This window comes from Vibrio mexicanus (assembly GCF_001012815.1).
In the GTDB taxonomy this organism is placed as follows: domain Bacteria; phylum Pseudomonadota; class Gammaproteobacteria; order Enterobacterales; family Vibrionaceae; genus Vibrio; species Vibrio mexicanus.
Genome location: NZ_JYJP01000026.1, coordinates 57672 through 115342, shown reverse-complemented (window position 1 = coordinate 115342; position 57671 = coordinate 57672). Strand labels below are relative to the sequence as shown.

Annotated in this window: 46 protein-coding genes, 11 pseudogenes and 1 other annotated feature (2 of these 58 cut by a window edge); of the genes and pseudogenes, 34 read left to right on the top strand and 23 right to left on the bottom strand. The window is 45.1% G+C overall.

The genetic code is table 11. The features are described 5' to 3' along the window. A pseudogene (locus UA76_RS04860) lies at positions 1–568 on the bottom strand (carboxylate/amino acid/amine transporter); it reaches 310 nt to the left of the window's first position. A gap of 235 nt (positions 569–803) precedes the next feature. On the opposite strand from UA76_RS04860, the gene UA76_RS04855 reads away from it, so the two are divergent. Then, complete coding sequence (locus UA76_RS04855; RefSeq protein ID WP_047043659.1) at positions 804–1223, top strand: BLUF domain-containing protein; 420 nt, start codon at positions 804–806, stop codon at positions 1221–1223. 88 nt (positions 1224–1311) lie between these two features. Here the strand turns inward: UA76_RS04855 and rluB are convergent, their stop codons facing one another. The 3 genes and pseudogenes from rluB to rnm all read right to left on the bottom strand — a co-directional run bounded on the left by rluB (position 1312) and on the right by rnm (position 3937). After that, positions 1312–2256 carry a 23S rRNA pseudouridine(2605) synthase RluB gene (gene rluB / locus UA76_RS04850; protein ID WP_047043656.1) on the bottom strand — a complete coding sequence of 315 codons (945 nt, stop codon included), beginning with the start codon at positions 2254–2256 and terminating at the stop codon, positions 1312–1314. 121 nt (positions 2257–2377) lie between these two features. Next, positions 2378–2997: pseudogene (locus UA76_RS04845) on the bottom strand (L-threonylcarbamoyladenylate synthase). Between the two features lie 85 nt (positions 2998–3082). Further along, positions 3083–3937 carry an RNase RNM gene (gene rnm, locus UA76_RS04840; protein ID WP_047043655.1) on the bottom strand — a complete coding sequence of 285 codons (855 nt, stop codon included), beginning with the start codon at positions 3935–3937 and terminating at the stop codon, positions 3083–3085. Between the two features lie 62 nt (positions 3938–3999). On the opposite strand from rnm, the gene trpL2 reads away from it, so the two are divergent. The 15 genes and pseudogenes from trpL2 to UA76_RS04770 all read left to right on the top strand — a co-directional run bounded on the left by trpL2 (position 4000) and on the right by UA76_RS04770 (position 18788). Next, positions 4000–4146: a tryptophan operon leader peptide gene (trpL2, locus tag UA76_RS25140; RefSeq protein ID WP_084705469.1), complete on the top strand. Its 147-nt coding sequence runs from the start codon at positions 4000–4002 to the stop codon at positions 4144–4146. Next, positions 4093–4194, top strand: a sequence feature (Trp leader region). Its footprint overlaps the gene before it by 54 nt. Positions 4195–4327: 133 nt before the next feature. Further along, on the top strand, positions 4328–5893 hold the full coding sequence (locus UA76_RS04835) for an anthranilate synthase component 1 (protein WP_047043653.1): 1566 nt from the start codon (positions 4328–4330) through the stop codon (positions 5891–5893). A gap of 4 nt (positions 5894–5897) precedes the next feature. Continuing rightward, positions 5898–6536 (top strand): aminodeoxychorismate/anthranilate synthase component II, encoded by a 639-nt coding sequence (locus tag UA76_RS04830; RefSeq protein ID WP_047043651.1) that lies wholly within the window; start codon positions 5898–5900, stop codon positions 6534–6536. 11 nt (positions 6537–6547) lie between these two features. Further along, positions 6548–7546: pseudogene (gene trpD / locus UA76_RS04825) on the top strand (anthranilate phosphoribosyltransferase). Between the two features lie 25 nt (positions 7547–7571). After that, positions 7572–9011, top strand: coding sequence for a bifunctional indole-3-glycerol-phosphate synthase TrpC/phosphoribosylanthranilate isomerase TrpF (gene trpCF, locus UA76_RS04820; protein WP_047043649.1), 1440 nt, complete (start codon positions 7572–7574; stop codon positions 9009–9011). Positions 9012–9066: 55 nt separating this feature from the next. Next, on the top strand, positions 9067–10257 hold the full coding sequence (gene trpB / locus UA76_RS04815) for a tryptophan synthase subunit beta (protein ID WP_047043647.1): 1191 nt from the start codon (positions 9067–9069) through the stop codon (positions 10255–10257). Beyond that, positions 10257–11078, top strand: coding sequence for a tryptophan synthase subunit alpha (gene trpA, locus UA76_RS04810; RefSeq protein ID WP_047043645.1), 822 nt, complete (start codon positions 10257–10259; stop codon positions 11076–11078). The genes trpB and trpA overlap by 1 nt, the downstream gene beginning before the upstream one ends. Positions 11079–11411: 333 nt before the next feature. Further along, on the top strand, positions 11412–12674 hold the full coding sequence (locus tag UA76_RS04805; protein ID WP_047043642.1) for a dicarboxylate/amino acid:cation symporter: 1263 nt from the start codon (positions 11412–11414) through the stop codon (positions 12672–12674). A 246-nt stretch (positions 12675–12920) separates the two neighbouring features. Then, positions 12921–14060 carry an acyl-homoserine-lactone synthase gene (locus UA76_RS04800; RefSeq protein ID WP_047043641.1) on the top strand — a complete coding sequence of 380 codons (1140 nt, stop codon included), beginning with the start codon at positions 12921–12923 and terminating at the stop codon, positions 14058–14060. 743 nt (positions 14061–14803) lie between these two features. Continuing rightward, a complete protein-coding gene (locus UA76_RS04795) occupies positions 14804–16576 on the top strand; it encodes a hybrid sensor histidine kinase/response regulator (RefSeq protein ID WP_238322186.1) in 1773 nt (590 codons plus the stop codon). 82 nt (positions 16577–16658) lie between these two features. Beyond that, a complete protein-coding gene (locus UA76_RS04790) occupies positions 16659–16910 on the top strand; it encodes a hypothetical protein (RefSeq protein WP_047043639.1) in 252 nt (83 codons plus the stop codon). A 263-nt stretch (positions 16911–17173) separates the two neighbouring features. Beyond that, a complete protein-coding gene (yciA, locus tag UA76_RS04785; protein WP_047043637.1) occupies positions 17174–17578 on the top strand; it encodes an acyl-CoA thioester hydrolase YciA in 405 nt (134 codons plus the stop codon). A 90-nt stretch (positions 17579–17668) separates the two neighbouring features. After that, complete coding sequence (locus UA76_RS04780) at positions 17669–17965, top strand: YciI family protein (protein ID WP_047043635.1); 297 nt, start codon at positions 17669–17671, stop codon at positions 17963–17965. Between the two features lie 13 nt (positions 17966–17978). Continuing rightward, on the top strand, positions 17979–18368 hold the full coding sequence (locus UA76_RS04775; protein WP_047043684.1) for a GspS/AspS pilotin family protein: 390 nt from the start codon (positions 17979–17981) through the stop codon (positions 18366–18368). A gap of 198 nt (positions 18369–18566) precedes the next feature. Further along, entirely contained in the window at positions 18567–18788 is a 222-nt protein-coding gene (locus UA76_RS04770; RefSeq protein WP_047043633.1) for a hypothetical protein, read from the top strand. A 71-nt stretch (positions 18789–18859) separates the two neighbouring features. Here the strand turns inward: UA76_RS04770 and UA76_RS04765 are convergent, their stop codons facing one another. Beyond that, on the bottom strand, positions 18860–19111 hold the full coding sequence (locus UA76_RS04765; RefSeq protein ID WP_047043631.1) for a DUF1289 domain-containing protein: 252 nt from the start codon (positions 19109–19111) through the stop codon (positions 18860–18862). A gap of 202 nt (positions 19112–19313) precedes the next feature. Here UA76_RS04765 and UA76_RS04760 point away from each other — a divergent pair, with 202 nt between their 5' ends. Then, entirely contained in the window at positions 19314–19760 is a 447-nt protein-coding gene (locus tag UA76_RS04760; RefSeq protein WP_047043630.1) for an META domain-containing protein, read from the top strand. Positions 19761–20030: 270 nt separating this feature from the next. Next, entirely contained in the window at positions 20031–21179 is a 1149-nt protein-coding gene (locus UA76_RS04755) for an ABC transporter substrate-binding protein (protein ID WP_047043628.1), read from the top strand. A gap of 91 nt (positions 21180–21270) precedes the next feature. On the opposite strand, the gene UA76_RS04750 is transcribed toward UA76_RS04755, so the two are convergent. From UA76_RS04750 to UA76_RS04735, 4 genes are all read right to left on the bottom strand, one after another. Next, positions 21271–22206 carry a class I SAM-dependent methyltransferase gene (locus tag UA76_RS04750; protein ID WP_047043682.1) on the bottom strand — a complete coding sequence of 312 codons (936 nt, stop codon included), beginning with the start codon at positions 22204–22206 and terminating at the stop codon, positions 21271–21273. A gap of 14 nt (positions 22207–22220) precedes the next feature. After that, positions 22221–22913 (bottom strand): TIGR01621 family pseudouridine synthase, encoded by a 693-nt coding sequence (locus UA76_RS04745; RefSeq protein WP_047043626.1) that lies wholly within the window; start codon positions 22911–22913, stop codon positions 22221–22223. Positions 22914–23011: 98 nt separating this feature from the next. After that, complete coding sequence (locus UA76_RS04740) at positions 23012–24628, bottom strand: methyl-accepting chemotaxis protein (protein WP_047043624.1); 1617 nt, start codon at positions 24626–24628, stop codon at positions 23012–23014. Positions 24629–24849: 221 nt separating this feature from the next. Beyond that, positions 24850–26280, bottom strand: a complete 1431-nt coding sequence (locus UA76_RS04735; RefSeq protein WP_047043622.1) for a sodium-dependent transporter — start codon at positions 26278–26280, stop codon at positions 24850–24852. Positions 26281–26680: 400 nt separating this feature from the next. On the opposite strand from UA76_RS04735, the pseudogene cls reads away from it, so the two are divergent. Then, positions 26681–28134, top strand: a pseudogene (gene cls, locus UA76_RS04730) (cardiolipin synthase). A 167-nt stretch (positions 28135–28301) separates the two neighbouring features. Next, a pseudogene (locus UA76_RS04725) lies at positions 28302–29508 on the top strand (cystathionine beta-lyase). 64 nt (positions 29509–29572) lie between these two features. On the opposite strand, the gene UA76_RS04720 reads toward UA76_RS04725, so the two are convergent. From UA76_RS04720 to pspA, 7 genes and pseudogenes are all read right to left on the bottom strand, one after another. Continuing rightward, positions 29573–30031, bottom strand: coding sequence for a globin family protein (locus tag UA76_RS04720; RefSeq protein ID WP_047043620.1), 459 nt, complete (start codon positions 30029–30031; stop codon positions 29573–29575). Between the two features lie 126 nt (positions 30032–30157). Continuing rightward, positions 30158–33255 (bottom strand): annotated as a pseudogene (locus UA76_RS04715) (efflux RND transporter permease subunit). Beyond that, on the bottom strand, positions 33248–34318 hold the full coding sequence (locus UA76_RS04710) for an efflux RND transporter periplasmic adaptor subunit (RefSeq protein ID WP_047043618.1): 1071 nt from the start codon (positions 34316–34318) through the stop codon (positions 33248–33250). The pseudogene UA76_RS04715 and the gene UA76_RS04710 overlap by 8 nt, the downstream one beginning before the upstream one ends. A 1-nt stretch (position 34319) precedes the next feature. Further along, a pseudogene (locus UA76_RS04705) lies at positions 34320–35350 on the bottom strand (efflux RND transporter periplasmic adaptor subunit). Between the two features lie 154 nt (positions 35351–35504). After that, on the bottom strand, positions 35505–35891 hold the full coding sequence (pspC, locus tag UA76_RS04700) for an envelope stress response membrane protein PspC (RefSeq protein ID WP_047043616.1): 387 nt from the start codon (positions 35889–35891) through the stop codon (positions 35505–35507). Next, positions 35884–36117 (bottom strand): envelope stress response membrane protein PspB, encoded by a 234-nt coding sequence (pspB, locus tag UA76_RS04695; protein WP_047043614.1) that lies wholly within the window; start codon positions 36115–36117, stop codon positions 35884–35886. The genes pspC and pspB overlap by 8 nt, the downstream gene beginning before the upstream one ends. Positions 36118–36130: 13 nt before the next feature. Then, positions 36131–36802, bottom strand: coding sequence for a phage shock protein PspA (gene pspA, locus UA76_RS04690; RefSeq protein WP_047043612.1), 672 nt, complete (start codon positions 36800–36802; stop codon positions 36131–36133). A gap of 279 nt (positions 36803–37081) precedes the next feature. On the opposite strand from pspA, the gene pspF reads away from it, so the two are divergent. The 7 genes and pseudogenes from pspF (at position 37082) to UA76_RS04655 (ending at position 44295) form a co-directional block, all read left to right on the top strand. Then, positions 37082–38104 carry a phage shock protein operon transcriptional activator gene (pspF, locus tag UA76_RS04685; RefSeq protein WP_047043610.1) on the top strand — a complete coding sequence of 341 codons (1023 nt, stop codon included), beginning with the start codon at positions 37082–37084 and terminating at the stop codon, positions 38102–38104. 164 nt (positions 38105–38268) lie between these two features. After that, positions 38269–39887: pseudogene (locus UA76_RS04680) on the top strand (ABC transporter substrate-binding protein). Further along, a complete protein-coding gene (locus tag UA76_RS04675) occupies positions 39887–40849 on the top strand; it encodes an ABC transporter permease (protein ID WP_047043608.1) in 963 nt (320 codons plus the stop codon). The pseudogene UA76_RS04680 and the gene UA76_RS04675 overlap by 1 nt, the downstream one beginning before the upstream one ends. Further along, positions 40836–41723 (top strand): putrescine export ABC transporter permease SapC, encoded by an 888-nt coding sequence (gene sapC / locus UA76_RS04670; RefSeq protein ID WP_047043606.1) that lies wholly within the window; start codon positions 40836–40838, stop codon positions 41721–41723. The genes UA76_RS04675 and sapC overlap by 14 nt, the downstream gene beginning before the upstream one ends. Beyond that, positions 41723–42718: a peptide ABC transporter ATP-binding protein gene (locus tag UA76_RS04665; protein ID WP_047043603.1), complete on the top strand. Its 996-nt coding sequence runs from the start codon at positions 41723–41725 to the stop codon at positions 42716–42718. Before sapC ends, UA76_RS04665 begins: the two co-directional genes overlap by 1 nt. Continuing rightward, complete coding sequence (locus UA76_RS04660; RefSeq protein ID WP_047043601.1) at positions 42715–43500, top strand: peptide ABC transporter ATP-binding protein; 786 nt, start codon at positions 42715–42717, stop codon at positions 43498–43500. The genes UA76_RS04665 and UA76_RS04660 overlap by 4 nt, the downstream gene beginning before the upstream one ends. 16 nt (positions 43501–43516) lie before the next feature. Next, a pseudogene (locus tag UA76_RS04655) lies at positions 43517–44295 on the top strand (DUF2927 domain-containing protein). A gap of 33 nt (positions 44296–44328) precedes the next feature. Here the strand turns inward: UA76_RS04655 and UA76_RS04650 are convergent. From UA76_RS04650 to UA76_RS04640, 3 genes and pseudogenes are all read right to left on the bottom strand, one after another. Next, entirely contained in the window at positions 44329–44718 is a 390-nt protein-coding gene (locus UA76_RS04650; RefSeq protein ID WP_047043599.1) for a DUF2750 domain-containing protein, read from the bottom strand. 75 nt (positions 44719–44793) lie between these two features. Next, a complete protein-coding gene (locus tag UA76_RS04645) occupies positions 44794–45699 on the bottom strand; it encodes a manganese-dependent inorganic pyrophosphatase (RefSeq protein ID WP_047043596.1) in 906 nt (301 codons plus the stop codon). Positions 45700–46152: 453 nt separating this feature from the next. Further along, a pseudogene (locus UA76_RS04640) lies at positions 46153–47891 on the bottom strand (glycoside hydrolase family 36 protein). 234 nt (positions 47892–48125) lie between these two features. Here UA76_RS04640 and UA76_RS04635 point away from each other — a divergent pair. After that, positions 48126–49019: a sulfotransferase family protein gene (locus tag UA76_RS04635; RefSeq protein WP_047043593.1), complete on the top strand. Its 894-nt coding sequence runs from the start codon at positions 48126–48128 to the stop codon at positions 49017–49019. A 78-nt stretch (positions 49020–49097) separates the two neighbouring features. Here the strand turns inward: UA76_RS04635 and torA are convergent, their stop codons facing one another. From torA to torE, 3 genes and pseudogenes are all read right to left on the bottom strand, one after another. Continuing rightward, positions 49098–51560 (bottom strand): trimethylamine-N-oxide reductase TorA, encoded by a 2463-nt coding sequence (torA, locus tag UA76_RS04630; RefSeq protein ID WP_047043590.1) that lies wholly within the window; start codon positions 51558–51560, stop codon positions 49098–49100. Positions 51561–51583: 23 nt separating this feature from the next. Next, a pseudogene (gene torC, locus UA76_RS04625) lies at positions 51584–52764 on the bottom strand (pentaheme c-type cytochrome TorC). A gap of 52 nt (positions 52765–52816) precedes the next feature. Beyond that, positions 52817–52993 carry a trimethylamine N-oxide reductase system protein TorE gene (gene torE, locus UA76_RS04620; protein WP_047043584.1) on the bottom strand — a complete coding sequence of 59 codons (177 nt, stop codon included), beginning with the start codon at positions 52991–52993 and terminating at the stop codon, positions 52817–52819. A gap of 389 nt (positions 52994–53382) precedes the next feature. Here torE and UA76_RS04615 point away from each other — a divergent pair, with 389 nt between their 5' ends. Together UA76_RS04615 and UA76_RS23600 are read left to right on the top strand one after the other, a co-directional pair. Then, positions 53383–54231 (top strand): ABC transporter permease, encoded by an 849-nt coding sequence (locus UA76_RS04615; protein WP_047043582.1) that lies wholly within the window; start codon positions 53383–53385, stop codon positions 54229–54231. A 203-nt stretch (positions 54232–54434) separates the two neighbouring features. Beyond that, entirely contained in the window at positions 54435–54602 is a 168-nt protein-coding gene (locus tag UA76_RS23600; protein ID WP_157617566.1) for a hypothetical protein, read from the top strand. Between the two features lie 66 nt (positions 54603–54668). Here the strand turns inward: UA76_RS23600 and focA are convergent, their stop codons facing one another. Further along, positions 54669–55511 (bottom strand): formate transporter FocA, encoded by an 843-nt coding sequence (focA, locus tag UA76_RS04610; protein WP_047043680.1) that lies wholly within the window; start codon positions 55509–55511, stop codon positions 54669–54671. 404 nt (positions 55512–55915) lie between these two features. On the opposite strand from focA, the gene UA76_RS04605 reads away from it, so the two are divergent. From UA76_RS04605 to UA76_RS04595, 4 genes are all read left to right on the top strand, one after another. Next, a complete protein-coding gene (locus tag UA76_RS04605) occupies positions 55916–56152 on the top strand; it encodes a TIGR02647 family protein (protein ID WP_047043579.1) in 237 nt (78 codons plus the stop codon). Between the two features lie 176 nt (positions 56153–56328). Next, the gene (locus tag UA76_RS04600) at positions 56329–57042 is read left to right on the top strand and encodes an NAD(P)H-binding protein (RefSeq protein ID WP_052771949.1); all 714 of its coding nucleotides are present in this window, start codon (positions 56329–56331) and stop codon (positions 57040–57042) included. Between the two features lie 8 nt (positions 57043–57050). Beyond that, a complete protein-coding gene (locus UA76_RS25135; protein ID WP_272946003.1) occupies positions 57051–57179 on the top strand; it encodes a hypothetical protein in 129 nt (42 codons plus the stop codon). Further along, on the top strand, positions 57175–57671 hold the 5' portion of the coding sequence (locus tag UA76_RS04595; RefSeq protein ID WP_157617568.1) for a YdcF family protein. The gene runs 136 nt beyond the window's last position; 497 of the gene's 633 nt are visible here — the first part of the coding sequence; the start codon lies at positions 57175–57177; the stop codon falls past the right edge of the window. Before UA76_RS25135 ends, UA76_RS04595 begins: the two co-directional genes overlap by 5 nt.

The window sequence follows — 57671 nt, the reverse complement described above, 5'->3', positions numbered from 1 at the left end:
CAAACGCGACAGTCGCGATCACTAATGCACCGAGGTAGAAATAACCAAATATGGTATGTTGCTTTAAGTCATGGGTTTGTTTTTCCATCAGCGCCTTGTAACCGACTTGCCCAATAGCAAAGCACACATTGGCACCTTGAACGACCAAAAAACCCATCACAAAACGCTCGTTGATTCCGGCATAACGAATGAATACGGCTCCGAGAACAGCTATCAATGCCGTCACCAAGTACCAAGCGGAAAAGCGCTTGTTCAATAAATCGTAGAGAAGCGTAACGTAAATTGGTGTCATCACCGTAAAGAGCAGCACTTCTGGTACAGAGAGTAGAAGAAACGACTGATAGTAGAAGCAGTACATTAAACCGAGCTGAAACCCGCCCAGAGCCATCAGCTTTACAATCAAGCCTTTTGGTACGTCACGGAATTTAAGAAATGGTAAGAAGACCAAGCCAGCTAATGCCACTCGAATCCAAACAGAGAACCAAGCATCGACTTGACCCGCTAAGTAAACGCCTATCAAGCTAAATGAGAATGCCCACAATACTGTAACGGCAGACAAATAGAACATAATTAAATCTGAAAAATGGATGATGGGGATAGTTTATCTAAAATCGACTTGGAGTTCTTGATAAATATTATCATTTAAAGTTACACGAGCATCAGAGCCAAAGGCTATCAATATGTAATCGGTTTACTTAGCTATTCAATTGGCGCCCAAATTTCATCTTTGGTCATGGCACCATATGAAACTTGCATTATATTTATAGATACTATCGACTCTATTATGAATTCAGTGAGGATCTATGCACCTAGTACGTTTGATATACGCAAGCACGATTACCTCCCACAACGACCCAGGCATTATTGAGAACATTCTCGAATCCGCTCGGCGCTTCAATCCTGCCAACGACCTTACTGGAATTTTGTACTTTAACGGCGACTACTTCCTGCAATGTATCGAAGGTTCCAGACAAGCCGTCAACAATGTCTACACTTGTATTTTGAAAGATGCACGACATCATACCGCCGTGATTCTCGACTACAGCGAGATTTCAGAACGGACATTTAGCGACTGGTCAATGGGCTATGTGCCAACCAGTCGAACCTACAATGAATATTGCTTAAGATACTCAAACAGCCGCGAGTTCAACCCTTACCAGATGTCTGGAGAGAGTGCCTTCAAACTACTCAACGAGCTTAAGCAAGTGTTACCTTCTATTTGACCGACAACCTAGCATCATTAACAACAAAAAGGCCGATAGCATATAGTGCTATCGGCCTTATTAAATTCTGCTGTAATCAGCGCCTGTCTTATCTAGCGGCGATTCTTAGAACGAGCCCTTGCTCACCTGCAGATTTCTTAGGCTTGCGTCGAGATGGGTTGTTGCTGCGACCTTTTGGTGTATTCACGCGCTCTTCGTGACGCTTAACTGCGCGACGAATTTTCTGACTACGCGAACGCTCACGCTTGCGGGACGTGTTGTCTTTAGACAGGTCTAGTAGTGTCTCTTTTTCTGGACGAAGTTCTACAAGCTCACGCAAGTAGTTTACCTCTTTCAGGTCTAGCTCCATCCAACCGCCACGTGGCAGTTTCTTGTCTAGGTAGATATCACCGTAACGAACACGTTTTAGACGACTCACCGTTGTGTCTTGTGATTCCCAAAGACGACGAACTTCGCGGTTACGGCCTTCGTTAATCGCCACGTAGAAAGTATGGTTCATACCTTCACCGCCAGCGTATACAACGTCTTCGAAACGTGCCATACCATCTTCAAGCTCGACACCACGAACAAGGTTCTTCACCTTCTGCTCAGTCACTTCACCGAATACACGAACGAGATACTCGCGTTCTACCTGACGGCTTGGGTGCATTAGGCGATTCGCTAACTCACCATCAGTGGTGAAAAGCAGTAGACCAGAAGTATTGGCATCCAAACGACCAACAGAGATCCAACGCGAACCACGAATTTTTGGCAGGCGATCGAAAACCGTACGGCGACCTTCAGGATCGTGACGAGTACATAACTCACCTTCAGGTTTGTAGTATGCAAGAACGCGACAAACCACTTCTTCAGAAGCTTTCGCGGATACTGTATGACCATCGATACGGATAACAGCACTCTCGTCCTCTAGGCGCTCACCTAGTTTTGCTACTACACCGTTTACACTTACACGACCAGCTTTAATCAACGCTTCAAGTTCACGGCGAGAGCCATGACCAGCACGTGCTAAAACTTTCTGTAACTTTTCGCTCATTTATCTACCTAGTTATTGTCGTCTTCACAGACGTCGAACATAAAAAATTGCGACCTCAAATCGCGGCCGCGTATTATCGCAGAAGCGTTATAGAAAATCACTCACTTTCGAGTCAATTTTATCACTCAAATGGGGTTGGATCGCCAGAACCAACACGAGCGATGACTGGCTCATCTTCACTGAAGTCCACCACGGTTGTTGCTGCTCGCCTAAATAACCACCATTAAGAATACAGTCTACCGCGTGCTCTAGCTTGTCGCGGATATCTTCTGGGTCCGATTCTGTGTTTTCGCTACCCGGAAGGATCAACGATGTCGACATCATTGGTTCTCCTAACGCCTCAAGCAAATCAAGTGCTATCTGGTTATCAGGAACACGAATACCGATCGTTTTTTTCTTCGCGTTCATCAAACGCCTTGGCACCTCTTTCGTCCCCTTAAAAATAAAGGTGTAAGGGCCTGGAGTATTGTTCTTCAATAAGCGAAAAGCTGCGTTATCCACACGAGCGTAGAGTGAGATCTCCGACAAGTCACGGCACAATAAAGTGAAGTTATGTTTGCTGTCCAAGCGACGAATTTGACAAATACGCTCTAAGGCTTGTTTGTTCTCTAGCTGGCAGCCCAATGCGTAACCGGAATCAGTTGGATAAATGACAACGCCACCATTGCGGATAATTGCGACCGCCTGGTTAATGAGACGTGCTTGAGGGTTGTCTGGGTGCACATAAAAAAATTGGCTCATTCTTATTCCTCTTTATCGAGTCTCTCGACTCTATAATCCTAGCCACTGTCCTTATCTAAATAAGTCTTATCTAAGTAGTTCTTTACTAACAATCAGTTGGCTTAGGTTCAATTCCCCAATCGTGCCAAACAGACGTGACGCCTGAGGGCAACCATAAGTTCCTTCCCAGCTCCATCCACGGAGATGGGTAATGAAAGTCACTGCCTTGAGAGGCTAATAGTTTGTATTGTATAGCATAATCTGCCAGGTTGCGTCTTTCTTGTTGCGCTTGTTGGGGCTGTGCCACTTCCATTGCGTCACCGTTCGCTTCGACAAACGCGGCTAACAAGCGTTTTAACCACTTAGCTGTAAGCCCGTATCGACCGGGATGAGCTAATACGGCGACGCCACCAGCTGCGTGAATGGCATCCACTGCCTCGCTCATTGAGCACCAGTTTGGTGGCACATAACCCGGGTTGTTTCGCGTCAGATACTTCTTGAATACCTGCTGCATATTCTTCACATAATCATTATCAACTAGCCATTTAGCGAAGTGTGCTCGCGTAATTGGAGCATCACCCGCGATAAGCTTGACCTCTTCAAGTACACCTTCACGAGTCGCTTTACTTAACCTGTGGGCAATCAGCTCGGCACGCTCTTTTCGATGGTTTTGCTGCTGACTGATCAGCGCGAGGAGTTCAGGAGAGTTTCTATCCACATTTAAACCGACAATATGGATATCTTTGTTTTGCCAAACCGTTGAGATTTCGATGCCATCGATGAGTTTTAGTGGCAGTTTCTGATCAGCAATATACTCATGAGCAGGTTGCAAACCCTCTAGGGTGTCATGGTCAGTGATTGCCAATACATCGAGATTAAACTCGGTAGCTCTGTCGATGAGTTCATGGGGAGTAAGTCTTCCATCAGAAGCGGTGGTGTGGCTGTGTAAATCTATTCGCATTTTTTGCTCTTTAATGGTTGACTTTTTATTCGGGTACTAGTTAACTAGTACACAGATACGAAATGTCGATTTTAAGGTCCGTCATGTTACAAGAATTTAACCTAGCTCCGAAAGCAAAAAATGCATTCGCTGCCCTTAATATGGGTAAGAGCATTCTTGTGTGGTGGCGCACTTGGTCAGGTTCCAAGTGGGCAGTTGTGCATTTCTGAAAGTAAGAAATTCCATATTAAGCCCGCTTCTAAAGCGGGCTTTTTTTGTTTTGTCGTATACCTCACAATCAAGTGCTCAAACAATCTACAATTTGTGTCGTATCTTGATTGGGTCAACGTTTGCTTTATGCGAGTATGTACAGCTCAACGTTGGCTTTCAAATGAAATATAAGGAGGTCTTGTGAACAAGGCCATCACAATTAATAAATTAGGGAATCTGAAAGTCATTGAAGCTTCAGTTCCGTATTCGCAAGACCCAACAAGCTTGTTTCACACTCTTTGTGAAAACAAGCGCGACAGCTTACTTCTTGAGTCTGCTGAAATTGACTCAAAGCAAGATCTGAAAAGCCTTTTAGTCGTCGATTCAGCCGTTCGTATCGTTTGTTACGGTCACACCGTCACAATGACGGCTTTAACTGACAATGGTGTAAACCTACTTAAATTGGTTGAGCAGAATATTGATGACGCGATTAAAGCCGATTACCAAACCTCATCACTCACACTGCAGTTTGAAGCGCCATGCGATACGCTTGATGAAGACTCACGCCTGAGAGAGGCTTCTTCTTTTGATGCTCTGCGTTTAATTCAACACAGTTTTGACCGCGCAAATAAGCCAGAGCACAGTATCTTCCTAGCCGGCCTATTTGCTTATGACCTTGTCGCAAACTTCGAACCACTAGGTGATGCTAGTGAGACGAACCAATGTCCCGACTATGTTTTCTACGTCGCGGAAACATTGTTGGTTGTCGATCATCAAACCGAGCAGTGTCAGCTTCAAGCGAGCTTATTCGAAAGTGATGACAGCGCAGAGTCTCGTCTAGAGCAGCGCTTAGAAGAAATCATGCAGGCCTGCGCCGCACCTAAACCACTTCCTCAGGCGACAAAGCTGCCAAACGTAGAAGTTGAAACCAACATCTCAGATAAAGTCTTCTGCGATACGGTTCGCGACCTGAAACAATACGTCGTTAAAGGCGATGTTTTCCAAGTGGTACCGTCAAGACGATTCACTCTACCTTGTCCATCGCCTCTGGCTGCGTATAAAGAGCTTAAACAAAGTAACCCAAGCCCTTACATGTTCTACATGCAAGATGAGCTATTCACACTATTTGGTGCCTCTCCAGAAAGCGCGCTGAAATACGAAAAGAACACAAACCAAGTTGAAATCTACCCGATTGCCGGAACTCGCCGTCGTGGTAAACATGCCAATGGCCAAATCGATTTCGATCTTGATAGCCGTATCGAACTTGAGCTTCGCACTGACATGAAAGAGAACGCGGAGCACATGATGCTGGTCGATTTGGCTCGTAACGATGTGGCTCGTATTTCTCAAGCAGGCACACGTCACGTTGCAGACCTTTTGAAAGTCGACCGCTATAGTCACGTGATGCACTTGGTTTCGCGTGTTGTTGGTCAACTTCGCGAAGATCTTGATGCTCTACACGCATACCAAGCTTGTATGAACATGGGTACGCTAACTGGCGCTCCTAAAATTCGCGCTATGCAGCTTATTCGCGACGTAGAAAAAACTAGACGCGGTAGCTACGGTGGCGCTGTGGGCTACCTGAACGGCGAAGGCACGTTAGATACCTGTATCGTTATTCGCTCAGCTTACGTCGAAAATGGCATCGCCAATGTTCAAGCGGGTGCCGGCGTGGTATTCGACTCAGACCCACAAGCGGAAGCCGATGAAACTCGCGGTAAAGCTCAAGCCGTCATCTCTGCTATTCAAGCAGCGCATAAGGAGTAGCAAAGTGGCCAATATTATTTTTGTCGACAACTTCGACTCATTTACCTACAACCTCGTGGATCAGTTTCGCTCTCTAGGCCACGAGGTAAAAATTTATCGCAACAGCATTGACGTGTCGACCATTGAACAGGCATTGGAAGGTTTAAAGCAACCTGTAGTTCTACTATCACCAGGCCCTGGCGCACCTTCGGAAGCTGGCTGCATGCCAGAGCTGATTCAACGCCTCAAAGGCAAAGTACCTATGATTGGTATCTGTCTTGGCCACCAAGCGATTGTTGAAGCATATGGTGGCACGGTTGCTGGTGCTGGCGAAATCATTCATGGCAAAGTATCGATGATGGAGCATGACAATCATCCAACATACAACAACTTGCCATCCCCATTAGCTATTGCTCGCTACCATTCACTGGTTGCAACTGAAGTTTCAGAGGCATTGACAGTCACGGCAGAAGTAAACGGTTTGGTGATGTCAGTTGTCCACGAACAAGATAAGGTATGTGGCTTCCAATTCCACCCTGAGTCTATTATGACGACCTACGGTGCGACACTGCTTGGAAACGCCATAAACTGGGCACTAGAAAATTCAGCGAATAAAAACATCGATTCAAAACCAAAGACAGACTTAGAGACAAACGGAAAATAGGAGATCACCGCATGGAAAGTATCATTAATAAACTATATGAACAGCAGTCTCTAAGCCAAGAAGAGAGTCAGCAACTGTTTGATATCATCATTCGTGGTGAACTGGATCCAATCTTGATGACTGCCGCCTTAACCGCGCTAAAAATCAAAAGGTGAAACGCCACAAGAAATTGCAGGTGCAGCGCAGGCGCTTCTTGCCAACGCTAAAGACTTCCCTCGCCCTGATTACGATTTTGCCGACATTGTGGGTACCGGCGGCGACGGCCACGACACTATCAATATTTCGACAACAGCAGCGTTTGTTGCAGCGGCTTGCGGGCTGAAAGTGGCAAAGCATGGCAACCGCAGCGTTTCCAGCAAATCTGGCTCTTCTGACCTACTTGACTCGTTTGGCATCAACCTAGCAATGAGCCCAGAAGATACGCGCACTGCTGTTGACCAATTAGGTGTAGCATTCTTGTTTGCCCCGCAATATCACGGTGGTGTTCGCCATGCGATGCCAGTACGCCAAACTATGAAAACTCGCACCATCTTCAACATTCTTGGCCCACTGATTAACCCTGCTAAGCCAAACATCGAATTGATGGGCGTTTACAGCGAAGAGTTAGTTCGCCCTATCGCTGAAACCATGCTGAAAATGAACATGAAACGTGCTGCCGTCGTTCATGGCAGTGGTCTAGATGAAGTGGCGATTCACGGTTCAACAACGGTTGCAGAGATCCAAGACGGTAAGATTACTGAATACACGCTGACTCCTGACGATTTTGGTCTTGAGTCATACCCGCTTGAAGCGATCAAGGGCGGTGCTCCAGAAGAGAACAAAGCATCATCACCAATATCCTGACGGGTAAAGGCACACCAGCACAAGTAGGAGCAGTCGCAGTAAACGTGGCTCTGCTGATGCGTCTATTTGGTCACGAAGATCTCAAAGCGAACACGGTGAAAGCGATTGATGCAATGAACAGCGGAAAAGCATACGAGCTTGTTCAAAAGCTCGCCGCACACGCATAACAGAAACAGGCGCATAGGAATAATCATGACTGATTCTACTCAACAATTATCCGAGCACGTTTCTGTTCAAGAAGCAGAAATGGCTGAAGTACTGGCGAAAATTGTTGCCGACAAGCATATCTGGGTTGAAGAGCGTAAAGCATCTCAACCACTAGAGACGTTCATTGATGGCATTACGGCTTCTGACCGCAGTTTTTACTCTGCTTTACAGCAACAAAAGCAGCAAGAAAAAACCGTATTCATCACTGAGTGTAAGAAGGCATCTCCTTCCAAAGGGCTTATCCGTGAGGATTTTGATCTGGACTACATCGCATCGGTTTATAACCGTCATGCAGATGCCATTTCGGTACTGACTGACGAGAAGTATTTCCAAGGCGATTTTAACTTCATCAATCAAGTTCGTAGCCAAGTCGTGCAACCAGTTTTGTGCAAAGACTTCATGATTGATACTTACCAAGTTTATTTGGCTCGTCATCACAATGCGGATGCCATTTTATTAATGCTATCGGTTCTCAATGATGAGCAGTACAAAGCGCTAGAAAAAGTCGCTCACGAACTCGACATGGGCATCCTTACCGAGGTCAGTAACGAGCAAGAGCTCCATAGAGCTGTCGCCTTAGGTGCGAAAGTCATCGGTATCAATAACCGTAACCTTCGCGATCTTTCAACAGACCTAAACCGTACTAAAGAGCTAGCCCCGCTTTTGCGAGAGTTAGCCCCTGAAGCCGTTGTTATCTCCGAGTCGGGTATCTATACCCATCAGCAAGTTCGCGATTTGGCAAACCATGCAGACGGCTTTTTGATTGGCAGCTCGCTAATGGCGGAAGACAACCTTGAGCTAGCAGTACGAAAAGTAACGTTAGGCGAAAACAAAGTCTGTGGTTTGACACATGCGGATGAAGCGTCCAAAGCGTACCAAAGCGGCGCTGTGTTCGGTGGACTGATCTTTGTTGAGCAATCCAAGCGTGCTGTTGACCTTGAGCAAGCAAGACTCACCATGAGCGGCGCACCTCTGAAATATGTTGGGGTGTTCCAAAACCATGATGTCGAGTTCATCAGCCAGCACGTATCTGAATTAGGCTTAAAGGCCGTTCAGTTACATGGCAAAGAAGATCAGGCTTTCATCAACACGTTGCGTGGCGAGCTTGATGCATCTGTAGAGATTTGGAAAGCCTATGGCGTAACCAGCGAGTCGCCTGAATTGTTCCAAGAGAATGTTGATCGTCATCTACTGGATACACAAGTAGGGACACAATCTGGGGGGACAGGTCTAGTCTTCGACTGGTCATTAATCCCTAATGAAAACAACGTGATGTTGGCCGGTGGATTATCGCCGTTCAACGCACAGAAAGCAGCGTCACTTGGCTGCCTAGGGCTTGACCTAAATTCAGGTGTTGAGTCCTCTCCAGGCAAAAAAGACGCGCAGAAGCTGCAACAAGCATTTGCAGCAATTAGACAATATTGATAGCGAGCCGCGCTCAAGTGCGGCTGCATTTAAGAATTAAAAGGAATACAGAACCATGGCTAAACTCGATGCCTACTTTGGCGAATACGGCGGTCAATACGTTCCGCAAATACTGGTCCCTGCACTAGAGCAGCTTGAGCAAGCATTTATTGATGCTCAAGAAGACCCAACATTCCGCAGCGAGTTCATGACTCTTCTTCAAGAGTACGCTGGTCGCCCAACGGCATTAACACTGACACGCAACCTAACCAAAGGCACTAAAACCAAGCTTTACCTAAAGCGTGAAGACCTTCTACACGGTGGCGCGCACAAAACCAACCAAGTACTGGGCCAAGCACTTCTTGCAAAACGCATGGGCAAAAACGAAATCATTGCCGAAACAGGTGCTGGTCAGCACGGCGTAGCTACTGCCTTAGCGTGTGCTCTACTCGGTCTTAAATGTCGCGTATACATGGGTGCAAAAGACGTCGAACGCCAAAGCCCGAACGTATTCCGCATGAAGCTAATGGGCGCAGAAGTGATTCCTGTTCACTCTGGCTCTTCTACTTTGAAAGATGCGTGTAACGAAGCACTACGTGACTGGTCTGCTACTTACGAAGACGCCCATTACCTATTAGGTACAGCTGCAGGTCCTCATCCATTCCCAACCATCGTTCGTGATTTCCAACGCATGATTGGTGAAGAAACGAAGAACCAAATTTTAGCGCGCGAAGGTCGCCTTCCTGATGCAGTTATTGCTTGTGTTGGTGGTGGTTCAAATGCAATCGGCATGTTTGCTGACTTCATCGAAGAAGAAACAGTTCGTCTAATCGGTGTTGAGCCTGCGGGTAAAGGTATTGATACCGACCAACACGGTGCTCCTTTGAAACACGGTAAGACAGGCATCTTCTTTGGTATGAAAGCACCATTGATGCAAGACCCAGACGGTCAGGTTGAAGAGTCTTACTCGGTATCTGCAGGCCTAGACTTCCCGTCTGTTGGCCCACAGCACGCGCACTTAAATGCGATTGGTCGCGCAGAATACGACAACGTAACAGACGATGAAGCACTAGAAGCATTCCAAGAACTTGCACGCAGTGAAGGTATTATTCCAGCGCTTGAATCTTCTCATGCCCTCGCTCACGCCCTTCGTATGGCGCGCGAGAACCCAACGAAAGAACAACTACTTGTCGTTAACCTATCTGGTCGTGGTGACAAAGACATCTTCACTGTACACGACATCCTAGAAGCAAAAGGAGCAATCTAATGGGCAGCAACCAATCTACTCGCTATGAAAACATGTTCGAGCGCCTAAATGAAAAAGGCGAAGGTGCGTTTGTCCCATTCGTGACCGTTTGCGATCCAAATGCGGAACAATCACTAAAGATCATGCAGACGTTAGTTGAAGGCGGTGCAGATGCACTTGAACTTGGCATTCCTTTCTCTGATCCACTAGCGGATGGCCCAACGATTCAAAGCGCGAACATCCGTGCTTTGGACTCTGGTGCGACTCCTGACATCTGCTTTGAGCAAATCTCTAAAATTCGTCAGCAGTACCCTGATCTACCAATCGGCCTACTCATGTACGCAAACTTGGTTTACTCGAGAGGCATCGACTCGTTCTACGAGCGTTGTGCAAATGCAGGTATCGACTCTGTTTTGATCGCTGACGTTCCAACGAATGAAAGCCAAGAATTTGTTGAAGCTGCGCACAAACACGGCATTCATCCAATCTTCATTGCACCGCCAACGGCTAGCGATGAAACATTGAAGTCAGTTTCAGAACTTGGTGGTGGCTACACGTACCTATTATCACGTGCAGGTGTAACTGGCGCTGAAACCAAAGCAAACATGCCTGTAGGGAATATGCTTGCAAAGCTGAACAAACACAACGCGCCACCTGCCCTGCTTGGTTTTGGTATTTCTCAACCAGAACAAGTGAAGCAAGCTCTAGACGCAGGCGCTGCAGGTGCAATTTCGGGTTCAGCGGTTGTAAAAATCATCGAAAGCAATGTGGAACAACCTGAAGAGATGCTTGGTCAGTTAAAAACGTTTGTTGCGAACATGAAAGCGGCAACCAAGCGATAGCATCGACTCGCCCAATTTGACAAAAACAACCGATAACCACTTTGTATGGGGTTATCGGTTTTTTTGTCTTTAAATTTTTAACAGTCCGACAAATATAATTCACCAAATCAATCAAACAAGCCCAAAAACACTACCATGCAAATAGCAAACGATTGCTTTGTGCGTTTTTTTTCCTCAATTAAGTGACTTTTTGTTACTAAATCCACGAAATCACCATTCTAACTGTTGCTAAAATTTCGATATACCTGTAAAAACAAACCGAATATTTATCTATCACAATATTTCAATGTGGTTATAAATACTGGAATTTTAAATTTATATAGCACAGAGGTTATGGAAGTGTTAAAAGAAAAGAATTTACTAGGCAACATTGGCGTACAGGTTGTTATCGCAATGTTCATTGGTACTGCTGTTGGTGCCATGATGGGCGACAGCGCCGTTGTCTTCGCTCCACTGGGTGCAATCTTCATCAACTTGATCAAGATGCTTGTAATCCCTCTAGTCGCAGTGGCATTGATTTCAGGTGCTGCAGGCCTTGGTAACAGTCAAAACGCAGGCAAGGTTGGCATGGTAACGCTAGGTTACTTTGCGTTGACTTCAGCACTAGCAGTAGCACTTGCACTTGTAATGGGTGAAGTGTTTAAACCAGGTGTTGCAATTGACGTATCGGGCGTAGAAGGCATGTTCTCTGCAGAGTACGCTTCTAAAGGTGAACTTCCTACTTTTTGGGCGACCATCACTGGTATGATCCCAGACAACATTTTCCAGTCACTGAACGAAGCAAACATTCTTCAAATCTTAGTATTCTGTCTGTTCTTCGGTATCGCAATCTCTAAGCAAGCAGAAGAGAAGCGCACACCAATCATCAACGGTGTAAACACTATCGTTGACGCAATGGTTTGGATGATCAACAAAGTTATGATCATCGCTCCTATCGGCGTATTTGGTCTAATGGCAGAAGCAGTCGGTACTTTTGGTTTCGGCGCATTGATGGTCGTGTTCAAACTGTTCCTAGTTTACATTGCTGCAATCCTAATCTTTGGTTTTGTCGCTTACCCGCTGATGATTCAGATCTTCACTAAGACTTCAGCAAAACGCTTCCTAACGGTGATGAAAAAGCCACAAGCCGTTGCACTATCAACAGCCTCTTCTATGGCAACTCTTCCAGTAACGATGGATACGGTAGAGAACGAACTTGGCGTACGTAACTCAACCGCTTCTTTCGTACTGCCGCTAGGCGCAACAATTAACATGTCTGGTAACGCAATCTACTACGGCCTAGTCGCAATCTTCTTTGCTCAGCTGTTCAACATTGACCTATCAATGGGTGCGTACATTGCAATCATTGTGACCTCTACACTAGGTGCTGTAGGTCAAGCAGGTGTTCCTGGTCCGTCTTTCCTTGTTGTAGCGGTACTACTAGCGGCAGGCATTCCAATTGAAGGCCTACCACTACTGTTCGCTCTTGACCGCGTATTTGACATGATCCGTACAGCGCTAAACATCACTGGTGATGCGGCATGTGCTGTGATTGTTGATTCATTGGTAGAAGACACTGCTGAAGACAGCGTTGAGCTGAAGAAACAAAACGCTTAATCTGAATCTCCTCTTTCAGATATGAAAAAACCAGTAGCCTCGCTACTGGTTTTTTATTACCTATCGATATTCATGACACTTCATTTCATAAATTTCAATACGGAACGCGTTTCACTGCGCATTTGTGCGAAGTATCATTTAGATTTTGGAATCTAAGCTATTCATACCGTTTTATCCTAATTAACATGTCCTCCAAACAATAAAATGATTTGGCTTAATACATCAAAGAGCAAAAGGATATTTGCCTTGAATATTTTAGATAACACGTCAGCTAGGCTACATAACTCACCCCACAAATCGAATAACATACCGTTATTCTTGTTAGTTGAAGAGCATGACAAGCATGCATCTATCAAGACAAGAGACATTGCTAGAACCCGCATACTGATTGCTCGGACTCGATATTCATGGTTAGCAAACGCTAGTCTCAATGACTTGTTTGAATCTGAGGAGTATCAGAATGTCATCAAAGAAAGTCTTCCCGGACAGAGTAAAGAAAGCTTTGATTTAGAGAAAAAGATCCATAGGCAATATCAGCATTGGGGGAATTTCTTGTGTGACTATGAGTCATACAAGGTTTTGAAAAGAAGTAAGCAAACTTCAAGCGTCGATATACCAATTACTCTCCCCTCAAACGAACATTCGTATCGCGCCGAACTTCTTGACGAAGTTAGAGATGACCGTCACCTATACCTCACACCGTTTTCCGATCAAGCTCTCCTGCTAGCCGACGCTATTCTATTGACTAACTTATGTACACTAGTCAAAGATCAAAAATGGTTTGAAATATTATTCGATTTAAGCCGCTCAAACCAAGGCTGTCATTTTGTAATGTTCTTTAAACATGACAGCTATAGATATCTTGTTTCCACCGCGTGCGTACAGACAACTTGTAATAAAGATGAGTGGTTATATCTTTCAAGTTACTTCTGCAATGAAAACTGGGAATGGGATAACTACAATCAAGCATTAGAAGCTCTAGAAACCTCTGAAGATATCAATCTGGATCGTAAAAAGGCGAATTTTGACCAGATAATCCTTAAGAAACTACCTTCTAACTTTCCGGCTTGTGAAGTGATTAGACTCACTATTTCAGGTGAAAGGAAACAAAGACTCTATCTACTCTATACTTCATTACTAAAACTTTCCAATTTATTACGTAGCCGATTTAAATTTGCGTTCAGTATAACTGACAATGAAGAAATGCTGAGATACTACAACTCATCTCCGAGACTTAGCTATACAAACATCAGCACATTAAAAGTTGTTGATAACATTATTTGCAAAGGAATACTTCATCTCGACGAAATTAGCCAAGATCTAGAAGATACTACTTTTAGAGAGTTTACTCGAAGAGCTCTTAGAGGAAAGAAAGGGCTTAAATGATGTTTTGGGTCGAAGAAAACACGTATATTTCCGGAGAGCTGCTGATTCTATCTTTGGCAGCGATCGTTGTTGCCATTTGGCTTGCGACCTTCATTTACGCTTCTGAGAAAAAAGGGACCGTAACACATAGCCAATACACTTACTATATACTCTATACAAAGAGTATTCTTTTATGGATAGTAACCAACATCTATTTCCAAACCGAGCTACCTTTACAGTTTGAAAATCAGACGACGGTCAATATTGCCTTATTAGCCAATATCTCATCTTTTGGCGCTTTTACATTTGCTTTTGCTTTTTCTTGTGTACTAGGAAATGAAACTCCACACCTACTCAGCTGGCAAAAAGGCATTATACTTATTACTTCTTTGGCATCTTTGACTGTCAATATATTACCCAACACAGCCATAAAGGGTGTTAGCTTTCAATCTGCAGGCGTCTTTAAGCTCTATTTCGGAGAATACACTCAACTATTCTTCCTGAGCATCATAATACTCATACTCGCCACAATCTATAATCTAATAAAACTGAAAAGCTCTAACCGTAGAATTATGAAGCTTCGGTCAAAGTATATGGTATTTGGCATCATTGTCTTTATGGCATCGACCTGCCTAATCCACTTTATAATGACATATTACTTCAACGATTTCAGTCTAACGTGGCTACCTCCCGCTTTATCAATTAGTGAGTTACTTTTCGTTGGTTACGCACTAATTACATCTCGCTTTTATAGTATCCGATATATGATTTACTGTATTACCTCTGTCGGACTATGTGCCATTGTGTACACTGGCGTACTGTCACTATTTTATTTACCATTCGTAAACTACCATGAAGTAGTTCCCACTTTGTTAGCGTGCGCTTTTATTGGTCTATCATGGAGACGAATTTTTGATTATGTCTCTAGCTATACTGCGCTATTAGTATATGGCCAAACTTCCTCTCCTGTATCTCAGATCCTATCTATCGAAAAAGATTTCAAATCATCGATTGATTTAGGCAAAAAAAATCTCGCAAAACAACTCAATATTCCTTATGAACAGCTAGAAATCGTTACGAACACCGATCACCGAGCTTTTTATCAAGACTATATTGACTCTAATAAAACTGTACTTATTGCCGAAGAAGTTGAAGACCAGCTGCCTAGCCAAGAATCGCCAACAAGCAGTCCACTTCACAACCTATATCAAACAATGAAGTCTAGCCAAATAGGTTTGGTCTTGCCCTTATTTGATCAGAACGAATCTTTCACACATGTACTTATTTCTTCACATAAGCTCGACAACAGTCTGTTTACTATAGAAGAAATCTCCGCCCTGCAAAAACTGCTCAAACGAATACAAAATCTTATTGATGCAGACAGAAAAGTAAAACAAAGCCAAGCGTTAGCTAACTCTATCGCGCATGAAATGCGAAACCCACTTGCTCAAGTCCAGCTTCAATTGGAGCACCTTGCAGAGCTTGTAAGGAACAAATCAGATACAAGCCTTATGCAAGAGTATCTTGAAGCTGGAGATCTTGCTGTACTGAGGGGACGTCAACTCATCGACATCATTTTGCGTGAAGTCAACGATTCCTCTCTAGAGCAAGAAGCCGCTTCACCAAGCTCAATTCGAGTTGCCATCGAGCAAGCATTGAATCGCTATGGTTTTGAGTCTAACTCAATCAGAGACCGAGTTAAGCTCAATGATGGGGAAGATTTTGTCGCCAACATCAACGATACCCTGTTTAACTTCGTTATTTTCAATTTGCTAAGAAACGCCATTTACTATTTTGACTCTTATCCTGAGAGTCAGATTGAAATCAGTACTCTGACTGACACCCATGAGAACCAAGTAATTTTCAGAGACACTGGGCCAGGAATTGATAGCCGCTATGTACAACGGGTTTTCGACGATTTTTACTCACATCAAAAATCTGGCGGTAGTGGCTTAGGCTTAGGTTATTGTCGCAGAGTGATGGAGTCTTTTGGTGGCCGCATTGAGTGTCGTTCTGAATTGGGTCAGTACACTGAGTTTATTATGCACTTTCCTGTTCAATCGGTTCGGCTGGATGAGGTAAAACAGTCGTCGAATGGTCCGATTTTTAAAGCATCAAATAATCAGAAATCAAGTGTTCGTTACCCTAATAAACCAAGCAAAACATTGGCAGGAAAAACAGTGTTAGTGGTTGATGATAAAGAGATACAACGCGCGCTAGTCACACTCTATCTCAGCCAATTAGGCATGCATACCATACAGGCTAATGACGGTGAGTCAGCCGTGAGCATCTGCAAATCCAATCCCATCGATCTGATATTGATGGATATCCAAATGCCACGAATGAACGGTTTTGAAGCTACAGCTTTGATCAAGAAGATCACGCCGACGACACCAATCATTGCATTGTCGGGCGAATCTTCTCCTGCGGACATTGAAAAGATGGCAATGCTGATGGATGGCAGATTGGAAAAACCCACTACAAAGAATGCCTTAGCAGAGTTGATGAAAGTAAAGCTTGAACTGCCGGTTAGCTAGAACCACGTATTGGCATTGATTATGCTTAGTTACTTCCAAACGACAATCGGATGTCACATCCATACCTTTGGGAGTAATTACTATGGATATTCATCGACACACTTATTACGGCTTAATCCACCACGGCATCAAATCGCTACTGGTCGACCGTGTTGGGCACTTTACCGAGCTTGATTACCACGAGTACTTGAGCTTAATGACGGGAAAATCTAGCTGCTTTTCAATGAGTAACGAAGAGCTGCAACTCACCGTCGATAATCTCAAGAGCGAAGGCTATCTAGAAGATCTCAAGCGACTCATTCCTAAATTAGAAGAATCAAGCTTAGAGCGCTAGTCCACAAACTGGCGCATCCATTCGAGGCAAGACGCTGCCACTCACTGCATCTTGGCGAACAAACAACAATTCCCCCACTTTGCGCCCAGACGGCTTACTGTATTGTTTACTCATCCATGTCAGGTATACTGCCGCTTTGCTGGCTTTGCGTGTCGAATCTCTAGTACCTAGGTTTTAGCCTCTGGTCTCAGTGGTGCGCTAAAGTAATAATCTCTCAATTTGCATTAATCTAATGCCCTAGATTTACTCGGTTTACTTCCATAATGACTATTCAAGCAACTAAAAATCCAATTGGCTCACTTCTACTAAGAACTTTGGCAATGCCTAGCGATACAAACGCCGCAGGCCAAATTTTTGGTGGTTGGATCATGTCTCAGCTCGACCTTGCTGGCGGCATTTTGGCGAAAGAGATATCTAATGGAAAAATCGTAACGATTTCCGTCTCGAGCATCGAGTTTAAACAGCCTGTATCTGTTGGAGACGTAGTGTGTATTTATGGAGATTGTACCAAGATTGGTCGTACATCCATGAGCATCGATCTTGAGGTTTGGGTTAAGCCTGTCTTAGACCATGGGATTGGTGATCGCTATAAAGTTTGTGGGGCAACCTTCAATTATGTCGCGGTAGACGAAGGCGGAAAGCCAAGACCAATCAAGTTAAGCGACTAAATTCACATTCTATTGATTTTTACTAGTCAAACTCAGGCTACATTAAGTACATTAACTTTCAGAAACTTAGAACATAAGGATATCGTTTAAATGTGGTACGTAATTTTCTCTCAAGATGTCGAAAACTCGCTAGAAAAGCGCATGAGCGTTCGCCCGCAGCATTTGGCTCGACTTCAGCAACTACAAGATGAGGGACGCCTCCTAACGGCAGGTCCAATGCCAGCAATAGACAGCGATAACCCAGGTGAAGCTGGTTTCACAGGTTCTACCGTGATCGCTGAGTTTGAATCACTGGATCAGGCTCAAAGCTGGGCAGACGCAGACCCATACATTGCCGCTGGTGTCTACGAAAACGTGATTGTAAAACCATTTAAGAAAGTGTTTTAACATGGCGAGTCTCATGCGCCTTTTTGCCATTGTACTCACTCTTTCTAGCATATTGGTGGGGTGTTCGAGTAAGTCAGATGAAGAGCGACAGCTGGAGCTCCTTGCTGCTAATAGAGCTGGAGTGCTCAGTGCGGAGCTACCACTCGAATACGGCCCTCTTTCCATACTAAGAGCCAATGCTAAGGGCAGCACGATTGAAATAATGATGGTATACAACGATGACGCGCGCGGAGCCAAACCAACCAATCAGGTGATTCAAGCAAGTGTCGCTAGTTACTGTGGCAACCCTGATGTATTAAGAAATCTCGATATGGGGTTAACCTATCGAATTAAAATGCGGAACACGCGCGGCCAGTTAATGGTAGATCAATTTATTAATAAAGCGACCTGCTCTGACAAATAAGATTCAATGAGAAAAATTGAAATAATTTTTCTCATTACTTGCCTCACCTGCTCTCCAACTATCTGATTAAACTCTCATTTAAAAACCATCAAACTGGGTGATATTCTTGTCACATAAAGTTCATCCTTTTGTTACCTTGACGATGTAAAGGTCCACTTCTAATGTTTCTTATTAGTCACATCAACTAGGAGGATCATTATGAAACGTGCAAGTACCACTTACCGCCTTCAACTTATCAAAGAAGTTGTCACTCGAAGAGAGAGACAGCTATCTAATGATCCTATGGTGAACCACATACAGCAGCTGCTCACCGAGCAGTCTCCAGAAGATTCGCACAACGAACTCAATGGTCGATTTCATGGAAATCACTTCGATGAGCACGCAGGGGGCTGGATTAGTGACGACTGGGGACTCAAGTAGCGAGACTAGTGGCTAAGTAAAGCGGCCAAGTAAAGTAACCAAGCATTGATACGCTGATGGCAGGTTCTAAGCTAAAACAGAGTTTGTTGAGGCGTATCGTCTTCCCTTTCTGATTCGGAAACTTGTGGTGCTTGCTTCATCATTTTTCTTCTGTAGCGCATTTTACAAAGTTTAATAACATGTAATTGCTGAGCAGGTGTCATATCTAGCCACGTAAAGCGCTCTTCTCTTTTTCGCATACACCCTTGGCAATAACCTTTATCGTCCACAGTACAAACGCCCACACAAGGACTAGGTACAACAAAGAATTCTAATTGTTCCATACGCTAGCTCCTTAGTGATTTAGACTACTTTTAATTTTAGCTTAGTGTTTAATATAGAAAACTGTGTCTCAGTTTCTAATTATCTCTAAAAAAGTATGACGTTCTGCTGACAAAAACAGTGTTTTATTGTCTATACTCGCACTATCAAAAGTAACCAATCTCTTGAAATGGTTCAAATTAAAGACTAATTGGAGTCCGATAAATGAAGCTTAAATCAAAAACATTGCTCGCAGCACTTTCTCTTCCTGTACTCATGACGGCATGCGCAAGCAACGGGGACGATATGAAAGAAATTACTTCTCAAGATCTTCAGCACCACAATTGGCAATTAGTAGAGATCGACGGTAATGCGATTGCCGAAGGCTCAACAAACAAAGCTCCGAACTTAGAGATCGGAGAAAACATGACAGCGAATGGTTTTGCAGGCTGCAACAACTTCTTTGGTCAAGCCGAACTGAAAGATAACCAACTACGCATTGAAAAAATGGGGATGACAATGAAAATGTGCCCAGACGCAGAGATGGGTACAGAGCAAGCCTTCGCTCAAACGTTAGCGGAATGGAGCGATATTACATTAACGAAAGATAGCCTAGTGCTTAAAAACGATGTCCATACGCTTACATTCGCCCTCAGAGATTGGGTAAAGTAATAAAGCATTTAAAAGGAGCCATCGGCTCCTTTTTTCTGTTTCGACCTACCTTAAAAAACACTTCCACTCACAAAGCTGATTCTTTCTTTGAAAGTTTTGTGGCTTCTTTTCGGTCTCACGTAACAAGTGATCTATCAATAGTTGATGCATAATTGACTGATAGCACAGTCGTTTTTCTATTTATCCTCGCTATAATTAGATCACAACGGATTCGGCAACTCATCGTTTGTGCGTTGCCACTACATTAAGCCTTAATCAACGGATGAGACTATGAACTTACGTTACTCCACTTTGTTACTCGCAACCTTATCTTCCCACACCACGATTTCCCATGCCGCTGATTGGCAAGAGATAGAACAAAGTGCCAGAGGTCAAACCGTTTACTTTCACGCTTGGGGCGGAAGCCAAGAAATAAACCAATATTTGCAATGGGCCAACTCTGAGCTTCAAAAGCGTTATGAAGTGACCCTAAAACATGTAAAAGTGACAGACATTGCAGAAACCACGACTCGGCTGATTGCAGAAAAAGCCGCCAACAAAAACAGCGGCGGTAGCGTCGATATGGTTTGGATCAATGGTGAAAACTTCAAATCAATGAAAGAGAACCAGCTACTCGCTGGACCTTTCACCCAATCGCTGCCTAACTGGAAATACGTCGACAAGACTCTACCTATCGATGTCGATTTCTCAGAGCCTACGGAAGGCTTAGAAGCACCATGGGGCGCCGCACAACTTGTGTTCATCCATGATCAAGAAAAGCTCTACAACCCTCCAGCTTCCTTTAATGAAATGCTGAGCTATGCAAGGGCGTTTCCTAATCGTATTACTTACCCGAGACCACCCGAGTTTCATGGAACCAGCGTTCTAAAGTCTATGTTAATTGAATTAACCAACAATGACCCAGCGTTGGCAAAACCTGCAACAGATGATAACTTTGACGCCGTGACTCGCCCACTATGGAACTACCTAGATGCCCTTCATAGCGTCGCTTGGCGAGGGGGAAAACAGTTCCCAGCTGGTACTTCTGAAGCCATCCAGCTTCTCGATGATGGGCAGATTGACTTAGCAGTCACCTTCAACCCAAATTCGGTCTTTTCTGCGCAAGCAAGCGGAAAGCTAGCTGAAACCACGCGCGCTTACGCGATGGACATGGGCGCATTGTCTAACATCCACTTCTTGGCTATTCCTTGGAACGCTTCAGCCAATGAAGGCGCATTAGTCACCATTAACTTCCTGCTTAGCCCGGAAGCTCAATCACGAAAAGGCGACCTCAACGTATGGGGTGACCCTTCAGTACTAAGTACGGAGCATCTTACTGGTGATGCGGCTAAGTCTCAGCTATTCAAGGCGGTAGCAGAGCCACACCCAAGCTGGCATGGCGCGATTGAAAAAGAGTGGCTTAAACGCTACGGAAGTTAATCAAAACGCAAACCGAGAATTGAACGGATTGAAGAAAACTAGACTTCCAAAGAAAAGGGACGCAAACTGCGTCCCTTTGTATATCTCACCGTTAACGACTAAACAATAGCGCTTTTAAACTGGCTTCGCTGTCTGCATCTTGGAACTCAGGTGGATTATCCAAGCGCTCGATAAAGTTCAGTTCGGGCGCCTCCTCCTTCATACTGTCGATTAAAAAGTCGCTCGTCACCACTGGCGAATTAACACAAGCCAGCACTTCTCCTGTTTCAGTCAAGAGATCAGGCAAACGACGCAGTATTTTCTTATAATCTTTGGTTAACGCGAAGCTGCCTTTTTGGAAAGAAGGTGGATCAATAATGATCATATCATAGGGGCCAGACTTCTTAATTTTGCCCCAAGACTTAAATATATCGTGTGCCATAAAGCCGACTTGATTTAAATTGTGTCCGTTGAGCTTATGGTTTTCTCGGCCTTTAGCGAGAGAACCTTTTGCCATATCAACGTTTACGACTTTGTCTGCACCGCCCTCAATAGCGGCAACGGAAAATCCACACGTATAGGAAAAAAGATTTAATACGTTCTTATGCTTCGCATTTCGACGCACCCACTCACGACCAAGTCTCATATCAAGGAAAAGGCCAATGTTCTGGTTGCGCCCAACATCAAGTTGGAACTTTAGCCCGCTCTCTACTACCACGGGCCTTGATTCGAGTTCACCATAGATCACTTCAGACGGCGCGCGGTCGGCGTATCGATGTTGAACAAGTATTGAACGACCTTCTTTCTCGTTCCAAAGAGCTGACTCCGATAGTTCAATGAGCCCTTGTTTAAGAGCAGCTAAAAATTCTTCGTCGACATCTTTAAAGATATTAACCACCAGCTGACCTTGCAGCCAATCGCAAGTTAACTGCTCTAATCCTTCAAAACATCGTCCTCGGCCATGGAATAAGCGACGAACCTCGATAGGGACCTGCTCGAGTTGAGTCTTAATATGGATAAAAAATTGAGGTAGTTGTGCTGCTTGCATATAAATCTCGGTTGTCATTTTAGTTTCGGCCATGTTAGGTCCCAAGGCTGTGCCCACTGGTTTATCGCATTTTTTACCGGTTGATCTTGCCACTTTGTCCCTAAATCTAACAGTTTGGTGGGATCACACACAAAGCGGCAATGCTCTTCTTGGTATTCAAACCCAAGCGCATAAGCGTGTAGGTAGCCTCTATCAGCAACCGATGAAGGATTGTAAATAGGATCACCGACAATCGCAGAACCAATAGATTTGAGAGCTACTCGAATTTGGTGAGTTTTACCAGTATGAGGTTTACATAAAAACAATCGCTCACCAGGCTCGCCCGCAAGAGACAAGAACTGAGTGACTGCTGGGTTTTCCTGACGATTGATCAATTTCCAAGACGCTCGTCTAGAGCGTTCCATATCACCACTGATCAATCCCTGTTTCTTCTTAGGTTTTTTGCTGCCTATCGCAAGGTAATACTTCTCAACATTTCGGTCTGCGAAGGCCTGTGATAGCACACTAGCGGCGTCATGGTTTCTTGCTAGCAAGAGTATGCCCGACGTCATTTTATCTAACCTATGGACTAAATACAGCTGCTTGTCACCCGTTACTAACGCGATGTTCTGCAATAATGATGATTCCTGTTCATCTTTATGAACTGAAACTGAGGGGTGTTTATTGATGACAATGAAGTCTGGATGGGTATGTAAAATATCAAACATGACGCTGGTGCTCCAATTACGAGGTGAGTATACCCAGTAATTGCTGGGACACCAGCGTTTGTTAACCGCTCATCAAACTAATAAGCGTGGAAACGAAGTCATTTCAGTTTGAATTTAGCAAGCAGCTGGTCCAGTTGCTCGACTCGTTGATTCAAGCCAGAAACACACTGAGAGCTTGCGTTGGCAAGTTCAAGTGATTGTTCTGAGATATCACTTATCGATGTGATATCTGCAGCAATCTCTTTCGTTACCGCCGTCTGTTCCTCAGCAGCTGTCGCAATCGAGTTAATGCGGCTTTGTACGTTGGATGCGCCAGCGACGATCTCTTCCAGAGCGTTCACTGCACCTGTACTTTGCTCCACACCAATATCAACCAAACGACAGTTGTCTTCGGTATAGGTAACAGCTTCTTGTGTGCCAGATTGAATCGACTGAATAATACCCGAAACTTCTTGCGTCGCTTTCGTCGTTCTCTCTGCCAACGCTCGAACTTCATCTGCCACCACGGCAAATCCACGACCAAACTCTCCTGCCCTTGCGGCCTCAATCGCGGCATTCAGCGCCAACAGGTTGGTTTGCTCCGCAATATCTTCAATCACCTTAATAACGCTGCCAATTTGCTCACCATGGGAGCCAAGCTCATTCATCTGTACAGACATATCGCTCATTTGCTGAGAAACCTGCTGGATGCTAGCCACCATTTCAACAATCACACTTCGGCCATCTTCCGCTGCTTTTTCAGACTGCTGCGCAACGTCAAATGTCGAGTTACCTTGTTGGGCGACTTCAGCAATGGTCAAACTCAGCTCTTCGGCAGCAGTAGCAATCAATGCCGCTTTGTCCGCTTGTGCAGATGCCCCTTCAACGATATTGCCGCTAATATGGGATAGCTCAGAAGACGCCGTTTGGACTTCAGCACTCACTTGAGAGATCGAGCCTAACAGCGAGACTAAAGAGCTCTGCATTTTGTTGACTGATTCAGCCAAATTAGACAGCTCATCACCAGATTTGTCGTCAATCGCATCAGCAGTAAGGTCGCCGTTTGCCACTCGAAGTGCAACTTCATCTAGCTTAGTCAAACGAGACGTGATGTTTCTCGACAAAATGTAAGCGACCGCACTCGATGCAAGGATTGAAATAAGGGCCAATAACATAATAGTCCCTTCGATCGTTTCAAACGAATCTGTCAGTTCAAGTAAGGCTTCTTCTGCTTGGCTACTTTCCGAGAGCGATGCATCATCTAATAAACTTTCTAATCTAACGAGGTAACGCTCATATAACCCATCTAACTCACGAAAGAGTGGCTCTGAATCGTGGGTTCCTTGAATCGCGGACAGTATTTTTTGCTCGAATCCAGTGGTGAACTGTGAAAACAAGCTGTTTATTTCATCCAAGCGTTTCTTATCCACTGGATTAGTGCGTTCCAACGCCATGATGGAGTCAAATGCCTCTTTAAACTGGCCTTTGTTGCTGAAATACTCTTTTTCAGCATTTGGAGAGCCTGCGATAACTTTCAATGAATCGCGATAAACGTCCCCCGCCTCATCGATTAGGATCAAATACAACTGGACCCCTGGCACATCATCCTTGCGGATCTCAGTTGCCACCTTATGAGAAGAAAGAACTTCAGCCCAAATCACCCCCATCGCAATCATTAATACGAAAAGAATACTTCCGAACCCAGAATACAATTTACTTCTAACCGACATCTTCACAAAAAACTTCTCCCTAAAGGAAATGTATAATTCACACAATTCATATATCGACAACATTATCAATTAGTTTAGTACTTTATAGATAATCCGAAAGAGTAGTTCCTCACACAATATGACGTACATTATGAAGCAATGTCATAGTTTTTAGACTGATGAGTTTTGGCAAGGTTAAAACAAAAAAAGCAGCCATCTGGCTGCTCTTTTTACGGAAGTTTATACGACTACAGTTTCTTCGAAACAAGGGCAGTCAATGCGATGATACCGATACCGATTAGCATGATAGCGCCTTTGCCGCTGTCGAAACCGCTCGAGATACCTGCAAATGCGACTACCGCTACTAGTACAGGGATAACAAACTTAACTAGATTGTACCAAAGACCAAATAGTGGGAATTTAATTTCACCGCCGTTCGTGATTTCTTTTTCAAGCTCTTCACGAGAAAGTCTCCAACCTGCGAAGATACATACAAACATACCGCCAACAGCAAGGAAGATCTTATCAGTAAGAAGGTCAAAGATATCGAATGCACCTGTGTCAAACAGTGTAGGACCAACGCCGCCTAGAGACAGAGAAGCGAACACACAAAGCACAGCCATTACAGCGCCTGATGACAGTACGGCAGTAGAACGCTTCATACCTTTCTCATCGATTAGGTAAGAAACAACAACTTCAAGTAGAGATACTGAAGAAGTCAGTGCTGCTACAGTTAGACCCACGAAGAATAGAAGTGCGAAGATAACACCAACACCACCCATTTCAGCGAACAGCTGTGGTACAACAACGAATACTAGACCAGGACCAGCAGCTGGCTCCATGCCCAATGCGAACATCGCAGGGAACATTGCTAGACCCGCTAGGATAGCAACGCCCGTATCCATCGCAGTAACCATACCGGTAGTTTGAACTAGGTTCTCTTTCTTCTTCAGGTAACTACCGTATGTGATCATACAGCCCATACCTAAACTTAGAGAGAAGAATGCTTGACCAAGCGCAGCGAGCACAACACCACTGTCAACTTTAGAGAAGTCAGGGCTAAATAGGAACTCAACACCCGCCATCGCGCCTGGTAGCATCAAGCCTTTAACTGTCACCAAGATAAGGATCAGGAACAGTACTGGCATCAAGATCTTACCTGCTTTCTCGATACCGCCAGAAATACCACGGCTAACGATGATCAGATTTAGAAGAAGGTAAACACCCATCCACATTAGTGGTTGAATCGGGTTAGTGATAAATCCACCAAAGCTATCACCAATAGCTTCAGGTGCACTTAATAGACCGCCAGCAACTTTCTGAACGTATGCCAGTGCCCAACCACCTACTACAGGGTAGAAACCCATGATAAGTAGGCCACTCAAGACACCTATAACGCCAACGAAAGTCCAACGACCATCAGTCGATTTAAAAGCACCTACAGCAGAACGTCCTGTCTTACGGCCTACTGCAAATTCTGTCAGCATTACGCTGAAACCGATGAAAATTACGAAAGCAAGGTAGATAACGATAAATGCACCACCGCCATTCTCACCTGCTGTGTAAGGGAATTTCCAAATATTACCTAGACCAACAGCAGAACCTGCTGCAGCCATAACGAATCCTAGTTTCGAACCCCATGAATCACGAGGTGCTGTGGTTGAATTACTTGAAGCCACGGTATCTCCATATATTTTGTGTTGTGTTGCATCTGAAAATAGGCGCTTTTAAAAGATTGCATGTAAATCATAGTTTACACTTAATTAAAATTAGATAAGCGCTCGTTTTGTGGCAAGTAAACCAGTTTAACCATAAAATTGGAACCCCAAAGACGACATTTTTCAAACTATCCTCCAGTTTGTGAATTTAAATGTTGATTTTTTCATCAATAACATCTCTCTTTATCTAGAGTTTTTGAAATAACCCACACTTTCAATGCCATTTGTTGCATTTATGTAGTCAAATATCACATCACCGAATTGACTCAAGAACAACAGTCAACATTGTTGTCAAGTCCTAGCTTGAGCTAGAGGTAATAACGTTTTAATATTCATCAAGTTGTTCTCATTTGGTCTTCATATGGATAAGTTCTACCACTTCCTAACCTTAGCCAGCATCATCCTATATTGGATTCTAGTGGCCGGTGTGACATTACGAGTTGTCCTCAAAAGGCGTGCTGTGAGTGTGTCACTGGCTTGGCTCATGATTATTTACATTCTGCCAATCGTTGGAGTGGGATGTTACTTTTTATTTGGAGAGCTGAACTTAGGGCGAAAACGTGCCGAACGAGCAAAAGAGATGTTTGGCCCTTTTGAACAATGGTTTGCAAAACTTAATGACTCCAATGCGCATCAGGTTGATCACCTAGCCGCCACATTTTCAGAATTGATCAACTTTGTAACAACCGTCTTAGCCTTCCTGCCCTTAGTGGAAACAGCCTATCCCTGCAAAGCTCACCGAATGAAATACTAAAATCTATCATAGAAGACATAGATTCCGCTAACTCTAGTATAAAAATGGTGTTTTATATTTGGCATCCAGGAGGATTAATCGACAATGTCAACCAATCACTAATAAAAGCTGCAAAACGAGGTGTCAAGGTAGATTTACTGGTGGATTCTGCCGGTAGCCCTCGCTTTTTCAACCACCCAAGTTCGAGTGAACTCCAGAAAGCCGGAGTTAACCTAGTTCAGGCGTTAGAGGTGAGCCCTTGGCGTATTTTCTTAAGACGTCTGGATCTTCGCCAGCACCGTAAAATCATCGTCATCGACGATAACGTTGCTTACACGGGATCGATGAATATGGTCGATCCCGCCTTTTTCAAACAAGGTGCCGGAGTTGGTCAATGGATAGATATCATGGTTCGGGTCACCGGGCCAACTGTGAACGTCTTATCAGCAATACACAGCTGGGATTGGGAAGTAGAGACCGGTCAACGCAATCTACCTAACCTCCCTTCAGCGAAAATAGAAGAACCTTCTGTTGCCCACCCTATTCAAGTGGTCCCATCTGGCCCTGGCATGCCAGATAACCTTATTTCTCAGGTGCTTATACTTGCAATTAATCAAGCAAACCAATCTGTTTGTATTACCACGCCGTACTTTGTACCAAGTCCAGATCTACTCGAGACACTAAAGGTCACTGCACAACGCGGCGTCAAAGTTGAACTTATCATCCCACATAAAAACGATTCCTTGATGGTGAAATGGGCTTCTCGCGCATTCTATACGGAGCTGTTGGAGTCTGGAGTCGAAATTCACGAGTTTTATGGTGGCTTACTTCATACTAAGTCGGTTGTTATCGATGAAGAATTCTGCCTCGTTGGCACCGTTAATCTCGATATGAGAAGTTTATGGTTGAACTTCGAGGTGACTTTAGCCGTCGATGATCAAGCATTCACAAAAGAGATGCACTGGCTGCAAACGACTTACAAAGAGCAGTCTTACTTGGTCGATTTGGACGAGTGGCAAGATCGCAGTATCTACTCTCGATTCCTTGAAAGGCTATTTTATCTCTTCAATCCATTGCTTTAATGACCTCAAGCCCAAGAGCAAACGCGTTCATGGGCTTTTTCTTCCTTAATCGATTATTGACTATCGAGCACTCTTCCGATGACCAGAATTATTCTAGTCAATTACTTGCAATTGCCATCAAGTCCGTGTTTTAAATAACAGAAATAACTCTTTGACAAGGATTTCTCATGTCGGAAGGCAAAAAGACTAAATTAATCACTGCTGGGCGCTCAGATAAGTGGACCAACGGTGTCGTAAATCCACCCGTTCAACGCGCATCTACCGTTGTGTTCAATACCGTGGCAGAAAAGCATCAGGCCACCATCAATAGAGCAAACAAAACTCTATTTTATGGACGTCGTGGCACGAACACGCACTTCGCTTTTCAAGACGCCATGGTAGAAATTGAGGGGGTGCTGGCTGTGCACTTTATCCTTGTGGTACCGCGGCTATTTCAAATGCCATTTTGTCATTCGTTAAAGCCGGCGATCATATCCTGATGGTTGATACTTGTTACGAGCCGACTCGCGATTTCTGTGACGTTATTTTGAAGAAAATGGGCGTAGAGACAACCTACTACGAGCCAACCATCGGGGCAGAGATCGAATCTCTTATTAAACCAAACACAACTGTGCTATTTACCGAATCTCCTGGGTCCATCACGATGGAGGTTCAAGATGTTCCTACTCTTGCTAAGATTGCTCACAAGCACGATATCATCGTGATGCTAGATAACACTTGGGCAGCTGGTGTTAACTTCTCTCCATTCGACCACGGAGTCGACATTTCAATTCAAGCGGCAACGAAATACATTGTTGGCCACTCGGACGTTATGCTCGGTACTGCTGTCGCGAATGAGAAATGTTGGGACCAGCTACGTGAACAAAGCTACCTGATGGGCCAATGTGTCTCTCCAGATGATGCCTACCTTGGGTTGCGCGGCATTCGAACTCTTGATGTGCGTCTGCGTCAACACGCGGAGAGCAGCTTAAAAGTGGCCAAATGGCTGGCTTCTCGCCTGAAGTCGATCATGTTCGCCACCCTGCGCTAGAAAGCTGCCCAGGTCATGAGTATTTTGATCGCGACTTCACAGGTGGAAATGGATTGTTCTCATTCGTTCTTAAAACAAGCTACCCACGCGCTACGACAGCGCTTCTTGATGGTATGAAACACTTCAGCATGGGTTACTCGTGGGGCGGTTTCGAAAGTCTCATCTTGGCCAATGAGCCGAAAAGCTTCAACAGCTTACGTACACTGTCTAACCCTAACTTCGAGGGAACATTGATTCGAGTACACATTGGTCTAGAAGACGTCGAAGATCTCATCGCAGATTTAGAAGCAGGTTTAGAGCGACACAATGCGCTAGTACTTGAGAAAGAAGCTTCGGCTAACTAAGTTTTCAATTCTAGACTGAAATCTCCACACCGAGCCTCTTTAAAGCCAGTACTGTGTACTGGCTTTAATTGTTATAAACCTTGCGATTCACGTAGGTTGCCGCGTTGAATTCAGGGTAAGCGGCTTCACGCATTACTGTTGCAACCACAGTAAATAGCTTGATCCAAGCCTGCCGTGTTTGTTGATCGAAGTCTGATTGCAACCCAGCTTTTAAAGTGTAAAGCAGGGCATTACCGACAGGGGTATAGTCGTCAACCGTAACGCCGTAACTAAGGTGCCTCCTAGCTAACGCTTGCAGTGGTTCGATTAAACTTTCCAAGTCATCCAATCCTTTCACAGCCGTACTTAGCATTTGCATCAGCTTTCTGCCTTGTGCCGTCAGGTCGGATTTGAACAGCGAGCGCAGTCTTGGATCGTATTCAAATAACTTAGCATAGAAGATTTCTGCCGCTTGCTCTGCTATTGGTTCTACTTTGCTAAAGCTTACCTGTATCAATCGCTTATCATTAGCACTTAGAGTCATTACACCCAGCCTACTCTTTATTATTGTTCCTCTAATAATAGAACAATCAAAATGACTTAAGTTGCCTAAATACAAAAAGCCCCTCGGGCCGGAACCAGAGGGGCTTTTTCAACATGTTCTCCTACTTTAACTCGGCACTTTAAGCTTATGGAACAATCGGTACAGAACAGGAACAACGATAAGGGTTAATACTGTTGCGAAACCTAAACCGAACATGATGGTCACCGCCATTGGTTTAAAGAAGATATCTGGCAATAGTGGAATCATACCCAAAATGGTCGTAATCGCTGCCATACAAACAGGTCTTACACGGCTGAGCGCCGCATCGACCACCGCGACATAAGGGTCCTTACCGGATTGCATCTCAATTTCGATTTGATCAAGCAGTACAATACCGTTTTTCAACAGCATGCCCGAAAGACTCAAGAAACCGAGCAAGGCCATAAAACCAAATGGGGTATTGAGTGCCAACAAGCCTGTTGTTACACCGATAATCGCCAAAGGTACGGTAAGCCATACAATCAACGGCTCCTTCACCGAGTTAAACAAGAAAACGGTGATTAAGAACATGAACAAGTAACCCAAAGGCATCGTAGTAAACAGCGACTCTTGCGCGTCTCTAGAAGACTCGTACTCACCCCCCACTCTAGCTGATAACCTGGTGGTAATTCGATGGCTTCAATCGCAGGCATTAAGCGTTTCTGAAGCGTTGACGCCGTTTCTTCACCTAAGAGATCTGGGTCTGCGAATACAGTAAGTACACGCTTGCGATCTTTACGAATAATAATTGGGTCTTCCCAACGCATATCGTAACCCAGTGTGACTTGCTGTAATGGGATGTATTCCGATAGTGCTGGGCTCCAGATCTTCATACCCTCGATGTTTCGAATATCAATTCGCTCATCTTCTGGCAGTCTCGCAACAATTGGCATCAGCGTTGTACCATCACGGTAAACACCGACGGCCTTACCCGAAAATGACATCGATAGGAAATCATCGACATCGGATTTAGTGATACCGTAGCGACGTGCTTGGCTTTCATTAAATTGAGCTCCAACACTTTTGTACGTTCACGCCAGTCATGACGAACGTTGGTGGTACCAGGATCATCATGCATGACATCAACCACTTGCCTTGCAATGCCACGAAGCACCGTTGGATCTGAGCCGATAATACGCGCTTCAATTTTCGCGCCGCCACCTGGGCCTAACTCAATTTGCTTGAGCTTGTAGTTAATTTCAGGGAACTTGGTTTCGACATGCTCCCTAAAGTTCGCCATCAACTCATGCAAGGCTTCATAGTTATCGACTCGTGTGGTGATTTCACCATAAGCGGCGTAGCTCTTCTCCGGCGCATAGGTCAGCATGAAACGTTGCAGGCCTTTACCCGCCGTGGTTGTAATGTGCTCGACATGGTCTTGCTCAGACAACCATGATTCCAACGCTTTCAACTTAGTGTTAGTCGCACGAATATCTGTCCCCTCAGGTAACCAGATATCTGCTTGGAACATTGGCGTGGTCGAGGATGGGAAGAACGCTTGTTTAACAAAACCAAACCCGTACAAGCTAGCACCCAAAGCAACCACTAGCACAACGACCGTGAGCCAAGCACGTTTCATACAAAACTCGAGGAAGTTTTTGTAGATAACAAAAATCATCCGTTGTATGGGTCTGAATCCTCTCCCTCTTCCGGCGCTTTTTGGCCTTTAAAGAACATATCCGCAAAGAAAGGTGTGAGTGAAATGGCCGTAAACCAGCTCAACATCAAAGAAATAAGAAGAACCGTAAATAGCGTTCCACAGTATTCGCCCGTTGCATCTTCAGACAGCCCAATGGGGCAAACGCCGTCACCGCGATAACCGTTGCACCGAGTAAAGGCCATTTGGTCTGCGTGACGATGTCGGTCGCGGCTTGCATCCTAGTCCGCCCTTTTTGCGTCCCTATGAGTATCCCTTCTACGACCACAATGGCATTGTCCACCAGCATACCCAAAGCAATAACCAAAGCCCCAAGCGAGATCCGTTGAAGATCGATCTTGAAGTACTGCATGAAAATGAAGGTGCCAAGAACAGTCAGAAGCAGAATCAAACCAATCAGTAACCCTGACCGAAGCCCCATGAAGAAAAGCAGAACAATGATAACGATCGCAACAGCCTGACCCAAACTAACCACGAAACCGCTTACCGATTTATCCACCTCTTTCGGTTGGCTGTAGATTTCGGAGATATTGATACCAACAGGCTGTTGATACTTTAGCTCAGCTAGGCGTCGGTCAAATCGCTCCCCAACTTCAACCACGTTCACTCCTTGTGAGAATGACACCCCGACATTGAGCGCTAGGTCGCCGTTAAAGTTGATGATATTTTTCGGTACCTCAATATATCCGCGCGTAATTTCAGCCACATCGCGTAGGTAAATCAGGCCTTGTGCGCCACTTTCGGTGATGATTAGGTCGCCCAACTGGTCTACGTCAGTGAATTCACCGGTTGGTTGAATTCGAATGTATTCATCACCAATCCGGATTGCCCCCGCATCCGACACGATATTTTGGGTAGAGAGCAAGTTGAACACGGTATTCGGCGCAATACCCAAGCTGCTCAAGCGCTTCATGGATATTTCGATAAAGACTTGCTGTTGCTGTTCGCCCGATACCGAGACTTTACTCACGCCATCAATAAGCTCCAGTTCTCGCCTCAAGTAATCCACGTAATCGAGTAGCTCTTTGTAGCTGTACCCCTCACCAGTGACTGCGAGTAAAATACCGTACACATCACCAAAGTCATCAATGACACTCGGATCATTCACACCCGGCGGTAGTTGTCCTTTCAGGTCATTCACTTTACGACGAAGTTCATCCCAAATCTGAGGCAAGTCATCCGGACCATAGTTGTTTTTCATGGTGACGGTGATCTGAGATAACCCTCGACTCGAAATCGAATTGATTTCATCCACGTAAGTTAATTGCTGTATGGCTTTTTCTAGTGGGTACGTGACCTCTTCTTCAACTTGTTGAGGCGTTGCCCCTGGATAAGAGGTCACCACCATCGCATCTTTGATGGTAAATGCAGGATCTTCTAAACGCCCGAGGTTAAAGAACGCCGAGGTACCACCGATAAGGAAAATCAGCGTTATCATCCAACTGATAACACGGTTTTTGATGAAGTATGCTGCGATGCCTTTGTCGTCCTGCTCAGACACTTCCGGCGCCTTATTTTGATCAGTCATTGATAGTCTCCACAGATATTACTTCAACGTTCATCCCTTCACGTAATCTCGACAAACCAGCCACTACGACTTGCTGGCTTCTGTCTAAGCCTTCTAAAATTTGTAAACTACTTTGCGAAGCCTTTCCGACTTTAACGCGCTGCTTCTTAACGACTTTACCGTCAAGAACCCATACATACTTACTGTCACGTTCTAACTCGTCACCATCTTCATTAAAGACAGCTTCAATCGGCACCCTAACTCCTTTGTTCAACTCAAGCCCAACACTTTCCCCATCAGCCGTGACTTCTACCGCCATACCGTCGAGAATATATTCACTCTCTGGCATGGGCATGGATAAGGTAACGGTAAAGGTACCCGAAGCAGGATCGGGTTCTGTTGTGAACTCTTTTACCTCCGCAGAATAAGTATTGCCGCTTGGCACTCGAACAATTGCTGTAGCGGTATCTGAAGACTTACCTGCGTATAATCGGTCAGGAAGCTGAATCGTGACTTCCACACTTTCGATACTGTGAATATTCACGATATAGCTACCAACTTGAATGTTCTCAAACTTATCGACATTCACACGTGAAATAATGCCATCGACAGGCGCTCTCAATTTGGTAAACGAAAGTCGAAGCTTCGCGAGTTCAAGTTCCGCTAGTGCGATTTGGCGCTGCGCCGCGATCTCATCGAATTGAGACTTAGCTAATAGCCCTTTCTCCACCAAAGGTCTGGAGCGTCTAAACTGGCTATCCACCACGCTGTAGCGCGCAGCGGCGTTATCCACATCCAATTTGTAATCGGTTGGGTCTATCTCAGCAACCACATCGCCTTTTTTGACTTGGTCTCCCTCTTTCACATTCAGTTTGCTAACTTCACCCGCCACTCGAAAACTTAAGTGAGACCGTTCTGCGGCAGTAGCCACGGCAGGAAAATACAAACTTTCTTGGGAAAAAGTCTCGTCAAGATTAACAACTTTCACTCTTGGGGTTTTATCCACACTTAAGAGCTCGGGCTCACCACAGCCAAATAGCAGAGCAGTAGATGAAACCAAGCCCGTTAACAGTAATTTTTTCATATTACAGACCTCGCTCCTTCACCCACTCTCGGACTTTGATGCCCTCTTCAATACCCGTTACACCCGATATCACAACACGGTCACCATCGTTCAAGCCATTCAGCACCTGACGCCTGTCGTTTAGCTTAACAGCGGCCTTAGTCACAAGCCCTGCCTCATCAACTCGCCATACATAGGTTTTGCCTTGGTCTTCAAAAATGGCCGAATTGGGTACGCGAGTACTATCACCAGACTCAACTGAAGCATGAACCGTTCCGGCCATACCAGGGAGAATGCCAATATCACTTGGTCTTTCCATAACCATAGTGACTTTATAAGAACCCGTTTTCGGGTCCGCTTCCGTGTCGATTTCTTGGAATGTCAATGGATAGCTGTTATCTGGGAATGAATCGAAGCGCATCACAACTGTTGGGTTTAATCGTTCAGCAAAGCGGTTCAACAAGTGATCAGGTAATAAAAAAACCACTTTCATCAACTGATTGGTTTGAATACTCATCACGCCAGATTTGGCGGCAACGAACTCATGATTCTCCGCAGGCAACAAGGAAATAGTGCCATCGTAAGGTGCAACCAATTTGGTGTAACGCAGGTTTGCTCGAGCTTGCTCTAGTAACGCTTTCGCTGAGTTGTGATTGGCTTGCGCTTGGTCGAAGTCTTGCTCGGAAACAACTTTGTCTTCACGTAGTTTTTTATAACGCTGGTATTGGACGTCCGCCAACTTGAAGTTTGCAAAGGCTTGCTTAGCCAGTAACTCATATTCATCAGGTTCAATGTCGCAAGCACATCACCTTTTTTGACTGGCTGCCCCGCATTGACATCGATAGTTTGCAATTGTCCGGGAACTCGAAATGCTAAGACAGCTCGATCGCCCGCTTCTGACGTCGCGGGGAAATGACGTTCAAACGTGTTGCCGCCAACGGTTACGGTGAATAATTTAGCAGGTCTGGATTCTGGCTCAGGAACTGGAGGGAGTTCACCACCACAACCAAGGAGGGTAGTCGCAATAGCGGTAAGGAGTATGACTTTACGCATTCTCATTCATCCATGTATGGGCATTAACTTAAAAGATAGATGAATGATAACGTTAAGACCAGAGCTAAGTCTGTATAAAATATGAAAATAGTTGGATCTTTTTTTGGGGGATTAGCCCGGCGATGAAACCGAGCTATTTGAGGATAAATGCCTGTTAGAGTTTACTAAACTCGCGGTCGACTTTAAATGCATCAGACGTAACATAAGCTTCCATATTTCTTACTTTACTTTCGATAACATCGAAGTCTTTTTCCAAAGTATTTAACAAAAGCTCTGGAGACTGCCCCTGCTGCCAAGGTTTGCTTTTTAGCTTGTGATCTTGATGAGTTTTCAACGTCTGCTCGTAGTTAGCTGGCTGCTTCTCTAACATCAACGACATGGCGACATAAGCAAGCAGAACGAGAAAACTTCCTCCTAACAACGCAGCAGATATCACCAGAATACGAATCAGCCAAACCTCAGCGCCAAAGTAGTTGGCAATACCGGCGCAAACGCCGGAAATTTTGCCGTTCACCGGATCGCGATATAGCTCTTTATTCATAACGCCTTCTCCAGTTCGGTGATTCTGAGTCTAGAATCTTTTCAAGCGTTTCCACTCGGGATTGCATAGATTCTGCGGTTTTGGATAGCTGCTCTAGTCGTTGATAATCGTCTGCGGACAAACCATTTGAAGTTTTTCGCTTACTGCGATAGTGAAGAAATAGCCACAGAGGTGCGACAAAAATCAGAAAGACGATCAACGGACCTGCAATGAAAAATGACGACATAGTGGACTCCTAGTTATTTCTTTTCGCTTTCAACTTGCTGCTTCAATTTTTCTAACTCTTGCTCAATTTCATCTTGCGCTTGAAGCTCTGCAAATTCTTGGTCTAACGACTTGCCTTGACCAGTTTGTGCAAACAAATCAGCTTCAGCTTCTAACTCATCAATCTTACGTGAGTACTGGTCAAATTTCGCCATTGCTTCATTAGTACGAGCAGTGTGTAGATGTTTTTGCACATCACGACGGCTGGTCGCGGTTTGAGTACGAATGGCGATTGCTTGCTGTTTAGCGCGCGTTTCAGTTATCTTGGTTTCCAACTTACCAATTTCGCCAGTCAGTTTCTCGATCGTTTCTTCTACTAGAGTCTGCTCTGTATGAAGACCTTTTAGAACCTCTTGCAGCTTTTGCTTTTCTATCAATGCAGCGCGAGCTAAGTCTTCACGATTTTTTGTTAATGCCAATGACGCCTTGGTTTGCCAATCGGCTACCTGCGACTCTACAGCGTCCACTTTACGTGCCAACTCTTTCTTATCCGCGATAGCTTTTGCCGAGTTAGTGCGGACTTCTACCAACGTATCTTCCATCTCTTGAATGATGAGGCGAATCATTTTCTCTGGATCTTCAGCCTTATCAAGCAGTGAACTAATGTTTGAATTTACGATGTCTGCAAAACGAGAAAAAATACCCATGATGTTCTCCTTAATAAGTGCTTTATCATTGTGAAGCCTGTGTTTGACGATTTCAGAATCGAACAATCGTTGATTTAACCTAGCTTCAGTTTCGTTGCTTCAGTTTCGATGTACAAAATCTTACGTTTACTGAATTACTAGTTTTCTTATTACAAGAGCCGTGCCAAAAACTTATTAACTAAAAATCAATCACTTAGTTATTTCCACTTTGCATAACAATTAGACATGTGATTAATTAGGCCTACTGTTGGTAAATTTCACCACCTTGGAGAGCAAACAATGCAGCAAAACTTAATTGGAGAGTCCGCAAGCTTTTTAGCTGTGTTGGATAAGGTATCAAAACTTGCTGCCATTGAGCGCCCGATTCTCATTATCGGTGAGCGAGGTACCGGTAAAGAGTTGATCGCTCAACGCCTCCACTACCTCTCCAAGCGCTGGGACCAACCTTTGGTTACGCTGAACTGTTCAACGCTCAGTGAAGGTTTGATTGATTCTGAACTCTTTGGTCATGAGTCGGGCTCATTTACGGGCTCTAAAGGTCGTCACCAAGGGCGTTTTGAGCGCGCCGAAAACGGAACACTATTTCTGGATGAACTGGCTACGGCGCCGCTGTTAGTGCAAGAGAAGTTACTGCGAGTCATTGAATACGGCCAATACGAACGCGTTGGAGGGCACAAACTGCTCAATGCCAATGTACGACTAATCTGCGCGACCAATGCTGACTTACCTCAAATGGCATCAGAGGGGAGTTTCAGGGCAGATCTACTGGATCGATTAGCCTTCGACGTGATCCACCTTCCTCCGCTCAGAGAGCGCAAAGAAGATATCCCGCTGCTCGCAGAGTACTACGCGATAAAAATGTGCCGCGAACTGGAACTGAGTTACTTCATTGGATTTTCTGCTACCGCCAGCAAACAGCTCGAAGAATATCTCTGGCCAGGTAACGTCCGTGAACTAAAGAATGTCGTAGAGCGCGCAGTCTATCAACATATTGACCAACAAGAGCCCATCGACAATATCGTTTTCGACCCATTCCAAGCAACTTGGCAACAAGACGCTAGTGAAGCGGAAAAAAGCAGCACCTCAACAAGTGAAATATCTTCTTCAGATACCAATATTGGCGCTCTTGAACTACCTTTGGATTATAAACATTGGCAAGAACAGCAAGATATTGCGTTGTTAGCTCGCGTTCTTGATGAGGCCAAATTTAACCAACGAAAAGCCGCGGACTTGCTCGGACTGAGCTACCACCAACTGCGGGGAATGGTGCGTAAATACAACCTGTCGCCGCAAAGTGAATAGTCGCTTCTTTATGAAGCTTGAGCAAAACGTGAACACAAACGTTCAACAAACCCTAATAACCTCGGTTTTCTTTTGGTTACTTAACTCAATAAGTGATAAATTATTGAGATCTTGAGGCATAAACTGTTCAAATGTCCTCGTTATCTGCAAAAACAGCTCTTTCTATGAAAGCATTTATACAATTTTTTCTCAGCGTAGCGACCTTCAGCCTAATCACCGGCTGTGGCGATAATCTTGATCACAACAAGATTCGTCAAACTGGGTTTGTATATTGTGGTCAGGGGGACCAACTAGCTTTAATCCCCAACTCGTTGACAGTGGGATCACTGCAGAAACGCTTAGCCCACAAATTTTCGATACGCTCCTCAAGCTTGATAGCGACACATTCAAGCCGACACCTCACATTGCGACAAAGTGGACAGTGAACAAAGAAGGCACTGAGTACACCTTCGATCTGAATCCTGATATCCCGTTTCAAACGACTCCATGGTTCACCCCATCACGACGCTTGAACGCTGATGACGTGGTGTTTAGCTTTCGCCGCATGATCGACTCGACACATCCGTTCCATTATGTCGGAGGCGGATTGTACCCCTGGTTTGCCGGCCTCGATTTCCAAAACTTATTAGTCGACGTTCAAGCGATAAATCCGCACCAAGTAAAATTCACGTTAAGCAGACCAGACAATACGTTTTTGTCCAACATCGCCACCAGCTACGCCGTCATTCACTCTCAAGAATATGCAAACCATCTTGAGAAGAACGACTCAAAGGACAAGATTGACTCACACCCTGTCGGCTCCGGACCGTTCGCTTTGAACGAATATCAAGTTAACGATTTCATTCGCCTAACTCGTCATAACGACTATTGGCAAGGTCCAGCGAAGATGAAACAAGTGCTGTTTGATATCTCTCACCGCGGAACTGGTACGCTGGCAAAACTGCTTCGTAATGAGTGTGACGTTTTGAGCTCGCCACTTTCGAGTCAAATTCCGACTATTCGAGAACAGGATTTCATTGAACTGACGGCTAAACCTGCCATGAACGTATCGTTTATTGCGGTGAACACCTCTCACCCTGCACTAAATGATCGTAATGTTCGAAAGGCACTTAACTTCGCCATCAACCGTCAAAACATTCTTGATTCTGTTTACTACGGGACAGGCACGCAAGCCTACTCTGTACTGCCACCTAACTCATGGGCTTATCAAAAAGATGCGATTCAAGTGCGTTACGACCGCACGTATGCATTAGCCCTATTGCGAGAGGCTGGATATGAGCAAGGTCTAGAGCTCACGATGTCGGTGCCATTAGAACCTCGAGCTTATAACCCGAGCCCAAGAAAGACAGCAGAGCTGATTCAATCTAACCTTGCAGATATCGGTATTGCTTTAAATCTGCTCACCGAGGATAGATTCTCTCGCTCTGATATCGCCAGCAATACCAAGGTTGACCTAATTCTAACGGGTTGGATTGCCAATACCGGAGACCCAGATAACTTTCTAAGGCCTTTACTGTCGTGCGATTCAAATCGAGCAGGTCTCAATGTTTCAAGTTGGTGTAACAGTGATTTTGACTTCTTGCTTGATCTTGCTTTAGAAGTGGACAAACCGAGGTATCGCATCAACCTGTACAATCAGGCACAAAATATCCTGAATGAGGAGTTCCCTGTTATCCCACTTTCACATGGGATGCAGTTCCAAGCACACAATAAGTCGTTAACGGGTTTCCAAGTGAGCCCTTTCAATGCTCAGCCGTTTAATAAAGTTGAAAGGATCAAATAATGCTTTGGTATTCCGTTCGCCGCTTTAACCTATTCATAATCACACTGTTGATTCTGACCATTGTTGGTTTCAACATTCTTCGCTTGGATGAAAATTCTAGCTGGGCAGTCATGGACTTCTGGCAAGGCTGGCAAATCTATCTAACTGAGCTTTTGCAGTTCAACTTCGGCGTAAACAAAAATGGTACACCAATCATCGAAGAGCTCGCTGCCGTATTCCCAGCGACGCTAGAGCTGGTTTTGGTCGCATTTATACTGTCGTTACTGGTCGGTATCCCTCTTGGCACCATCGCGGGTATGAAGCAAGGGAAATGGTTAGATACGACCATTTCGTTCACCTCGATGTCTGGTTACTCCGCGCCTATTTTTTGGGTCGCTTTGCTAGCTATCATGTTTTTCTCTTTAGAATTCGAGCTTTTCCCTGTTGCGGGGCGCTACGATCTTCTTTATCAGATTGATCATGTCACTGGCTTTGCCCTCATCGACGCGTTCTTCGCCAAAGGTCAATACAAAGCTCATGCGCTGCAAAGCGTAATTGAGCATATGATTTTGCCTTGTTTGGTTTTAGCCCTTGCCCCAACCACTCAGGTGATTCGTTTAATGCGTACTTCGGTTGCAGAAGTGATGACACAAAACTACATTCGCGCGGCGCGAATCAAGGGTTTAACCCAGACAGAGATTGTGACTCAGCATGTACTAAGAAACGCCATTCCACCTATGGTGCCGAAGTTTGGGGTTCAGCTTTCAAGCATGCTGACCCTTGCAATCATCACCGAATCCATCTTCAACTGGCCGGGCATTGGTCGCTGGCTACTTGATGCTCTATCAAACCAAGATTACGTTGCTATTCAAGCTGGTGTTATCGTCGTCGCGACACTGGTTCTCATCGCCAATATCCTCTCAGATCTATTGGGCGCTATAGTCAACCCGCTTGTTAGGAAGGAATGGTATGCTAACCAATAACGTCTATCAGGAAGAGCGAATTCCTACTCAGTTTGAACGCTTTTGGCGTAGCTATCGCTCAAACAATCTCGCGATGTTTGGCCTGTGGTGCTTAGCGATTCTATTGCTGATAACCATCGCCTCTCCTTGGCTCGCTCCTCACGACCCGCAGGCGCAATCGGGTGAGCTTCTGGTTCCTCCTTCGTGGAGCCCTGTGGGCACGGTCGAATACTTCCTTGGCACTGATGATCTAGGCAGAGACATTCTTTCTCGACTGATCGTAGGTTCACAGCTTACCTTCGGTGCAGCGATCGTCATTACCGCCATTGCAACCGTTGTTGGTTGCTTAATCGGTATTCTCGCAGGCATGACTAAAGGCCTATTGTCGAGCACCTTGAACCACCTTCTCGATACGGTCATGTCGATCCCTTCCCTGCTGCTGGCCATTATCTTTGTTGCCTTCCTAGGGTTTGGTGAGTTTAATATTCTGTTGGCTATCTGCTTGGCACTGATCCCACGCTTCGTGCGCTCAGTTTATCTAGCGGTGCATACTGAAGTAGAGAAAGACTACATCATGGCGGCTCGACTCGATGGCGCGAATGATTTCTACCTACTCTGGAACTCAATCTTACCCAATATTCTGGTGGTGATTGCTTCAGAGGTAACGCTGGCGCTGTCTATCGCTATCTTAGATATCACAGCATTGGGCTTCTTAGGCTTAGGCGCACAAGCGCCAAGTACAGAATGGGGTGCCATCATTGGCGACTCCGTGGAGCTAATCTACCTAGCACCTTGGACAGTGACCCTGCCGGGTTTAGCCATCATGTTTACCGTAATTAATGTCAACCTAGTGGGCGAAGGTGTTCGCCAAGCACTTAATGCAGGTACCGAATAATGCCGTTACTTGATATTCGTCACCTCACTATCGAGATCGAAACTCCGCAAGGCTTGGTTAAAGCGGTCGATCGCATGAGCCTGACCATGAACGAAGGCGAGATCCGCGGTTTAGTGGGTGAATCCGGCTCGGGTAAGAGTTTAGTCGCAAAAGCGATCGTTGGTGTCTGTAAAGACAACTGGAAGGTCTCTGCAGACCGTATGCGCTTGGGCAATATCGACTTGCTTCAACTGACACCAAGAGAGCGTAGACGTGTAATTGCGCGCGACATCGCGATGATCTTCCAAGAGCCTTCTACCTGTTTAGACCCTTCGGAAGAAGTGGGTAGGCAGCTGATAGAATCGATTCCGTCGACTTCGTTTGAAGGCAAATGGTGGGAGCGATTTAAGTGGCGTAAGAAGCAAGCTATTGCGCTACTTCATAAGGTCGGCATTAAAGACCATACTCGTCTAATGGGCAGCTACCCTTATGAGCTTACCGATGGTGAGTGTCAAAAGGTCATGATTGCGATGGCCATTGCCGCAAAGCCGAAGCTGTTGATTGCCGACGAACCAACCAACGATTTGGACCCGATCACTCAATCCCAAATCCTGCGTTTACTAAGCCGTATGAATCAGGTCAACAACACCACCATCATGTTGATTGGTCACGATTTAACAACCATTACTCAGTGGGCAACCCGAATCACGGTCATGTATTGTGGTCAGTCGGTTGAATCAGCGGATACCAAGAAAATCCTTAATGCGCCTAAGCACCCCTATACTGTGGCTCTGCTTAAAGCGATGCCAGATTTTGCTGATTGGATCCCTCACAAAGAGAAGCTGCAGTCCCTGCCGGGATCCATTCCTCCGCTTCAACACTTGCCGATTGGCTGTCGCCTTGGACCAAGGTGCCCATATGCTCAGCGTCAGTGTGTCGAAATACCGTTTACCAAGCGCATTAAAAACCATAAGTTTGCCTGTCACTTCCCGTTGAACATGGAGAAAAAAGCATGAGTGTTTTACTTGAAGTGAATGACTTGTCTAAAGATTTTGTGAATCGCTCCGGCCTATTTCGCAAGAAAATTAAGCAAGCGGTTAAGCCAGTTAGCTTCTCGCTAGAAGCAGGGCAAACCATCGGTTTTATTGGTCAAAATGGTTCAGGAAAGTCGACACTTGCTCGTATGCTTGCTGGTATGGTGGAGCCGACCTCAGGTGAAATACGCGTAAACGGCGAGCGTTTAGAACACAAAGACTACTCAACGCGCTGTAAGTTGATCCGCATGATTTTCCAAGATCCAAACACCTCTCTGAATCCACGCATTCAGATTGGGCATATTTTGGAAGGGCCATTAAAACGAAACACCAGCATGCCGCCAGAAGCGCGCATGCAACGAGTGAAAAGCACTCTGCTTCGAGTCGGTTTGCTACCAGAGCACGCATACTTCTATCCTCAGATGCTTGCAACGGGTCAGAAGCAGCGCGTGTGCTTGGCGAGAGCGCTTATTCTTCAGCCTTCTATCATAGTGGCCGATGAAGCGCTTAACGGTCTGGACATGGCGATGCGCTCGCAGATCATCAACCTCTTTTTGGAGTTACAAGAAGAGATGGGCGTGTCCTTTATCTATGTATCTCAACACCTTGGCATTGTTAAGCACATTACCGACAAAGTAATGGTGATGCATGAAGGGGAAGTGGTTGAAACGGGAGATACTCAAAAAGTATTGAGCAGCCCAGAACACCCGATCACTCAGCGCATGGTGGAAAGCCATTTCAACAAAGCACCAAGCCACCGATAAGGTATAGGATTTTCTGATGAGAGTGCTCACCTTGATTGCAATTTGCCTGTTTACATCGGAAGCACTCTCTCGCCCAAGCCAACAGACTTGGTTAGATCCAGACTTCGTGTTCGACTCGTTCATCGAAGTTGCGCTAAAGAACGAATACCAAGATAACTACCAACCACTGTTAAAATGGCGCCAGCAATTAAGGTTTGGTTTGAGCACTACGTGCCCGATGAGGAGCTACATACCGAACTGTCTAAAATGCATCTTGAGCATTTATCCGACACTACCAAGCACCCTATTTCCTACGCAAAAAGCCGTGAAGAAGCCAATGTTATTTGGGTGTTTACCCAAGAGAACCGCTGGCGTGAAGACGTAGAAAGGTTGGCTGGCCCTGAGGGCGCTGAGCATCTTCACGGCGCTATTTGCAATGCCAATATCAAAGCTCGCCCCAGCACCTATGAGATTGTAGAAGCCTACATCGTTATTCCTGTTGACCAAGCAAGGCAACACGGCAAACTCTTAGCTTGTATCGTGGAAGAGATAACTCAAGTGATGGGATTGCCTAACGACTCTGAATCCGTCTTTCCATCCATTTTTAACGATTCCAGTCCGGAAGATTTACTCTCGCCATTGGATGTCGTGTTGCTTTCACTGCTTTATGAGCCAGAGTTAGAATCGGGTATGAACCGGAAAGAGATTGAAACAAAACTTCGTCGACTCATTAAGCGGTACGAAGAAAATGGCGTATTAACAAAGGCTGCCTCGCAAGCGAAAGCAGCCCCTTTATATCAATACATTGGCTATTAAACACTTAGCCTAGTCTTTAAACCCTTCTAGGGTTTATCTGCGCGCAGCTTGTTTCTTCAGTTCGAAATCAAACTCGTCTGGGAAGAGAACGACACCCTCTTCATTTTCATTTGGAAACACCACCACTGAAAGCTCGTCATCTTCCAAGCCTTGTGTCCAGCGGCTATACCATTTATTCACTGAAATCGATTCTGGGTGGCAATGTTCCCACTCACCTGTCGCCCATAGAGCTGCAAACTCGCGATTTGGCCATACCGGAACGCAATCGTCTTCTTCGGTGTTAAGCATCACGCAGCCATGCTCATCGGTCAGAATCCACACTTCACGATTCGCTGCGATCTCTTTTAAACAGTAGCGAAAACGTTGTTCTTCGTTGTAACGATTAATCGTTGTCATCTGCTCTTCTGTCAGTGTCTTTGACATGTGAGTATCCCCTTTAGGAAAAGAAAAAGCGCCCACTAAGTATAGTGGGCGCTTTAAGAAATAGAACTAATCGAATTACGCTAGCTCAGCTTGAAGCCAAGGCCAACCTTGCTTCTTACGGCTAAGCGTATTTTCCATCATTAGCTGACCATTTACTTCGTGCTGAACAAGCTTCTCAGCCCACTCACCTTTGTAAAGAAGGCGAGTTTGAGCTGTAGTGATGTCTGTTAGCATTACAGCAGCAAATGCTAGACCGTCTTTCTCACAACGAGATTCAAGATCTTGCTCAAGTGCGTCGATCATGCCGTCTACTTGCTCAAGAGTTGCTAGCTCAACTTGACCAACTACAACGTCACGGCCGTTGAATGGGTAACCTTTAAGGTCTTTTTCCACTAGCTCAGCAGCAGAAAGGCCTTCGATGTTCGTCTTAGCGATTAGAAGATCTTTGATGAAAGCATCAACATCTTGTACGTCTGCGATTTCAGCTAGCTCTGCAACTGCATCTTTATCTTTTTGAGTACAAGTAGGAGAAGCAAAGCCTACCGTGTCTGACAGAATTGCAGACATCATTAGCTTAGCAACTTGTTGAGAGATTGAGTGACCTTCAATCTTGAACATGTTGAATAGAACAGTGTTAGTACAACCAACAGGCCAGATCCAAGCTTCCATTGGATTTACTGTCATCACATCACCAAGACGGTGGTGGTCAACAATACCAAGAATTTCTGCTTCTGCTACATCATCAGGTGCTTGCGCTAGATCTGAGTAATCTACTAGCCAAATTTTTTCACCTGCTACTGAAGTACGTAGCTCTGGAGTTTCTGCGCCAGCCACTTCCAAAATGTGCTGAGTTTCACGGTTAATTTCGCCTTGGCGGATTGGCATTGCATCAAGACCACGAGCTTTTAGTAGCTCAGTAGCAACCAATGCACTACAAATACTATCGCTATCAGGGTTCTTATGACCGACAACTAGAATCATCTTTCTTCCTATTCAAGTCTGTTATTGGCCTATTTCTAGGCAGGTTTGCTCACAAAGGCGTTACTTTACCTGATTTTTAGAATTTGTCATCCTAATCTGACTTGGCTAGACCGATACCCAAGTAACCTCAAGATGCGTGGTTCAGCGAGAATTGCCTAGTTTACAAACGCGGCAACGATTCGACAATCTAGTGGTTCTAAATTAAGAATCGTTAACAAAGTGTGTGAGCTAGGCAAACTCGCCCTTTGGGAGCGTATCACTGGCTCAATTTCTACGTTAAATGACTTGGAAAGAACCCGTTATTTCGCTGCGCCATTTGCCTTGAACTTGAACCCGTGATAACGCTCTGAATCCTGCCTCTTGAAGTCACTTGGGTATATCACTAAACCAACGACCAACAAATTTCGATGTAAGCCAACTAGCACAAGGGAAAAAACACCATAACAGCCCCATTTATGGTGCGGTTAATACCGCTCGACTTGTTAGCCCTTCCGCCAGTTTTACTGTCATCACTGTTGAAGCATCATCGGACAACTTCTGACCAGTCCAATAGTCATACCAATGGACGGGCCTATCCGAGCGCAAGGTGATTTCTTGTTCATCACCAAAGTAGTTAAACACGCAATGAAGATCATTCTTGTCTGTTAACTTTACTTGGCCATGAGTCATTGAGAGTGAGCTGAATCTGGCCGCTTGTTGGCAGCGTCTTCCACGCAGCATCAGCTTTGCCAAGTTGCTTCTTGCCAACATCGTCAAGTCAGGTAACGGATCACCTGACAGCAATAGTCCGCTTGACGCTAACAAAGCGGTTCTATGAAAATCGTACGCTTCTCGATTGGTGGTTTGGTTTGGCAGAGAAACAAACGTGGCGCAATCAGGGTCAATCTGCCACAAACTCAAGTGCTGCCAGCTTCGATAGAAGGTTTCCTTTGCGATTTGAGCAAAACGGTGAGGATGACGCTCTACATCGTCAGAGACTCGCATACCATCCACTAATCCAAGAGACGGCCACATAGGCGAATTGCATCCCAGCAGGAACGCATCTCCTGCACCTTCAGCAATCGCTTTCAATCCCAGTCGGTAGGCTTCTATGCCTGTAATCCCTCTTTGATAGCGTTTGCCTTTCAAGGCGCCCCAGTAGTTTGCATCCATTTTGAATAGCTCTACACCCCACTCCTCTCGCATTGTACGAACAGTCTCGGTGAGGTGTTCAATCACTTCTGGATGACTGGTATCCAACAAGTACCAAGGTGTGCAGCGCCAGCCTCCGTAAGTGACTTCATCTGCGGTCATTGGCTGGCCGCGATCATTCTTGATAAACCAATCAGGATTTTGCCTGAATACTTTTGACTCTCTCTGGGCGATGAATGGCGCTATCCAAATCGCTGGCTTTTTGCCTCGGCAGATGATGTCTTCAATAAGCGATTTGACACCGCCAGCGAACTTATCTGACGGATCCAGCCAATCCCCCATAAAGCCTGATAGCCATCATCAATCAACACGTACTCAAGATCGTCCAAATCATCAGTCATCAATTGCAGGTTCTGCTCTACCTGAGTTCTAGTTACATCTGCATAGTAGGCATACCACGAACACCAACCTACAGGTGTTGCTCCTGTCACGTTTAGCCTTGGAGGATGGTTCAACTTGAGATAATGGGAATACTCTCGGTAGACTTCAGACAGCGTTTCTCCCGTCACAACGAGGACAGATTCTAAATCATTGCTGTCCCAATCTTGTGGCCTTGTATCTTCGCCATCAATATTGGCATGCAGATAAAGCCCATCGTCTTCTTCCACAATATCGAAATAGCCCGCAAAGCGATGGCAACTGGAAAAGCCAAACAGTGTGTAACCTTCTGGTTCCTCAACAACCAAGTAGTTGTAATAGCGCTTTGGCTCCTGCGACGAATAAATACGGTAGCTCGCGCTATCATCAGGACAACGGCCGACATCTTCTGGGTTTTCAGCCGTCCCTGTTGTTTGGGCTAGCATTTGAAAACCATCTCCCAACAGAACAGCACTCGATTCGAAGTTAAACTTAGTCGTAAAAAGAGTGTATCGTTCTGAGAGCGGATCATTAGACAAACCCGCATATTTAAACTGCAGCTCTTGGCCTTTTCGATGCACATTAATGTCAGAGTTAATGGTTTCGATTTCTCGATGAAGATCGAGTTGTATCACGTAGGTCATAGGACTCCTAGTAACGCCTGATGCCATCCTTTGTGTAATAACTCCATTGTCTTACGAGATCTTGAATCATAAAGTTACGGCTATCACGAAACCTTAAAGTTAGGTTTCAAAATAGGAATCAAACTGCAAATTCCTCTCTATAAAGTTATAACGCACTGACTTATTTGCCTATTTTTTCGGGCATTAATATTGCTCCTATCAAAATCAGTTGGTTAGACGATTAGGAGCATTAACATGATTGATTACGACAAAGTACTGATAAAACCGATAATTTTCGTTGGCCCTGGCCGTTCAGGTTCAACCATCATTTCAGAGTTTGTATTGAGCCACAACCATCTAGGATGGCCAGACAACTATTTGGAATGGATGCCTTCGGTTGCTTCTACCGCATGGTTAACCCGATTGTCTCAAAATCGATTTTGGCGTTTGGATGGTGAAAAAGGCCAACTCAATAAAACCAAATTCATGAACAACTATATCCCTCGCCCTGCCGAAGCGTGGAGTTTTTGGCAGAGTATTACCCGGGAAGACATTGATTTCAGCCGAGGATTTCTGCTTCATCAGCGCGCCAGCTCATCCGAGAAAGAGAATATTCGTGAAACACTGGCCAAGCGTGTCTCTCGCCAAGGCAAGCAGCGTCTGGCGATGAAGTTCACTGGGCCTGCACGTGCCGAGTATCTGCATAGTATCTTCCCAGATGCCCTGTTCGTAAATGTGGTTCGCGATCCGACTGCTACAGTCAACTCATTACTCAATGTGCCCTTTTGGCAAGCACAAGGCAGACATGAACTATGGTGGCATGGGGCATACTCAAGCGCAGAACAACGCGAGTTCAATTCAATCAAGGACGATGGTATTGCCAGTACCGCTTTTCAACTCAGTAAAGTGCTTGAATCAAATGAAAGAGAACTGTCGAAATTCGGTAATCAGGTGCTAACGGTTAGTTACGAGGACTTCGTTGCGAACCCAAGAGCCGTTACCAATAGGATCTTGGCCTTTTGTCAGTTGCCAAATTGCGAAGTGGTTGATGCCAAGGTTCATAATTGCCGCGTGAGAGATCAAAATAAAAACTCCGAGAAGCTAACCTCCATCAGAGAGCAAGTTCTTCGCTATTGCGGCTCGAACTAGCAAGTTGAAAGGATTTTAGATACAAAAAAGCCAGCTGGTAATCAGCTGGCTTTCACTATTTTCTACCGCTTATCGAAATTAAGAAACTTCGATTGGCCCGCCGAATGACGTAACCGGAGGAAGCTCGCCTGTGAACTTCTCAAAATCAACCAAACAGGTGTTTGCTGACGTTGCTTGAGCCAGTTCAGACGAAGGAATATCCTGAGTCAGTGTATTTGGATCGCCGTAAGTATCCAAAGAGCCTACTTTCTCGTTCATCGGGCCATACCAAGCACCTTCTTCGATACGTACAACACCTGGTGCATAGCTGTCCATCAATACCGCACCCGCAAGAAGCTGGCCACGGTCGTTGAACACGCGAACTACATCACCGTCTTTAATGCCTTTCTTCTTAGCATCCTCAGGGTTCATGTAGATTGGCTCACGACCTTGCACTGCGTATGTCGCGCGGAACTCTTCAGATTCACACATTTGCGAGTGAAGACGCTTGTCTGGGTGACAAGATTGCAACCAGTACGGGTGTTTGTCAGAACCAGGGCCACCGTGTGAACGCTCTGATTTTTCAAACCACATTGGGTGTTCTTGACAGTGCTCGTAACCCATATTGCCGATTGTACGGCTCGTGATTTCGATAAAGCCAGAAGGCGTACCTAGTGCGTTGATCTCTGGATCTTCACGGAATGAAGCGTGACGAGTCCAAGGCTTACCTTTACCGAAGTCTAAGAAGCCTTTTTCCCAGAATTCATCAAATTCTGGCATCTCAAAGTTCGCACTGTTAGCCGCTTTACATTCATCATAAAGCGAGCGAACCCATTCCATCTCACCCATACCACGAGTGTAGTCATCAAAGCGATCCCAACGACGTGTCAGTTCAGACATGATTTCGAAATCAGTCTTAGACTGGAATAGCGGGTCGACTAGCTTATGCATCGCGATCAAACCACGGCCAGAGTATGCGCCGTAACCATCAATATCGTTACGCTCCCACTGAGTACATGCCGGAAGCACGATATCAGAGTGACGACATGTTGCCGTCCACGCAAAATCGATAGCCACTACTGTTTGCAGGCTCTTAAATGCTTTACGCATTTTGTTGCGATCTTGATGGTGGTGCCATGGGTTGTTGCCACTGAATACCATCATCTTGATATCTGGTAGTGTCACAGTAGAACCGTTGGCTTTGATCTTCTTACCCGGTTCTAGAAGGGAATCTACCCAACGCGCAACAGGAATAACTCGGCTGTAGCCATTGAAGTCATTGTTGTCGTACTTAGGCTTCTGACCTTGGTCGATGTTTAGTGGGAATGAACCCGGCGCACCAAAACCAGTTGAAGAAACACCGATACCTGAGTAGTGGTGACCATAAGAGATACCACCGCCTGGAAGACCAATTTGACCCACCATTGCTGCAAGAACCGCACACATCCAGTAAGGCTGCTCACCGTGCTCTTGACGCTGAATACTCCAACCAACAAGGATTTGAGTACGGCCGTTAACCAACATCTTGGCAAACTTACGAATAGAATCCGCGCTTGCGCCACAGATTTCTGCTGCCCACTCTGGCGTTTTCTCAACTTTGTCTTTGGTTTCACCCTGAACGTATTGGATGAACTGTTCAAAGCCAAGACAGTACGTATCGATGAACTCTTTGTCGTAAAGGTTCTCGTTGTACAGTACGTGCGCAACGCCCAACATAAACGGAACATCCGTATGTGGGTGAATGTAGAACTGTTCGTTGTTTAGGAAGCGGCCAGTTTTGTTCTTAACCGGGTCAACCGAAACAACATTGATCTCTTTGTTCGCAACTTTTTCTTTCAGCTGCTCAAGGTACTCAAATGATTCGTGAGTTTCACATGTCCAGCCAACCTGAAGGTTTTTAACTGGATCGTTACCCCAAAGGATGATGTTGTCACTGTTCTCTAGGATCAGCTCCCAAGATGTGCCCTGCGCGTAAACTTCTGTAGAACCCAGTACGTAAGGCATGATGGTTTGACCCGCACCAGTCGAGTAGTCACCAATCTTCTTAACCGAGTTACCATGAAGAGCCATTGCACGCATCATATGGTTAGTACAGCTGTGGAACTGACCTGTTTGACGCCAACCTGTTTGACCAGTGTGCAGTGCCCAAGGACCGTAGTCTTTCTGTACACGCTCTAGTTCACGATAGAACAGGTCAAGCGCTTCATCCCAAGTCACGCGGATGAAACGGTTGTTACCACGTGTATCTGCGCTGTACTTGTGTTTCTTAAGCCAATCTAGGCGAACCATAGGGTAACGAACGCGCGATGGGCTGTAGATAATACCTTTGATGCCTTTCAACATCTCAGTTGGGTGTTTATCGAGTTCTAAAGGTTTAATCTCTTGAACTTTACCTGCGTACACTCGAGCGCGGAATGCGCCCCAGTGTGAACCCGATACTTTCCAAGTGCCTTCTGTTTCTGCAGCCGATGCAGAAGCCGACGCCAAAAGGCTTGGACCAATAACAGATACCGCACTTGTTGTTGCGACACCTTTTAGAAAACTTCTTCTAGTAATTGCCATTGTGTTACTCCAATTGACGTCTATTAGTGATGGCCGTCAGAAAAATCTGATGAGTGCTTCTGTAGATACTTAAGAACCAATGCTTCTGTATCTGTGTCGAAGTTTACGAATGCGATCATGCCATCTAGCATACCTACCCAACCGTTAGCACTGAAGTGCGCTTCATCCGGCTGTGAGTGACACGTAGAACAGTTAGTGGTGTAAGCCTGACCAGCTGCGTTCCAAATTGGATCGAAGCTTGGCACCATTGACTCTTTCTTCATCCACAGTGATAGGCTAACTTCTTCCCACGGAAGACCTGTCAACTCATCTTCTTTCTTCTCGCCTACAGTGATAACGTCACTTTGTGACACTTCACGAGTAAGAATCGCAGTAGAAATGTTCAAACCGAAATCTTCTTGAATTACACGACCAAAGCCTTTTGCTTTACGCCAGCCGTCAATTTGAATTTCCATCATGTCGCCACGCTCAGAAACAATCTGCACTTTACTTGCTGGGCTTAGTAGACCCGCTTCAGTTTCTGCAGTTGCGTCTGTGTACAGTGGAAGGTGACGGATAGAAATAACGTCATTACCATTTGAGTAGCGAGTGCTGTTAGCCACTTGTTCTAGCTCGCCAACAATACCGCTTGCCGCTTCCATATCTTGTGGAAGATGGTGGGCAATACCTTTGTGACAGTCAACACAGCTTTGGTCACGTTCCGCCGCTTGCTTCATTTGAATACGAGCAGTTGGAGACATTTGCTCGAAGTCCATCGACTCATAAGCGTGACAGTTTTTACACTCTAGCGAGCCATTTGCAGAGAAACGGTCCCACTCATGACGAGCAAGCTCTAGACGACGAGCTTCAAATTTCTCTGGTGTATCAAGATCGCCAAAGACTTGAGCGAACACTTCTTTTGAAGCCTGCATCTTACGAGCGATCTTATCTGTCCAGTTATGTGGAACGTGACAATCAGGACACGTTGCACGAACACCTGAGCTGTTCTTCCAGTGCGGAGTTTCTTGCAGTTCAACGTATACGTTCTCACGCATGGTATGACAGCTGATACAGAATTCTTCTGTGTTGGTTACTTCTAACGCAGTGTTAAAGCCACCCCAGAAAATAACACCCGCGATAAAGCCACCCATAGTCAGCACACCAAGCTGATATGGACAGCAGGACGCGTCATTGTGCGCCACATTTTAACAATCAGTGATTTCATGATTTGTTCTCTTAAACCGTTTAAATAAAGTGCGTGTTTTGCTTAGGTGGGATTAACCATGCATACCCGGAGGACCAAAGACGAAGACTTGTAGCATCCAAACAATGAATCCATAGCCGCCTACGACCGCCACACTCAGCACGGGAAAAAGAACGACAGCAATAAAGAAGAAAGACTTCCACTCCATCGAGCGTTTTTCGCTGCTCTCAATTTTGTTAACATCACTCATACATTTGCCTATTTTGTATCTAGTAATTGAGCCACACGTCACTCTGCTCGGCGCGACTTTTTTTGTTATTTCTACTGCGGAATGTTAGACCAAACCTTCCACTCCATTCAATCGAATACTTGCCTACAACCTTTAATATTCAACACTTTTTTGAGCTCATCCAGAGATGTGTTCGGATGAAAAAATATGTGTAAATATATTAACAGTTGTGAAGAATTAATTAGGTAACCACCTAGTTAAAGATACAACATTTTCACAACATTGAGACATCTCCCTACTCCTTTTGAGGGAGAAATGCGCTGTGGATCCAAGCCATAAGGGATCAAGCTCCTAGCCAACGAATTGACTATTCGCATACAATAAATATGGTTAAGTAGAGGAAGGTAATCGTGGACAGTGTTGTAGATATTTCTTGGGGGCAGCTCGCCTTATTTTCGACGACGCTTATAGTCCCGTATTTGATTAACCATTACTTTCAACTAAGGCTAGGAAAAGACATCGTAATTGGTGTTGGTAGGATGGTATTACAGCTGGCTTTGGTTGGTTTGTATCTTGAATATCTATTTGATCTCAATAGCCTTTGGGTCAACTTACTCTGGTTGTCTATCATGATAATCATTGGTGCAAGTTCTATCATTGGCAAAGCAAAACTACCAAAGAAACCATTATTTATTCCTGTACTCTCCGGTCTGTTTCTTGGGCTGAGCCCGGTTCTGATTCTTATTTGTGTCGTTGTGGTTCGTCCTACCCCTTTTTATAGCGCGCAATACTTAATCCCCCTCGCCGGCATGCTATTGGGCAACAGCCTCGGTGGTAATATTGTCGCCCTGCAAAATTGCTTTACCTGTTTTTCTGAAAGGCGCAGTGAGTATGAGGGAGCAATTTCCCTAGGCGCACACCCGCTGTATGCAAGCCGGCAATTCGTGCAAGAGGCGATGCGAAAGGCATTAGCACCTACATTAGCGTCTATGGCTACGATGGGCTTAGTCACTCTGCCGGGTATGATGACAGGCCAAATCCTTGGTGGCGCAAGTCCGTTAGTCGCCATCAAGTATCAATTGATGATTATGATCGCGATCTTCGTGATGATGTCACTTTCCCTGACTATCACTCTGCAACTTGCTCTACGTCGATGCATTGAAAAAACGGGTAGAGTCACTGTCGCTTTATATCTCATTGAAAACGCCAATTCTCACATCTCAAACTTCGAGAAATTCATTAAATCGTACATTTTATGAACGACATATAAATGTTATCCACAGAAATTGTGGATAACATAGTTAATAGCTCAAGTGATTGATTCAAAGAGAGTTGTTTTTGTGCCCACGGATCTCCGTTTAAGAGCGAGAAAGACGGTCATTAAGGTGTAATCAATCGATCATGATTCATTCACACTTCTCACCTACAGTTTGCTTGTCTCGCAACCATAGGAAGAGCAGTCATGGATATGACAAACACACCTACAACTCGTGAAAGTGAAGAGAACTTAAACTGGCTGGTTAATGATCCAAGCGAAGTTGATTCGAGCTACGCAGACATCAATTATGAAAAGTTTCTGCTCAGACAGGGCATTCCTGCACCCGCGCGTCACTCGATGTCTCTGATCTAACCAGATACAAAAAGAGGTTGAGACACTCAGTGCTCAACCTCTCGTATATCGCTGACCTCACCGAGACTAATCTCTGAGGTAAATCAGCCAATACCACATTCCAACAAAAACACCACCGCCAATAATGTTCCCGAGCGTTACTGGTAGCAAATTGTTGAGAATAAAGTGACTCATCGTAAGGTCTGCATAAGCTTCAATCGAGGCACCTGTTGATATCCAAAAGGACTCAGGTGCAAATGTTTTGATCGCAATAGCAAGTGGCACTTGAAACATGTTGGCGATGCAATGCTCAAATCCTGCCGAGACAAACATGGATACAGGTAAAATCATCACCATGATTTTGTCGGTGAGTGTGCGGCCACTAAATGTCATCCATACTGCGATACAGACAAGCACATTACACATAATACCCAAGGCAACCGCTTGCAAAAAGTCGTGGTGCAGCTTGTGCTGCGCAATCGCCATCGCGTTAAGACCTACTTGCCCGCCATCAAACATGTATTGTTTGGTGAATAACATGCACACCACAAGCAGTAATGCACCGACTAGGTTACCCGAGTATACAATCAGCCAATGATTGAACAGCATCTTCCAGCTGATCTTTCCGCTGGCTCGCGCAACTAATGTCAATACAGAGCTAGTAAAGAGCTCCCCGCCAGTCACTACCACCAAAATCAGCCCCAAGCTAAATGCTAGTCCACCGACAAAGCGAGTCATGCCCCATGGCAAATCTCCAGCGCCAGTCGTCACAATGGTATAGAACACAAACGCAATACCAATGTGTATGCCCGCCGATATAGCAAGTAGGAATGATTTAACAGGATCTTTAGTTGCCTTCCCGACACCAATTTCAGCTGCTCTCTCAGCCATTTGAGGAGGAAGTAGTGAATCGAATTGATTGATATCCATCTTAAGTAACATTTTGATACAAACCACAAGGTCGCGGATAATCGCTCTGTTTCCCTCACTTTTCAAGTGGATTTTTTGTTACTAACCAATTTTGTTTTTTTTGCGGGCTTTGACTCGAAAATTTTTAAGTTATTCACTTGGAAAACAAACTAGCTCTAACTCAGTAAGACATTGATAAATATTAAATTAATAGAAAAAGCATCACTCAAACTCATTATTTGCTTTCAACCAGACTATTTTAGTCTAAACAGGTTCTCCTTTATGCCAATTTGGAAAAAGAGGCTTCAAACTTTGGACACGTTATGTCCAATCTGGTCGCACATAACAATTCTAAACGAATTCATTTGCAGCTTCCTCGATAGCACCATACTGTTGATTGATACAAATCGATTAAGGATTAAGGCATGAAATACACCAATGACCATCTCGCTGAGCTTAACCTTTTGCGTCAGTTTGACATCGGCAGTGCTGCAACAGGCATCAAGGTACACAACGACGCCTCGCAAGATGTCCAAAATGCTGTAAAACGTCTATTCGACAAAGGCCTATGCACCCTTCCTGATGGTGGATACCTCACAGATGAAGGCATTGAAGTCGCTGAACACGCAGATCGAGTACTAAGAGTCCTAACATCCAGCTAATCAACCCTATCCTTTCTAGCCGCTGACACAGCGGCTTTTTTATTCGTCCATATTAGATCTTTTGTTCATACCTATCGCCGTTACAACTGCCATGACTATCGTGCTGATAACATTCCATGTATTTCACTCATTCGGTTTGTTAAGGTAGTTGAGAAGTCAAAGATTAAGGATTTGAAATGACCACTATCGCTATTATTGGTGCAGGCTGGTTAGGCGCACCATTGGCAGAAAAGCTAACGGATAAAGGTCATACCGTTTACGCAAGCCGCCGAAGCAAAGACAATTTAAGCGCCTTCAACCAATCCCCTGTGACAGGTTTTGTCACCTCTCTGAGTGATAACGACTCAACGCCTTTATTTGAACAGTTGATTGAGCAAGGTTCACAAGTCGTTGTGGGCTGTTTCCCTCCGGGCTTCAGAACCGGCGGTGGCGATAATTACTATCACTATTGGTGCTACCTTATCGAGCATGCTCAGAAAGCCAATATCGACAAAGTTGTCATGGTGAGCTCAACCACCGTTTACCCAACCGATGTATTGAACGCAAGCGAGGAGACTTCTTCATTCGCCTTAGCCAATCATTCAGCTTGCTTCTCCGACAACGCCAAAATCATGTTGAAGGCAGAGCAAGCTCTGCATGACAACTTTGAGTCAGGCTGTGTATTTCGAATGAGCGGCTTAATTGGCCCCAATCGCCACCCTGCTCGATTTGCTCCTAAGTTAAAAAAGATCAGCAGTAAAGCACCAGCAAACATGGTGCACTTAGACGATGCGCTTAACGCAGTAATTTACGGAATAGAGAACGATCTTATAGCGTCTTCAACGTCACCTCTCCTGAGACAGTCAACAAGGCTGAGTTTTATCGTGCTGCGATTAAACAAGCCCAGTTAAACGTGGATTTGCCGCCTACTAGTGAAGATGAAGACAAACGCATCATCACCGACCGATTACTGCAAGCTGGCTACTTGTACCAATACAACTCCGTATTAGACGCCCTACCTCACTGTGGTGAAATCAATGACAATTAGACTTTATCAACACATAGAAACGCTTTGGGATTACATGCTGCTCAAACATGAGCTTTCGCCTTGTGATGCCTTATTTGTTTTGTGTAGCAACGACGTTCGAGTAGCAGAATATACCGCAGAGCTATACCACAAAGGGCTAGCACCTATTATTGTGTTTTCAGGTGGAGAGGGCCGATTCACAGACGGCTTATTCGACAAAAGTGAAGCTGAAACCTTTGCGGCAATTGTTCGAGACATGGGCGTCCCGTCCGATGCCATCTTCACAGAGACACAATCCACCAATACCGGTGAAAATGTTCTCTTCACTTATAAGTTAGTACAAGACAAAGGGCTTACTTTTGATGACATCATCTTGGTTCAAAAACCCTTCATGGAACGAAGAGCTTTAGCGACTTTTGAAAAGCAATGGCCTGGCAGCGTATCAAAGCTTTCGGTAACATCTAGCGCTCAGCCTTTCTTTGAATACATCAATGAAGAGATGCCGTTAGACAT

Coding starts and splice junctions, on each gene's coding strand:
- UA76_RS23600 (WP_157617566.1), top strand. CDS start 54,435: ATGGATATGACAAACACACCTACAACTCGTGAAAGTGAAGAGAACTTA.
- focA (WP_047043680.1), bottom strand. CDS start 55,511: ATGGATATCAATCAATTCGATTCACTACTTCCTCCTCAAATGGCTGAG.
- pspC (WP_047043616.1), bottom strand. CDS start 35,891: ATGAATAAAGAGCTATATCGCGATCCGGTGAACGGCAAAATTTCCGGC.
- UA76_RS04855 (WP_047043659.1), top strand. CDS start 804: ATGCACCTAGTACGTTTGATATACGCAAGCACGATTACCTCCCACAAC.
- trpA (WP_047043645.1), top strand. CDS start 10,257: ATGGGCAGCAACCAATCTACTCGCTATGAAAACATGTTCGAGCGCCTA.
- UA76_RS04645 (WP_047043596.1), bottom strand. CDS start 45,699: ATGATTCTAGTTGTCGGTCATAAGAACCCTGATAGCGATAGTATTTGT.
- UA76_RS04675 (WP_047043608.1), top strand. CDS start 39,887: ATGCTTTGGTATTCCGTTCGCCGCTTTAACCTATTCATAATCACACTG.
- UA76_RS04605 (WP_047043579.1), top strand. CDS start 55,916: ATGAAATACACCAATGACCATCTCGCTGAGCTTAACCTTTTGCGTCAG.
- UA76_RS04780 (WP_047043635.1), top strand. CDS start 17,669: ATGTGGTACGTAATTTTCTCTCAAGATGTCGAAAACTCGCTAGAAAAG.
- trpB (WP_047043647.1), top strand. CDS start 9,067: ATGGCTAAACTCGATGCCTACTTTGGCGAATACGGCGGTCAATACGTT.
- UA76_RS04745 (WP_047043626.1), bottom strand. CDS start 22,913: ATGTTTGATATTTTACATACCCATCCAGACTTCATTGTCATCAATAAA.
- UA76_RS04750 (WP_047043682.1), bottom strand. CDS start 22,206: ATGCAAGCAGCACAACTACCTCAATTTTTTATCCATATTAAGACTCAA.
- pspB (WP_047043614.1), bottom strand. CDS start 36,117: ATGTCGTCATTTTTCATTGCAGGTCCGTTGATCGTCTTTCTGATTTTT.
- UA76_RS04600 (WP_052771949.1), top strand. CDS start 56,329: ATGACCACTATCGCTATTATTGGTGCAGGCTGGTTAGGCGCACCATTG.
- UA76_RS04660 (WP_047043601.1), top strand. CDS start 42,715: ATGAGTGTTTTACTTGAAGTGAATGACTTGTCTAAAGATTTTGTGAAT.
- pspA (WP_047043612.1), bottom strand. CDS start 36,802: ATGGGTATTTTTTCTCGTTTTGCAGACATCGTAAATTCAAACATTAGT.
- UA76_RS04710 (WP_047043618.1), bottom strand. CDS start 34,318: ATGAAAAAATTACTGTTAACGGGCTTGGTTTCATCTACTGCTCTGCTA.
- UA76_RS04720 (WP_047043620.1), bottom strand. CDS start 30,031: ATGACTCTAAGTGCTAATGATAAGCGATTGATACAGGTAAGCTTTAGC.
- rluB (WP_047043656.1), bottom strand. CDS start 2,256: ATGAGCGAAAAGTTACAGAAAGTTTTAGCACGTGCTGGTCATGGCTCT.
- UA76_RS04805 (WP_047043642.1), top strand. CDS start 11,412: ATGGAAGTGTTAAAAGAAAAGAATTTACTAGGCAACATTGGCGTACAG.
- sapC (WP_047043606.1), top strand. CDS start 40,836: ATGCTAACCAATAACGTCTATCAGGAAGAGCGAATTCCTACTCAGTTT.
- UA76_RS04650 (WP_047043599.1), bottom strand. CDS start 44,718: ATGTCAAAGACACTGACAGAAGAGCAGATGACAACGATTAATCGTTAC.
- UA76_RS04790 (WP_047043639.1), top strand. CDS start 16,659: ATGGATATTCATCGACACACTTATTACGGCTTAATCCACCACGGCATC.
- UA76_RS04765 (WP_047043631.1), bottom strand. CDS start 19,111: ATGGAACAATTAGAATTCTTTGTTGTACCTAGTCCTTGTGTGGGCGTT.
- torE (WP_047043584.1), bottom strand. CDS start 52,993: ATGAGTGATGTTAACAAAATTGAGAGCAGCGAAAAACGCTCGATGGAG.
- UA76_RS04795 (WP_238322186.1), top strand. CDS start 14,804: ATGATTTACTGTATTACCTCTGTCGGACTATGTGCCATTGTGTACACT.
- UA76_RS04635 (WP_047043593.1), top strand. CDS start 48,126: ATGATTGATTACGACAAAGTACTGATAAAACCGATAATTTTCGTTGGC.
- UA76_RS04665 (WP_047043603.1), top strand. CDS start 41,723: ATGCCGTTACTTGATATTCGTCACCTCACTATCGAGATCGAAACTCCG.
- rnm (WP_047043655.1), bottom strand. CDS start 3,937: ATGCGAATAGATTTACACAGCCACACCACCGCTTCTGATGGAAGACTT.
- trpCF (WP_047043649.1), top strand. CDS start 7,572: ATGACTGATTCTACTCAACAATTATCCGAGCACGTTTCTGTTCAAGAA.
- UA76_RS04760 (WP_047043630.1), top strand. CDS start 19,314: ATGAAGCTTAAATCAAAAACATTGCTCGCAGCACTTTCTCTTCCTGTA.
- torA (WP_047043590.1), bottom strand. CDS start 51,560: ATGGCAATTACTAGAAGAAGTTTTCTAAAAGGTGTCGCAACAACAAGT.
- pspF (WP_047043610.1), top strand. CDS start 37,082: ATGCAGCAAAACTTAATTGGAGAGTCCGCAAGCTTTTTAGCTGTGTTG.
- trpL2 (WP_084705469.1), top strand. CDS start 4,000: ATGTCGATTTTAAGGTCCGTCATGTTACAAGAATTTAACCTAGCTCCG.
- yciA (WP_047043637.1), top strand. CDS start 17,174: ATGACTATTCAAGCAACTAAAAATCCAATTGGCTCACTTCTACTAAGA.
- UA76_RS04775 (WP_047043684.1), top strand. CDS start 17,979: ATGCGCCTTTTTGCCATTGTACTCACTCTTTCTAGCATATTGGTGGGG.
- UA76_RS04770 (WP_047043633.1), top strand. CDS start 18,567: ATGAAACGTGCAAGTACCACTTACCGCCTTCAACTTATCAAAGAAGTT.
- UA76_RS04755 (WP_047043628.1), top strand. CDS start 20,031: ATGAACTTACGTTACTCCACTTTGTTACTCGCAACCTTATCTTCCCAC.